This is a genomic window from Rathayibacter sp. AY2B5, assembly GCF_002931645.1.
GTDB lineage: Bacteria > Actinomycetota > Actinomycetes > Actinomycetales > Microbacteriaceae > Rathayibacter.
In genome coordinates this window covers 55488-106927 of the sequence record NZ_PSUE01000009.1, presented here as the reverse complement: position 1 = coordinate 106927, position 51440 = coordinate 55488, and the positions used below count along the sequence as shown (strand labels likewise).

Genomic DNA, 51440 nt, shown 5'->3' with positions numbered 1-51440 from the left:
CCTGACCTGCTGACGGTGATCACAGAGGTCCTCTACGAAAGGGGCAACGACGGTACCGCCACACGGCACCGATCATCGGCACCGCGGGACTCGAGAAGTTCCTGCTCAGCGACCCCCTTACGGGACGCCAGAAGCGATGGAAGCACGGCGGAGCGCGCGACGGCGTGGCGATGCGCTCGCTACGCTCACGGGATGTTCGGCCTCTCGCGTTGGCGCCCGCGAGCTGACGCGCGCCGTTCGCGCCGCGCTCGGTTCCGCTCCCTGCTCGCTGAGGCCTGTTGCGCGTGCTCTCACCCGTGGGTGGAGCACGTCGCGGATGCCGGACCGGCCGGCGGTCACGTCTGCTCGGAATGCGTCTACGAGCTCGAGCACGGGTTCAGCCACGGGCCGACCTGTCACCGACCGGTTCCGATCGACGTGTCGAGTCGCGCTGACGCCGCCGCCGCGACAGCAGCGCGGGGCGGCAGCGAGCGACTGGTCGGAGGAGGTCGGATGCGAGACGATGCAGAAGACCGTGATGACCCTTCGATCCCGACCCTGCGCGAAACGACAGCCGCTCTCTTCTTCGGGCTGGTCCAGCCCCGAGACGTGATCGCTCTGGCAGCGAATCTCGTCGCAGCAGGGAGTGACAGCGAGTCCCTTGTCGCTCTCGCGTCCCTCTACTCCAGCGCCACTCCCGCCGACGTCTTCGACCTCAGCTCGGCGGCACTCATCGAAGCGGGCGCGCGGCCATTGGATCGGGACGGTGAGGAGATCCCGCTTCTCGCGCTGCGCGTCGCATGCCGTCGTTTCCTCACCGGCGACTGGGATCTCCGCTCCTTCTCATCCTGGGTGCACGACCGGATCGGTCACGACGGACCGGCAGCTGCGCAGCCGCTTGTCGAGGTCGATGACGAGCTCGACGCGCGAGGCATCGGAGCCGGCGAGCGATACCGCCAGAAGGTCGCTCGACTCGCCGCCGCCTTCCTCGCTGACACAGAAGGGCCGGCGAGCGAGAACCCCTAACGAATCCGTCCGGTGCACGATCGGCTATCGAGACTGAAACTCCTACCGCCTTGGTACGGGACTGGTTCCCCCGCATCGACCGCGACGCCTGCTGACATGATCGTGGTCATGCCCTCAATTCGTTCGGCAAAGTTTCGGGCAGAGTCGTCGGTGGACGCTGTGCTCCTGCGGGCACTCGCCGGGCACGAGTCGAAACAGGTGCGCATCGCTGTTGCCGAGAACGCCGCTGCGGATGACCTGACGATCGGGCGTCTCCTCGCTGATGACGTCGACGCCGTGCGCCTCGCCGCCGCCAGCAGCCTTCGTGAACGCCCGCAACTCCACGAGATCGCGGCGAAATCAACGGACAAGTGGGTCCGTGCGATCCTTGCCCACCTGTACGCGGACGACGACCAAAGGTCGCTCGCCCTTGCGGTACAGAGAACACTCGCGGCGGATCCCTTCGGGGAGACTCGTGGCCGGACGGCTCAGACCACCGACGACTTGGAGATCTTCGAGTCGCTTCTCACCGACCCGTCACCGGTTGTCCGCGGCATGTGCGCGCGCAACCCCCGCATCTCCCTGACACAGATGGAGCGTCTCATCACCGACCGCGATCGCGCCGTCCGCGCCGGAGCCGCAGAGGGCGGACTCCAGTACCCCAATGACGAGCAGTTGCTCCGGCTGGCGCGCGACCGGTCGGTCGAGGTGCGCTGGGCAGTACTATTCCGCGCCGACCGACCCAGACGAGCAATCGAACTCATCGCAGAGGACAGCGACGAGATTAACCGACACCACGCGCGGATCGCCCTCCACGACGAGCACGACATCATCGCGCCAGCGGTGACGCACCGTGCACGCGCAGAACGTCGACGGGCACAGCTTGTTCGCTCATTCGGTGAGTGAACGGCGGGGAGTGAAGAGCGCCTTGTACGGCACGCGGTCTCGTTAGCCGATCCCCATATGGGACGGAGCTGAGCGGGTAGCGTCACCGGCATGACCTCGGGTTCGCGTCACCGCATTCGAGTTGCTGCCGCACTCACAACCGGAGCGGCGCTGCTCACCGCCGCCGGCTGCGCGCCGGCGGTGCAGACGTCGGGATGCCCGGGCTGGGCGTATTTTGGATCCGCGGAAGCCCGCTACGAGGTCGCCGAAGCGGTCATCACGACCGCCTCCCCTCGCGCCTCGGGAACTCAGAGCGTCTTCAGCGTCGCAGCATCCGCATACATGGTCACCGTGGATGAGACAGAGAAGGGACCGTTCATTGCAGGAGAGACAATCCGCGTCGTGTCGATGCCTGATGCGTGCAGCGGCACCGACCTCTACCCGGACGGAGACCCGATGGACACCGACCAGCCCCTCCGCCTGTACCTCAGTTCCGGGAACGGATTCTGGGCGACGCTGACTCCGCTCGAGGGCGCTGAACCGATCGAGGAATAGCCCGCCAGTCGATCCTCTTACGGGACGTAACGCCTTCCGTGGGATGGCTCAGTCGGCAGATGCCGCGAGTGCCGGCGCTGCCAGGCCGAGTCCTTCGCAGAAGGGGCCAGTGGGCTGGCCCGCTCTGTTCGGGAAGACGCCGAGCCTGGTGTCCGCGAGGACGCAGACCGTCGGGTTAGGTACGTTGATGGGTCCGCTTCCCGGGTAGGGCTCGTCGGGGACGGCGCTCCAGCTCGCTTCGCATCGTTCGAGGGCGGCGGCGACCCGCTCGGACAGTGGAAGCAGCTCGAATGCGTTGCGGTCGTCGTCCACGAGGATGCTCGTGGTGTGGTCCGCGCGGACGTCGGCGACGGAGTAGCAGTCGAAACTCGTGTTGGCTTCGTCGTTGCTAGCCTGCGTTACGGTGATCGCGGCGGCGCTGGTGCCGATCGCGACGACGGCCGCGAGGCCGAGCCCGACGAGGCGGCGGCGCTTGGTGGAGCGGTGGCGGGCAGCGATGTCGGTGAGGATGGTGGCGCGCATCCTGGTGAGCTGTCCCGTGGTCGGGCCGAGGTCGTGGGTCATCAGTTCTCCCTTTCAAAGGGGCGCAGGGTGGTGCGGAGCGCGGTCCGGAGCCGGCTGAGCCGGTTGCGGATAACGCCGTGGGTGGAGCCGAGTGCTTTCGCGGCGTCGGCGTAGCTGCTGCCCTGCTCGATACACAGGTAGTACAGCGCTTGATCGGTGTCGGAGAGCTCGGAGACGGCTTCCTCGATCGCCGCGGCGAGCTGGCGCCTCGCAACTTCTTCGTCAGGGGTGCCACGTCGATCCGGGTGCAGGGACAGGTCCGCGTCCTCGGTGCGGTTCCGTGCACGGGTCTTGGTTCGGACGAGGTTCAGCGCGGTGAACCGGGCGGTGGTGAGCAGCCATGGAAGGGCGGATGCGTCCACGATCGCGACGTCGTTGATCCGCGTCCACGTGGTGAGGAATACGTCTTGCACGACGTCCTCGGCGTCGCTGGGCGTGCGAACGATGCTGAGGGCGTAGCGGTAGGTCGTCGCCGCGTGCCGGTCGTAGAGCCGGCCGAACGCAGCCCGGTCGCCTGGCCTCGCGCCGTCCATCAGGGCGGCGTCATCAGTGCGCGCCGCAGCGTCTCGCGCGAGTGCTGCTGCTTCCGGTGGCGTGCTCATGCCTAGTGGTGTCCGATCCGAGCCGATCGTCTCAGACGAGATCCGCTTCGCAACTCTCCGCTCGAGGATCCCCTTACGAGACGCCAGATCGCGCTCGTCCGCCTTGCTCGCCGGAGCTTCGATGCGAAGGCGACTGCGGCCGTCAGCGCGCCCGCGGCAACACCCCAAGCGCGGCCGCCGGTGATGAGGCGCACCAAGTACAGCGCGACGCCGAACGGTGACCCCTCCGCACCCGTCCGCCGACCGTTCCGCGGAGGATGGGTGACCGCATGCTCCGCACCCGCCGGTCAAGGCCGAGCGGCAGGCGCAGCCTCTCCAAGACTGCTCCACACCACCGGGACATCCCGCATGACCAGTACGTGGTCGAACGAAGCGGAGCCGGTGGGGAGCGCGTCGAAGAAGCTCGATTGGACACGCGTCGTGCGAGCCGCTTCCACGCGCCAGGCGTGGGTGTCCAGCCGAAGCGGCTCGAGCCGCCCCGCTCGCGTCGGCGACCAGCCGACAGCGTCCTTCCGGAAGAAATCGGACGCCGCGGACAGGTCGGCGAACAGTGAACTCGTGAACGTCTCGGGCGGGACAACGTGGGCGTCGACAGCGACACGAAGATCGGCGGCGTCGACGGTCACACTCAGGTCGTCGTCCGATTCGACGGATCTCACCCGAGCGCGTTCATGGACGCCCGGGAACACCCGCCCACCCGCGACTTGGGCGAGACGCGAAGCGCTGTGCCGGCGCGGGATGAACACTCCGGTCCGGATCCCGTCGGGCCCGTCCCACTCGACAGCCACTCGATGGGCCGCACTCTCGCTCCGGTGGCCGATCCTCGGTGCGACCCACATCGGCCGGAAATTTCCCAGCCGGATCAGGCAGACGCCCGCCACCGCGCTCCCGTCGACGATCTGCGGACGGAGCCCCTCGGGCAGCAGAGACTCAATCACGACGGGGTCCACCCGGAAGTTGACGAGAAGACGCCGCTCGATCGTCGCGGCCATGCGGGGAATGGTGATGCCCACCCCCGAATCTTAGGACCGCCCTCGTCCACCTGCTGAAGCACCCCTGTGGAATTGGGCGGTCCTCCTCCGCCTCTCGCTCGCCACGGGGACGAGAACGATGCGGCCGAAGACCGAGTCGTAGGGTTCCGGTCATGGAGCAGCCTTCATCCCCCGACCGCGACCCGGACCCGCTTCGGGCTCAGCTGGACGCGCGATGGAACGCGTATCTCGCCACTCACACGCAGGCCGCCGACCCCGGAGAGTGGATGAACGAGGCGATGGGTGACTACCGAGACGAGATCGTGCACTTCGGTGGGCAGCTTCTCAACGACGCCGCGATCAGGGAGTGGAACCACGAGTCCGCGCAGCGCGCACATGACAAGTACGTCACTGAGGCGGAGCGTTACGACCGTGATCCTGCGGCGTGGGAAGCGGCGTTCTGGCTCCGTGTTCGGGCCGGGTCCGACGACGACTGACGCCGGACGCCCTCTCTCGAGCTGAACCGGCTTGCCCGCAACCGCTGACCCATCCCGATACGGGACGGCTGATGCCCCCGATCTGGATCATCTCTCGTGAGAGGGTGATGCGCATGCAGTCCAAGGCAGTTGCCCGCGTAGCGGAAGTCGCGATGTCGCTTCTGTTGCCGATCACCCTCCTCGCCGGCTGTGCCGGCGCTCCCGAGCAGCCGGTCGTTGAGCGGACTGCGCAGATGGCCGTCCAGTACCCCTTTTACGATCTGCCTCAACTCGTGCAGGAAGCTGATCGCATCATCGAAGGCACAGCCGTCTCGACCAGCGATGTCATCCAATATCCGACCTACGAGGGCGACGACCCACTGGTGAACCCGCTGAGTGACCTGTCGGAGGAGGAACAACGAGCTTCAGCCCGCGAGGGCGCCATCGCTGCCACAGAGGTCCAGCTCGAAGTGACCGTCGTTCACAAGGGAGCAGCGGAAGAGCAGATCACGATCACCCAGACCGGCGGGGTCATGGACGGCGTTCTCTACACGACCACCCAGGAACCCCTGCTCGCGCCCGGAACCTCCTACCTCCTTTTCCTCTCCGACGGCGAACGCCCGTACCTCCTCGGCGGAGGCGCCGGCAGCTACGAGGAGGCGGACGGCACCTACTCAGCGATGGTCGAGCACGCGCCCGTCGAATCGTTGACCCGCGACGAGCTAGCAGCCCTCATTACCGAAGACCACAACTGACGCGGTGAACGATCCCCGTACGGGACATGTCGAGCTACACCGCCCACTGCTTGGGTCCAACTCCGCGCAGCTCATCAGGCGTGCCGGAAGAGCTAGGTTTTCCCACGACCAGAACTGCTGGCGGCGAGCGGGCGGCCGGCAACAGAATCGCCGCTTCGGGTTTCTCCTGTGGCGACGAGTGTGTTGTCCCTACGAGCAGAAGAAAAGTAGAACCAATGGACGAACGATATATTCAACTAGTAGCGGGCATTATTTTCGTTGCCGCCGCAATATTGCTGGCATGGAAAGGAAAGGCTTACGCGCGCTTCAACGCGAGGATGATACGGAGAATTTACGGGAACAGGGCGGAACGTGTCGCCAGGTCATCAACCCCGGGCACCGTATTATTTGTTTCTATAGCAATGCTTGTTCTCGGGATTTCTTTCTTAGTATCATCCATTGCTAAAATCAGCGCCTAGTCGAAGCTCTGCTTAGACAGCAAATTCCGAACGACTCAACGGTGCGGATCCACCCCGACGACGCTGTACTGGACGACACCACCGGGGACGGCTGGACGCAGCCCGGCAATACCCTGTCTTGCACCTACGCAGCCAGCGAGACCTCACCAGGCACGACCATTCACTACTACAGGTGGGACGCCACGGCCCTCTTCACCGCAGCCGCCGCACTCGCTCTCGCAGGGACCGTTGTCGCGTTCAGAGCCGAACGCAAGCAGGAGCTCATCACCGAGTCGCAGGAAGATCGAGCGACGACATAGCGGAGAGCCCCTCTGCCGGTCAGAGATCCCTGTTCGGGACGCGCGCCACCGGACTGCTACTTCGCGCCGGATCACCTGTGGCGTTCCGCGAACAGCGAGGACCCGTGGCGTGAGGATCAGCATCGACGGCGAGCACTACCTCCTTCTGCGGAGCGACTTCTGGGCCGAGACGTCGGACGTCATCGGGGTCTACGGCTACGCGGAGCGGGCCCGGGAAGCAGCACGGGACACGGCACGGGCCATGGCCGGCGCATCGCCCGGACCCGATCGGTGGGTTCTCGAGACGTGGAGCGGCGGCGAGCTGCGCAGCAGCGTCCAGTTCGACTGACGCTCGGGCAGCGTGCCGGGGCTCTACTGTGGCGGTGCGGTCGAGAAGTGGGGACTTCGCTGACGCCGCACGCGACAGACCGGCGGGGGGCCGCCGGTGTCGCCCTGCTCTCGGCCGCGATGCACAGCGCGGCCGAGAGCAGCACCCGCCGGCTCAGCAGCCCGCTGAACGATCCTCCTACGGGGCGAGGCGGTCGCGGAATGGAACACTCTGCGGTAGCTTCACGACCGGGGGTGGTCATGGTGGAAGTGCTCAAGGGCGTGAGCCTGCTCGCGTCGGGTGTCGTGATCGCCTTCCTCTGCTCGGTGTCGGGGTTTCAGGCCGGCGTTCGTGCGGACCTGGATCAGACCGGGGGCCAACTCAGCCCGGTCCTGCTCGTGGGCTTTCTGATCGGACTCGTCGTGTCAGCCGTCGGCGCGATCGTGCTCTACCGGTGCTACGAGCGTGCCCGCGGCGTTCGCTAGCTGCTAGCCGTAATCCGCAGCCGGGGCGTCACGCGCTGTGGACACGCGGCCTGTGGCGATGCGGTCGAGAAACGGAGACTTCGCTGACGCCTCACGCGACAGACCGACGGGGGCCGCCGGTGCCGCCCTGCTCTGGGCCGCGACGCACAGCGCGGGCGAGAGCAGCACCCGCCCGCTCACCGGCCACTGAACGACCCCTGTGCGGAACGACGAACGGGCGGGCGCCCCCTAAAATCAGCGCTCGTGCGGTTTCGCCCGAATATCCAGCTCCGTTTCGGCATACTCCTGCCCGCAGCTCTGATCTGCGTGCCGGCAGCGACAGTATGGAAGCCCGGCCTCGCGCTGGACGAGCAGCTGGTCTTCATCGTCATCTTCGCGGTCGTCATATCGCTCGCTGCGCGGTGGGTTGTTTTCAGCGGCGTCAGCCTGCGAGAGAACGACCTCACCGTCCACGGGGTCTGGTGGTCCCGACGCGTCCCTCGCGACCAGACCATCCAAGTGCGCCAAAAAGCCGGCTTGATGGTCCTGCATTGGCGCGACCGTCACGGCCGCATCCGGCACACACCGATGATCGCCTTCACATCCGCATCCAACGATCCCTCATGGGCCGCAAGTCACAACACTCACGTAGCTCGAGCGGTCAACGACTGGATTGCCGGCGGAGACGGGCGCGGCGCGGGTCGCAGAGTCAAGGACAACTCGAACCCTGCGTGCCGGTGAACCATCCCCATACGGAACGGATGCAGCGCCCGTTCCTTGGTCCGTGTCACGCCGACGGTGCACCGCGCTTCGCGCGCGTGGTTACGGGATGAACTCTTGGGACCAGTAATCGGCCCGCACCTTCAGGAGAGGTCCCTCGATGGCGGAACTGACCGTGATGGTGCGCGGGTCCCAAAGCGTTCCTGCGATGCGCGCTTGCGGCGTCGTTCCGAGCTCGCTCGACAGCTGCTCGGGAGTCGTCGCGTCGGGCGGGCGCACCGAGAATAGCCGCCAGCATCCACCGGAGGCGCACTCGACGGTCTCGCTGACGAGCTCGCTTCCGGCCGGAAAGTCGATGGCCGAGGCCGCCGGCACGTCCCCCTCGGTCCGGAAGACGGCCAGATCGGCGTAGTACACGAAAGCGCAGAGGACGGCTGCAGCCGCGATCGTCGCTCCCGCGACGACGAGCGGATGTCCGCGCTTTCGGGGCTCATCCATAAGTCCGGACCCTAGCAAGGCGCTGTAGCCCCTAGCTGGCCTCAGCGGAGGGAACCGCGACCACTCCATCCAGTCGCCCCAACCGCACGACCAAGGGAAGAGCGAGGACGTCGCTTACCCTGAGCCAGTGGGGACATTCTCGAAGGCGCGAAAAACGGTCGCGATCGCAGCATGCCTGATCGTCGTCACGGGATGCACGCCACAGCCTGAACCGCCGGCTCCGCCTCCGGTGTCCACAGACAGCAGCTCCGACGCCGCACTGACCGGTGACCTTGGCGTGGCAACGTTCACGGGGAGCGATGGGACGGCCGGCAGCATCCGTTTGAGTGCGGCTGATGGCCGGCTGGCTCTGGCATCAGACGAGCTCGACATTCCCGCCGCGACCGCATCTTCCTCAGGTTCCGTTGCGGTCATCGCAGCGCTGGACCCGATCGATGAGGGCGCCACCTGTTTCGACATTGCTTTCCCAATGGGTCTCGCGGATGCGGAGCCAGGGAAGCCCTACAAGGCCTGGCGGAACCTCGCAGAGTTCCACGGCGACCCGACAGCGATCGATCAGCTCGTCATCACCACCAAGCCCCAGAACGACCCCGACTGCTCGATGAGGATCATTGCTGTCGCTGACGTCCAATGGAGCGTGAAGCCTCAACGCAGTGATCTCGTCGCCCAGGACGCCGGGCCGCGTGCAGCAGCGCGTGGCGAAACGACATCGACGGACGGAATGCCGACGTCGTACACGGTCGCTCGCAACGACCTCGCAGAGGACGTCGCGGCACGATTCGACATGACGGCCGATGACCTGTTCTACCTCAACCCGTTCCGCTTCCCTTCGGACGAGATTCTGCGCGTCGGTGAAGAGCTGAACCTCACTGTCGCGGCGCGATGACCTCCCCCCGCGGGTACTCGATACCGGGCCTGGCGTTCCGGCTCTTGATCAATCCTTCGGAGTGCAGTGCATGATGTCCCGATGAACGTTGGAGAGCCCCCGCAACCGAGTGCAGCGACGCCCATCGTTCTCGCCTTGGTCTTCGGCGGTCTTGCAGCCGCCCTGGGAGCCGTAGCCTCCATTTACATGTGGGACCCGAGCGAGACGTGCAGGACCCGCGGCGGAGGCAGCCTGACGGGAGAGGGGTTCCTCTGGAACCCGCTGTGCTCAGATGGTTCAACCGTTCAGCCGATATGGATGACGTTGTCGACTGCTGCGGCGTTGATCGTGGCCGTGACATGCGTCGTCATTGCGGCCAGCCGTCAAGTTGAACGTGACGGACAGGAAATTGCGTCGCCCGACGTTCTGCACGACTACTCGCGCCAGACCCTGCCGGAGGACAACGGGCTCCGCAAGCTGGGCGATGAGTGGTGAGAGATGGCAACTCCGGGGGGGGGGGGGCACCCTCCCGATGAGCGTTAGACAGTCTCCTCGGCCGGATCACGCGATCCCCCTCGTTTTCGCCGTGATCTTCACCGTTTTCGCCGCCGCTCTCGGGTTGATGTCCTCTCTCTACATGTGGGATCCGGCAGAGGCGTGCGAGGTTCGTGGAAGCTACTCCAGCTCCGAGAGCTTCCTGTGGAATCCGCTGTGCGTGGACGGTTCGGCTGTCCAACCGCTGTGGATGACGGTGGCTGGCGCTGCCGCATTGATCGGTGCCGGCGTCTGCGTCGTCCTCGCGATCGCTTTTCGAGTGCTCAACCACGAGCGGGAAGTCCCGCCGCCCGTCGTCTCGCACTGGGAGTAAGCAGTCAAAGGTAGATTCGCCGGATGACGACGACTCGGACCTCCCACTCGACTCTCGCCCTGCTGCTCGCCGTTCCGGTGTTCGCGCTCGTCGGTTGCGCCGGTTCGACGGCGGGGGCTCCGGCATCGACGTCGGCCGCCGCGCCGGCGTCGACCGCGACCGCCGCCCCGACGTCCGCCCCCGCTACTCCGGCGGCGACCGCGACTGCGGGTGCGGCGGCGGCTGGTCCGGTGTGGCCGGCGGACCCGTGCCGGGACACGCAGCTCACGGTCACGGTGGAGGACCGGCCCGAGCTTTCCGGGGCGGGCCAGGAAGAGTTCGCGATCGTGCTCACGAACGCCTCGGATCAGGCGTGCTCGTACTTCGGGTGGCCGGGCGTTCTGATGCTCGGTGCCGATGGGACGCAGCTCACCACCGCCGGCACGTCGGGTGCGGAAGCGTTCCCGGGGGCTCTCGCCCCGGGTGAGTCGGCGCAGGCGGAGGGCCAGCTCTCGGCGGTCGGCGCATACGACTGCACGCCGACGACCGCGACGACTGTCCGGGTGCTCGTCACCTCGGACGGCGCCGGACCGGGAATCGACACGCCCTCCGATTTCCAGGTCTGTGGCGGGGACGGTCGGAGTGACTTCACGACCGGGCCGCTCACGCCGGCGTCCTGACTCTTCTAGAGTCGCGGCTGCGGTCATGGACGGGCTCGAGGGTGGAGACAGCTTCGTGCTGTTCCTGGTTCTAGGTGCCCTTCCCTTCCTCCTTCTGGTCGCCGTGGTTTCGGTCGTCACGATCGGCATCCTTCAATGGATCGGAGGGCGGGGGCGGCCCCGTCCGTAGACTGAGTGCAACCACCCCTTCGGCACGGCGCCGACCGGAACTCAAATGAGTAAATGAAGCAATGACCACATGGATGTGGTGTTGATCGCTTTGTGGCGGCAGTCTTTGATCGCTCCTTGACGTCGCGCTACGCGTGCGTCGGATCACCGAGGATTTCAGCGAGTCAGGAATTTCGCGAGAAACGTGCGGTAAATCACTGTGAGCTGCTGCAGATCGCTTACCACGACGTGTTCGTCGATCTGATGGATTGTGCTGCTGATGAGGCCGAATTCGGCGACCTCGCCATAGTGGGCGATGAATCGCGCATCGGAAGTTCCTCCGCCGGTATCCAACGAGGGAGTTCGCCCGGTCACGGATGTTACCGCCTCGGATAACAGCGCGACGTGGCTCGATCCAGCAGTGATGAAGGGGTCGCCACTTACCTCGACTAAGAGGGTGAAGTCGGTTGCGAACTCTTCTGCCGCCCGGCGGATCAAGCCCTCGAGGCTCTCGGCTGAATGAAGGTCGTTAAAGCGAATGTTCAGATGCGCGGTTGCTTCGGCGGGCACCATGTTGTTCGCCGCATTGCCGACGTCGATCGTGGTGATCTGGAGACTCGACGGCTCGAAGCACTCGGACCCCTCGTCGAGTGGTGTTGTGGCGAGTCGGTTGAGAACGCGGATGAGGCGGTGCACCGGGTTGTCGACGAGGTGGGGGTAGGCAACGTGCCCCTGGAACCCGCGCACCGTCAGGTTGGCGTTAAGGCTTCCGCGCCGTCCGATCTTGATCACGTCGCCGATCCGCTCCGGGTTCGTCGCTTCGCCGACAAGGGTGAAGTCCGGCATGTCGCCGCGATCGGCGAGCCACTCGAGCACACGCACGGTGCCACCTGTGGCCGGCCCCTCTTCGTCTCCGGTGATCAGGAGGCTGACCGACCCAAGGTCGAGCACTTCGGGCTGCGTCTGCGAGACCGCTGCGAGGAAAGCGGCGATGGCGCCCTTCATATCGCTGGCACCTCGACCGATGATCGTCCCGTCGCGGAGTGTCGCATCGAAGGGGTCGGAGCTCCACTCGTTAGAGCCTGGGGGAACGACATCGGTGTGACCGGCGAAGCACAGGTGCGGTCCGTCGATTCCTCGGCGGGCGTAGAGATTCGGGGTGCCATCGAAGTCCAGCCGATGAACGATGAAGCCAAGGCTCTCAAGTACGCCTGCCACGACATCGAGGGCTCCGTCGTCGCTCGGAGTGACCGAAGCACATCGGATCAAAGACTGCGTGAGCGCGACGGGGTCCACGGGAGCGAAACTATTCGGCACGGAGACACCGTACCTGCAACATCAACTGCATCTCGGAAAACAACAGCTTTCTGAGACGCCCGGTCGGCATCGCTGTCGCGGTGTCGGGTCCGCGCGATTCCGAGGTCGCAGATGTCTCGAAAATGCGTCTCAACAGAAACCGTCTCAGGGTCATGACTGCGAGGAGTTTGTGAGTCACACTGGTCGAGTGAGACTTCTTGGATACACCCGCGTGAGCACATCGAGTCAGGATGCGCAGTTGCAGCTCGACGCGCTGGTGGCTGTCGGCGTTCAAAAGCGCGACGTGTTCGCTGATGTCACCTCCGGGAGCAAGACCGCGATCGAGCGCCGAGGGATGAAGAAGCTCCTCGAGCATGCAGAGTCCGGTGACACCGTGGTCGTGTGGCGAGTTGATCGGCTTGGCCGCTCCTTGATGGACGTCCTGAACACGGTGAACCTGCTGCGTGACCGCGGCATCCACGTCCGGTCTATCTCTGATGGCATCGATCCGGCGACGTCGACGGGCCGGCTGATGCTCAACATGCTGGCCACCCTCGCCGAGTACGAGCGCGAACTGATCGTCGAGCGGGTGAATGCGGGGATCGCAGCGGCGCGGCAGAACGGCACACGCTTCGGCCGCCCACTGTCCGATCCTGCAGTAATCGCCGACAAGCTCGCCATCGCCTCCGATGCTCGAGCGAAGGGCCGCACCGCCGAAGACGCAGCACGACTCGTTGGCTGGAGTCGCGCCACCCTCTACCGTCACCAGCAAGCCCTCGCCGGCCGCGAGAGCACCGCCATGTAGCAAATGCCATAGACGGTGACGAGCGGTGGCGAATTCTCCGACTTCACGTCGAAGATCAGATACCCCTCGCCGCCCTCGCACGAGACATCGGCATCGGCCTCCGCACACTACAGCGCTGGCATCAGCTCTACCGAGAAAGCGGCGTCACTGCTCTCGATCCGCACCAGCGATCGGACGCTGGTGTACGTCGAACGCCGCCTGAGCTCGTGGCGTTCATCGAACGACTGGCTTTGAGCAGGCCGCGACCAGCGCTGACCACGCTGCACCGCCTAGCAAGCGCTGAAGCAGATCATCATGGCCTGTCGGCGCCGAGCTACGCCACCGTCAGGGAAATCGTGCAAGCTCTAGACCCGGCGCTCGTAACACTCGCGTTGGAAGGACCGGCCGCCTATCGAGACAAGCACGAGCTGGTGTTTCGCCGACGCGCCGAACGTCCCAACCACATGTCGCAGGCGGATCACACCGAACTCGACATCCTCATCATGGGCACCGGGGGCGCGCCCGATCGGCCGTGGCTGACGATCGTGATGGACGACTATTCGCGCGCGATCTGCGGCTACATCGTCTTCGCCGGGGCACCGTCCGCGATGAACACAGCACTTGCTCTCCGTCAGGCGATCTGGAGAAAGCCCGACCTGACGTGGGCTATGTGCGGGATACCTGACGTTCTCCACGTCGACCACGGCTCCGACTTCACCAGCCACCACCTCGAGCGCACCGCCATCGAGCTGCGCATCCGCATCATCCATTCCATCGTCGGCAGACCCCAGGGCCGCGGCAAGATCGAACGCTTCTTCCGCACCATCAACACCGAACTCCTCGCTACCCTCCCGGGGCACCTCGGGCCCGGCAGCAGAAGCCCCCACCCAGTACTTGATCTGGCGGCCCTCGACCAGGCGATCGGCGCCTTCGTCAGGACCTACAACGAGCGCCCGCATCGCGAGCTCGAAGCCTCTCCGCGAGACGCATGGGTTGCTGACGGCTGGCTCCCGCGTATGCCTGACAGCCTCGAACAGCTCGATGGGCTTCTTCTCACTGTTCCGAAGAATCGCGTCGTGCAGCGCGATGGCATTCACTTCCAGGGCCAGCGCTACCTCGCCCCGACGCTCGCACCCTTCGTCGGGCACACCGTCACGATTCGATATGACCCACGTGACGTCTCAGAGATCCGGGTCTACGACCGCGACACCTTCGTCTGTGTTGCCGTCGACGAAGCTCACCCCAACCTCCGACTCAGCCTCCGCGACATCGAAGCCGCCCGCCGCGCCCGCCGACGACAACTCCGGCACGTCATCAACGACCGCATTCCCACCGCCACCGTCCGGGAGGAGCCGCACAGCGTCGCGCCCGTTCCCCATCGGCGCCGGCTACGCACCTATGAAGAGGACGAGTGATGAACCAGGCCTTCATCGTGACCAAAGAGCACCGACGCTTCACCGAGTTCGCCAACGCCGTCCGCAAGGAACGAACCATCGGCATCTGTCACGGTGATGCTGGTGTCGGCAAGACCAACTCCGCCCGCCGCTATGCGAACTGGGACGCTCTCGAGCCCTACATCAACGAATGGGGCCCGCGAGGAGATCACGACGCCAAGCACTACGCCCTCGCCAACCGATCCCGCACCGTGTTCTACACACCCGAAGTACTCTGCCGACCCAAAGACCTCATGCACGACATCGACCATTGGCAAATCAAAGTCGGCCTCTGCGCCGACGAACATCTGCGCTCCCTCGAACCTGACCCGCCTTTCAAAGCACGACCAGTGGCTCACCTCGTCGAGCTACTCATCATCGACGAAGCCGAACGACTCACACCCACCGCACTCGAGCTGCTCCGCGACCGACACGACCGCGAACACCTCTCCATAATTCTGATCGGCATGCCCGGCATCGACCAACGCTTCCGCCACTACCCGCAGCTCTACAGCCGCCTCGGCTTCTCCCACCATTACCGCGCCCTCGGTCGCGACGAACTCCTCTTCGTCCTCGACCGCCACTGGAAGCGCCTCGGCCGCACCCTCGACCCCGACGACTTCACCGACGCCCAAGCCATCGCCTCCATCGAACGCATCACCCGCGGCAACTTCCGCCAACTCGAACGACTCTTTCCGCAGATAGCCCGCGTGCTCAAGATCAACGACCTCGAAACCATTACCGACGACGTCATCGAAGCCGCTGCCAGCATCCTCGTCATCGGCTACTAGCGCCACGCAACGATCAAGAGACGCCGCCACTTAGCGATCAACTGCACAAACGCGGCGCGCCGAGCAGTGTTGTCCTATAACTTGTCACTCATTCTACGACTCGTGAAAGGGTCGGGTTCGGGGTTCTGTGACGACCGATGCTAGGCGAGGGACGATGATCTCCGTGACTTCGCTGGTGCCATTACCGGGTTTTGATTCCCAGGCCCACGTCTCCTTCATTCGAAGCAGCCCAGTTGGGTCGAGAACAATCTCGGAGACGCAGGATCCCGTCGAGGTCTCGCCGTCCTCGTTGAGCTGGCAGTAGCGGAACGCCACCGTGTCACCGGTTCGAGTGCCGACAAGGAATCCCCGCCGGACTGCGCCGCCGGCGTAGGTGGCCCACACCTCGCCGTCCGCTTCGTGGTAGTCGAAGACAGTCTCAGGTCCTACTTCGCCGCCGACTGTGTCGCGGACAGCCGCGAAGCGGTAACCGTCAAGAGAGGGCAATGAGCTCGATGCGTTCATAGGAAAAGACTAGGGACGAAGTGACGGCAACTCCGGGGCAGGGGATCTACCGCGTCCAGTGCAACATCTCCGGCGAGGAAGATCATGCGCGAGCCGGCGGGAACTGTCGCGGCGTACGCTTACTGCGCTGCGCCGGAGAGGCTGTTGGAGCGGATGAGGCTCACTACTGAAGTCACTGGCGTCACGCTCCGCTGTCGTCGGCCCAACGAGTCTTCCACGGCCGGGCACCAGATCGGCCCGGTGAACCATCCCGATACGGGACGGTGCCGGCCCCGCCTGCCGGTTGCAAGTAGACAAAGGCGCGGTCTTGAGTACGGTGGCGCCGTGAAACGAACAGGCGAGGGAATGGCGGGACCGCATTGCGCCGCTACGGCGCTCATTGCTGCTGGCGCACTGATGCTCGCCGCGTGCTCAGGTTCACCAGCTCCGGAGGGTGATCCGATCCGGGCAGCTCGCGCGTTGCGCGACGCGCCGCTGATCGTGCAGGAAGGCAACGCTGCCGACACCTGCGGAGAGTTCGTGCTTGATCAAACCGAGCTCGTGCCCATCAACGCGGTCGCATGCCTCGACACGGCAGCAGCAGCGGGCGAGGAGGCGGAGCTCGCCTGGAGTTCTCTCACGGATGAAGGGGATCCCGTCGTCTCTTTCGCCTACACGGCACCCTGGAACGCAGGGATCGTCTTCTCTCTGACAAACGAATACAACTCCTACGCGGATGATCACGGTTGGACCACCGGCCTCTGCCCGGACGCAACCACCGCAACCTCCGATTTCAGCCCCGAGACGTGCCCCGGTCCTGTGGAGGGATGAGTCCACGCGGACGACGAAGATGGCCCGCTCAACGATCCCCTTACGGAACACATGATCGTGGAGTGCTGAACGTTCTGATTCATGGCGTGTTCACCGACGTGCCGGACCATGATGCTCATGGAAACACGAGAACTGGCATGGGGCATTCTGGCGTGGCCTGCCGTTGCGGTCCTTGCGCTGCTGCGAACTGTGGGCAGCTGGGATGTATCGGGCGGGTCCGCAGCAGGGCTCATCGCGGGCACGGCAGCTGCGTTCACTGTCGCGGGCGCACTCCTGTGGCTTCCCTCGAGTCTCTGGCTCGACCGGCGGACACGCCGCACCCCGCGCGTCGGGCGGGCGGCCGCGTTCCTGGGTCTGGGACTCGTGATCGGCGCCGCCGCCTCCACCGCGCTGGTACTCGCGTCGGGAAACGCGACCTGGCCCTCCTCCGCGGGCCTCATCACGGAATACGCAGTCACGGCAGGAATCGCTTCCCTCCTCGGCTGGCTCCTCGCCGCCACCCTTCGTGCGAAGAAGCTGCCGATCGTTCAGACGGCGGCGAATCGCGTGAACCGCTGAATGATCCGGGTCGTCGATCGATCAGCGTGCCAGCAGCAGTCCGGCCAAGCCGATGACGACCGGCACCACGGCAAAGGCCAGGAAGAGGTAGGAGAGCACGAGTCCCACCGTCGACTCCCAGCGAGGACCGACGTGTCGTCGCGCCTGATGACCGACGAGGACGCCGGCCAGCGGGAGAAGGTACTGCAGCGTGGTCGCGACTCCGATGACCAGGGGATCGCCCACCCACAGGTGGGCCACCGCCAGGTATCCGACGGCGTAGGACACGACGGCGAGAACGCCCAGCACGAACGCAGCCCGCGTCCACCCTCGTCCGCTCCGCCGCGCGGTACCCGTCTCCTTCATCACACTCATACCTCCACTGTACGAATCGCTCCTCGCGCACGCCCGCCCCTCGGAGCATGTGCCGGTCCTTCGCCCGACGTCTCGTTCGGTGACACGACCACGCCTCGGCGAGCTGCTGTCCAGCGTCAGCCGGCGAGCCGGCGTCCACAACGAGGACGCGACTCGGATTCGGAACATGTCCGATGGCTGCCTCGATAGCCTCAGCGCATGAAGATCCGAGCCGGTTCGCCTGACGATCGCGGGCCCTGCATCGACCTCTGGCTGGAGGCACTCAGAGCACGAGACGGATGCAGTCAGGACGACGCGGTCGCCGAGAGGGCTCGAGCGAAGTTCCACCGGCCTCTCGTTCGGTTCGCCGTCATCGGCTCGGATCCCCTCGGGTTCGCTCTCACTGTCGACACGGGCGATGGTCCGGGCCGGCACAGTGCGCTGCTCGAACTGCTCGCCGTCGCACCGAGCGAGACAGGGCGCGGGCTCGGCCGGACACTGCTCGACGACGCGGTCCAGTCCGCCTCTCAGCTCGGCTACCTCGTCCTGAAGCTGCACGTCCGCGCCGGAAACGATAGGGCGGAAGGGCTTTACAAGGCGTCCGGCTTCGAGCCTCACGGGGATCCCGCGCCGCATCCGCTCGGTGGTCATCCGATGATCGAGTACGCGCGGACTCTGACTCACGTCAGCAACTGAGGACCTCCGGCCACCGATCCCCGTACGTGCCACCTCGCGCGACCGGATCACATGCGCACTCAACGCTGGTCGAGCGGTCGGGTCATGGCAACCTCATCCCATGAGCGTGAGCGACGGACAGGCCTGTGCCCCACGGGACCTCGACGTGCTCACCGACCGGCTCCGACTGTGCCGGCCCGCCGAGACCGACCTGGACGAGCTGTTGCGCCTCTACACCGATCCGCGGATCGCGGAAGAGGATCCGCTCCTCCTCCATCTCTCCGCCGATCAGACCCGGGCCGTGATCGCGTATCGAAGGACCCAGTGGACACGGGACGGACTCAGCAGCTGGGTGATCCGCCGGCGCGACTCCCCCATCGACAGCCAGGATCTGATCGGAATGGGCGGATGCACTCTGCTCTCCGATGCAGCCTGGAATGTGGCGTTCACCCTCCACCCCGACCACTGGAGCAAGGGCTACGCGCAGGAGGTCGCCCTCGCCGGCATCGAACTCGCCCACCGCCTCCGACCGGAGCTGCCCGTCACCGCGGTCGTCGCAGAACGCAACGCACGCTCCCGCCGCACCATCGAGCGACTCGGCCTCGCGCTCAGATGGGAGGGTCCGGACGCGCACGGCCCAGACCCGACCGCACGAGTCGTGCTCTTCGCCGACCGCCAGCTCTCCGCTGAACAGGTCGGCCGGCTCACCGGCTGAACCCGATCGCCGATCGGCTCATCCGCCAGCTCAGCGAGAGCTCCCCTCACGGGCAGCGAGTCGGCACCGCCGGTGAGCATGGCGATCCTCCGCTGCGGGAACTGCAAGCGAAGCCGACCTGTCGGTCCACCAGCCGGCGCCTCCCCCTCCCCGCTCCTCGATCCCCGACCGCAGGGCAACGAGACACGACGACGCTGCGCTCGGGAGTCCACCGGCAATTCCTTGAGGGGGCACGGCCGTCCGTCGCCGGACGGATTCACGTCCACCTCTTGTTCATTCCGGCTTCGTTGTCCAGCGCCGTCGGCTGCCCTAGCGTTCGGCAGGTGGACACCAGGAGATCGACCTCGACCGGCTCTAGCTCCGTTGTGTCCTGGGTCGCTCTCGCGTCAACCGGCGTCGCCGCCGCGACACTCTGGATCGCGGACGCCGTCTGGTACGGGATCCCCGAGTCGGGTGGCCCGGGAGTCAGTCTGCTCTTCATCGGCGGATGGGGTCTTCTCACGTGCGCCGCCCTGCTCACGGTCGGCGTGCTCATCCATCTGGCGCCCTCCGCGCTGAGCCGCCACGGAAAACGCCCCGTCGAGTTCGTGCTGCCGAGCGCCGCACTCGTCCTCATCGCGGGGATCCTGCTCGCGCATCCGCTGGCGGGCAGCGCTTTCGCCTGACCCTCACCGGCATCGACCCTCGAGAATGTCTCGGCGCCTCCGGGCCCTCTCGTCAACGGGCTCTGGTGGCTTCACAATTACAGCGAGGGGTGCAACCGTTCGGGTCGGTGCACCCCTCGCTGCCGGTTGGCCGAACGCGCGCCAACCTCGAACGACCAGCAGCCAGGGATCGCCGATCGAGCGGTCACAGCCTAGATTTTCTAGACGGTCTAACTAAGTCCCCTTTCCGGGTGAGGTGGATCGTGCAGGCGATGCTGGTGCTTCGGCTGACCGCGGGCGCCGAGTTGGGAGCGGAGCGATCCGATTTCGAGGTCGATCACTCCTGGTACGGGTCGAAGCGGTGGGCGGGGCGGGGTGCGGTGGTCGTGGTGTTCATGGTCGGGCCTTCCTGTGCAGCAGTGGCAGAAGAGGAGGGGCGGGGACCGGTGCGAGCCGGTCCCCGCCGGGTGGGCTAGCTGAGTCCTGCGGCGTCGGCGGGGGTGCTGTCGCCGGTGACGACCTGCTCGACCGGGGAGAGCGCGTATGCCCAGGCCGCGAGCTGGCGGAAGTGCTCGGCCGTGCGCTTGTCGCCGCGGCGCCAGGACTCCTTGCTCGTGTGCGCCTCCTGGCCTCCGAGCACGACGGCCAGCGCGACCAGGCAGGCCTTCGCGGGGTTCGCCTCGACCAGCGCTGCGAGGGCGTCGGCGCGGTAGCCGGAGGGGCGCTCGATGCGCAGCAGCGCGTGCGCGAGGTCGCTGCCGCCCGTCATCCCGGAGGACACGGCGAACCGGTGAGCGGTGAGACCGAGGGCGATGACGCGATCCGCGTCCTTGGGGAGGGTCTTGCGGGCGAGGAACGTCGCGATCCACTCGCGGCGCACCTTCTCGGCCGCGTTCCACGCCTTGTTGTTGGCGATGAGAACCTTCCGCTCCGCGGACTTCTCAGCACGCTCCTCCTCGGTCTGCGGTTGCTCGGGGGCTCCGTAGGCGTAGGTGAATCCGGCGGCGGTCGGGCCTGGACGAGGAGCGTGACCTCGACCTCGCCGCGCCAGCTGGTGTCGATGAGCACTCCGCGGCCGGAAGCGACGGCGACCTGCTCGGGGGTGACGCTCTTCCCGTCCTCGCCACGCAGCTGCCGCACCGGCGTCCACGTCGCCTGGTCGCCGTAAGCGTCGGAGCGGGTGAGGATCTGGAAGACGTTGCCGGTGTACTCGGCGGCGGTCGCCGCGAGGAGCCCCTGGTGCGCGGCCTCGTCGCGGAGGGTCTGCGCGGTGTGCTCGAACCGGGCCGGGTCGTGTATGGCGACCTCGATCAGGGTCGCGCGGGCGTCGGCGTCGTCCTCGAACTCCAACAGCACCGCCGCCTGGTCCAGGGTCAGCTCGTGCTCGTGCAGAACGGACGTGACGGTCGCGGACTCCGCGACCGCGAGGCCCTTCTACACCGCGTCGGTCTTGGTGCCGGTGCGCTTGGCGATCGCTGCGGCGGTGACGCCCTCGAACGCGAGCTGCGCCCACGCGGCGGTGCGGTCCGCGACGCTCAGCTCGGCGCGCTGGTCGTTCTCGATGATCTGCTGCACGATCCGGTACTTCCGGGCCGCCAGCAATCAGTCAGGTGGACGAGCCGATCGTCGGCCCGCCCCCTACGCGCACCAGTCGCGCGAGCGTCCGTTGACGCTGCGCGCGGTGTCGCCGGTGCCGAGGTCGACGAGCACGGTCGAGGTCGCGCTGAAGCCCGGCTCGCCCGGGTAGTCGTCCGGCCGACCCTCGACCGAGACGGTCTCGACGGCGAGGTACTGCCCGTTCGGCGAGAGGCAGACGCCGCGGATGCGCCCCGTCGGCGAGGTGCGGAACACCTCCGAGGTGCCGGACGCGTCGACGCGGACGACGGAGTACTGGGTCGCCCCTGTCTCCGGCGCGTACTCGGCCTCGAGCTCGACGTAGCTCCCGGAGTCGAGGAGCAGGATCTGCACGGGCGTCGCGGTCGCGCTCACGTCCGCCGGGGGGAGGGCGAGCGTCTCGACCGAGCCGTCGGCCAGGTCGATCAGCGAGCCCGACTCCGGATCGGCGACCACGAGCCGGTTCGCGCCGGGCACGAATCCGCGCAGCTCCGCGTGCTGCCCGAGCGGGCTGATCGAGCCGGGCGTCAGCAGGTCGAGCAGGAGCACCGTGTCGTCGAGCGAGTGGGTGACGACGGAGGTGGTGCCGGGCACGAACATCCAGTCGCGCGCCCGCAGCGGCCCGCCGTCGATCCCGAGCACGGGGACCGCCTCGGCCTTCTGGTCGGTGAGGTCGTAGGAGTAGAGGGCGCGGTCGAGCGGGCCCGACGGCGCCTGCCCGGTGAAGGTCCAGCCGAGCACGCCCTTCTCGGGCGAGGAGTGCAGCTCGCGCACGGTCCCGGGGCCGGGGAGCGGGATCACGCCCTCGGAGCCGGTGTCGAGCGTGACCGTGCGGAGGAGGTTCGTGTCGTCCGGCTCGATGGTCACGACGACCAGCACCGGGCCGACGACGGCGTAGTCCTGGATCCGGTCGGCCGCGACGAGGACCCGGGCGTCGCCTCCGGAGAGCGGGCGGACGCGGACGGCGTCGGGCTGCGAGGGGTCGTCGGCGGTGCGATCGAGGGTGAAGAGGTCGGGGTCCTTCGTGGTGAAGGAGGCGGAGACGTCGGCGGCCGAGCCTGTCGCGGCGCTGCGGGCGTCGTCGATCCCGATCTCGTAGCGGGTGGCGTAGCGGAGGGTGTCGGTGAAGGTGACGGTGAGCACGCCGCCGTCGAGCTCGGTGGTGTGCGGGGCGTCCGGAGCGACGCGGACGCGGTCGAGCGCGTCGGGCTCGAGCGCCTGGTCGAGGTGCAGGCGGGCTCGGGAGCCGTCGCGCTCGACCACGCCGTCGGTGCTGACCTCGAGGGAGGCGACCCGGGGCCCCTTCGCGACGGTGGCGGCGGTCAGGCCTCCGACCGCGAGGACGAGCACCGCGACGACCGCCCAGAAGAGCCGTGGGAAGCGGGAGGCGCCTGCGGAGTCGAGGCCGGGAGCGCCGCCATCGTCCCGTCGCCCGCTCTGCGCCGACGTGCCGCGCTCGGGAGTCGCGCCGGGCTCAGGATTCGCGCCGCGCTCAGTAGACATACGGCATCGCCGGCTCGTCGATCGGAGTGACCGCCTCCGGCTCCAGCACGACCGCCTCGGCGCTGGTGACGCTCGGGTTCGCGCCGAAGCCGCCGCTCGCCTCCAGCCACTGCCCCTCCGACCAGGTGTCGGCCCAGCCGGCCTGGTAGACCGGCACGCCCACCGGCTGCGCGTCCACCGCGCAGCAGGTGACGACGAAGCGGGCGATGTAGAAGACGTTCTCGGGGTCGGAGGCGTCGGGGGTCACGAATCCGCTCACCGTCGCCGTGCGGCCGGCGAGGAACTGCTCGCTCGCGCCCTGACGCAGCAGGGTCGCCCAGTCGCGCACGCTGAAGGAGGCCGTGTCGCCGGTGGGCGCCGCGGCGGTCACGGAGGCGTCGACGGCGCTGGTGTTGACCTCGCGCTGCGTCGCGGTCGAGGCGGTGAGGGCGGCCGGCGGGAGCACGAGCAGGGCGACGGCGGCGGAGGCGATCACCGCGACTCCGGCCGCGACCGCGACCACCCGGCGCCAGGGGCGGGCGGGTGCGGGGGCGTGGAGGTGCTCGACGTCGTCCTCGTGCTCGTGCTCGTGGGCGTCCTCCTCGGCGCCCGGCACGACCGCGAACGCCGCGATCAGCAGCACTCCGGCGATCACCGCGAGCACCACCGAGAACTCGAAGTAGCGGGGGTGGATGTAGAGGCCGAGCCGACCGGTCGCCGCGAGCCACAGGGTCGAGACGACGCCGATCAGGCTGAGGACGACGCCCTTCCAGCGGGCGAGGAGGCGCTCAGAGCGCATAGTTCACCGCCAGTCCCAGCACGGCCGCGGCGAGGGCGACCAGCACGGTGACGCGCACCAGCGTCGCGGCCGAGAACGTGGTGCGCAGCAGCGCGAGCATCTTGACGTCGATCATCGGGCCGAAGACGAGGAACGCGATGATGCCTCCCGGCAGGAACGTGGAGCCGAACGAGAGCACGAAGAACGCGTCGACGTTCGAGCAGATCGAGATGACGAAGGCGAGCACCATCAGCGCCAGCACCGACCAGAGCGGGTCGCCGCCGAGAGTGGTCAGCACGTCGCGCGAGACGCCGACCTGGATCAGCCCCGCGATGGCGGCGCCGACGAACAGCGCCGGCATCATCGCCCCGGTCTCCTCGGCGAACAGCAGCACGCTGCGCCGGGAGCGGTCGCGGAGGGAGCGGGACGGCCGCTCGCCCGCCTCGCAGGCAGCGCGGAAGCGGTCGGTGAGCAGGCTCATCGGCTCGGAGTGGTGGCTGAAAATCCAGCCGACGAGGTTCGCGATCGCGAAGCCGCCGACGATGCGCCAGACGAGGATCCCGTCGGCCCAGCCGAAGGCCTGGTAGGTCGTGACGATGGTGATCGGATTCACGATCGGCGCGGCGAGGAGGAACGTCATCGACTCCGACACCGAGAGGCCCTTGACGATCAGCCCGCGCGCGAGCGGCACGTTGCCGCACTCGCAGACCGGGAGGAGCACGCCGAGCAGCGAGATCACGAGGCGCCGCGGGAGCGCCCGCTTCGGCAGGATCCTCAGCAGCACGGCCTCGGGCACCCACAGCTGCACCGCGATCGAGAGGACGATGCCGAGGAACACGAACGGCAGCGACTCGATGACGACGCTGATCGAGAGGGTGAGGAAGTCGCGCACCGCGTCCGAGAGGGCGTCGCCCGCCGCGTCCGGGGCGAGCAGGCGCGTCGCCACGAGGACGGCGACCAGGGCGAGCCCGAGGAGCGGCCCGCGCCGCGACCGCCGGGCGCCCGGGGACGCGCGGGTCGGGGCGGCGAGCGCGGATTCGGGGGACATCCCGACCCATCGTAGGCGGGGGTCCTGCGCGGGCCGGCGCGGGGCGCGGGCGCGGGGCCGCCGGGCGTCGCCCGGGGCGCACGAGAACTCGGAAGTGGCCGTACGGGAGCGCGAGTACCGCGACTTCTGCGTGCTCGCGGTGTCGGCTGCGCCCGACCTGGCGAGGTCCGGCCGACCGCGAGTGTCCGATGGTCGTCGCGCTCGCGCTCGAGTGCGACGACTTCTGGACACTCGGTGCGAGGGCGGGCGCCGAGGGTCGCGGGAGGCGGGCGCGGCACTCGCGCAGAAGCCCTCCGGGTGCAGGATGAGCGCATGCCCGCCTCCCCCGCGCACCCCCTCCGCGTGCGGATGCAGCCGCGCGCGATCGACGAGGCGCACCGCGTCTCGAGTCCGCTCGAGCTGCTCGTCGACCTGACCTTCGTCGTCGCGATCGCGCAGATCGCCCAGCAGCTCGCCCACGCCACCGAGGAGGGGCACCTCGCCGAGGGGCTCCTCCCCTTCGGCATGGTGTTCTTCGCGATCTGGTGGGCGTGGATGAACTTCACCTGGTTCGCCTCCGGGTACGACACCGACGACGTGCCCTACCGGCTGCTGACCCTCGCCCAGATGGGCGGCGTCCTGGTGCTCGCGGCGGGAGTGCCGGCCGGCTTCGAGGACGGCGACTACCGGGCGATCACCATCGGCTACGCGATCATGCGGTTCGCGCTGGTGAGCCAGTGGATCCGCGTCGCCGTGTCCACTCCGGAGCACCGCACCTCCGCCGTGCGCAACGCCGTCGGCTTCTCGATCGTGCAGGTCGGCTGGCTGATGCGGCTGCTCCTGCCCGAGGAGGTCGGGGTGGTGAGCTTCCTGCTCCTGGTCGCCTGCGAGCTGGCGGTGCCCCTCTGGGCGCAGCGGGCGGGCGACGCGAACTGGCATCCGCACCACGTCGCCGAGCGGTACGGGCTGTTCACGATCATCCTGCTCGGCGAGGGCGTCCTCGCGGCGGTGATGGGCGTGCAGCGGGCGGTGACGGAGGCGGGCGTCAGCGCCTCGCTCGTGCTGGTCGCGGCCTGCGGGCTGGTGATCGTGTTCGCGCTGTGGTGGCTGTCGTTCTCGCATCCCTCCGGCGAGCTGCTGGAGCGGCGGCGCGGCCTCTCCTACCGCTGGGGCTACGCGCACTTCGCGGCGTTCGCGGCCCTCGCGGCGCTGGGATCCGGGCTGGAGGCGGCCGTCGCCGCGACCGCGGGCCACCTCGAGGCGTCCGACACGGTGATCGGCGCGGCCGTCGCGGTCCCGGTCGCGGTCTTCGTCCTGACCCTGTGGGCGGTGCACGCGCCGCTCGGCGAGCACCAGCCGATGCCCGCGCGGCTGGCGCTCCCCGGTGTCGCGCTGGCGCTCGCGACTCCGCTCGTGGCGGGGGCGCTCGGCGTGGGCGGGGTGCTGGTCGCGCTGGCCGCGGTCTCGGCGGGGCTGGTCGCCGCGGTGGTCGGGCGCGGGCGCACCGCGGAGTGACAGGGTCGGCGGGCGAGGCGTGTCGCCGTCGCGAGAGGCGCGTCCGGCGCCTCGAGACACCGCCCTCATCGGCGAGACGCCGGCCTGGCGGCGGTGTCCCGGCGGGAGCGGAACGCCTCGGCGAGCGCGCCGCGGCAGCGGCTACCCCCGGCGCGCTAGCGACTCCGGGCGGCGGGGCACCCAGCAGCGGACGCGCGAGCGGTAGCGCTCGAAGTCGGCGCCGAAGCGGGCGGCGAGGTCCGCCTCCTCCAGCGGGCGCAGGGCCTGGTTCCAGACGACGGCGCCGAGGAGTGCGTACAGCACGACCAGCCACGACGAGAGCAGCAGCCCGACCGCCGCTCCCTGCACGATGCCGGCGACCGCCATCGGATTGCGGACCCAGCGGTAGGGGCCGGCGATCACCAGCCGGTTGGTCATCGCGATCGGAAGCGGCGTGCCGTCGCCGAGGAGCGACATCGTGAGCCCCGACCAGATCCCGAGCGCGCTCGCCGCGACCAGCAGCAGGACGCCGACGCCGACGACCGCGGGCGGTGCCGCTCCGAGGCTCACGCCCCAGCGCTCCTCCAGCGCGGCGATCACCAGCGGGACGACGACCAGCGCGCCTCCCCAGAACACCGCGATCTGCCCGAGGGTCGCGGCGAGGTGCGATCCGGGTCGGCGGCCCGCGGTCGCGACCCGGAAGGAGAGGGGACCGGAGGCGATCCAGCGCGTCGGCACCCGGCCGAGCAGGAGCAGGCACGCCGCGACGACGGAGCCGCCCGCCGCGGCGAGCATCGCGACGACGCCCCAGCCCGCCTCCCCCGTCAGGGTGGCCCAGACGGCCAGGGCGACCGCGACGAGGAACGTCCAGGCCGTCGCGGTGACGGCCGCCCAGCGGATGCCCGTGGCGGCCAGAGCGGAGGCGCCGACGAACAGCGGGAGGTCGAGAGCCGCGACAGGGACGGGATCGAGGCTGCCGAGCGTCGCGATCCGCACGGCGGGGACGAGCGCCACGGCGACCCACCAGGCCGCTCCGCCGAGCGCCTGCACGGCGAAGTAGAGGCGTCCCCAGGGCATGGCTGCACGGTACTTCATAGCTGAACCCAAGGAACGACCCAGGGCGTTGACGGGCTCAGCGCCCTAGGCTCGGAACCAGTTCCCGCCGCCTCCACGAGAAGCGGCCCACCACGACGCCAAGGACGACGCCGATGAACCGCACGACCGTGATCACCGCACTCGCCTGCGGGCTCCTCCTCACCGCCGCCGCAGCCACTCCCGCTGTCGCCGCGACCTCGGACACCGCCGGGGACTCCACCCGCTCCGTCGACGAGTTCGGCGTTCTCGCCGCGACCGACGGCGACACGCTGCTGATCAACGGGCGCGCCTTCCTCCTCGAGTAGGTCCTCCCCGCCGGGCACGGCCGCGAGGACGCCACTCGCGGCGCCGGCCTCCTGATCCGCCGTTGCGTCGACGTCGACGTCACTTCGGCCGTCGTCCCGTCGGCCGTCATCGAGACCGCCGACGCCGACCGTGTCGACATGCTGTCCGTGCTCCCGCCGGCGGTCGCCGAGACCGCCGCCCCCCGCCCGCCGAAGTCCGCGCCCCGATGGCCGGCGGGCGAAGCCGCGCAGCGGGCGACCCGGATCGTCATCCACCCCCACTAGGGTGACGCTACTCATGCCCGGTCCTCCGGCCGTGGACCGGATCCGACACGGATCCCGCGAGGGGTGCCGCCCGGCAGTCGTCTCGCCCGTTCGCGGACCGCCCTCCCCGGGAAGGCTCCGCCTCCCCGCGGCTGGAGTCAGCATGGAGTCCCCCTTCCCGCTCGCGCACCGGCGATCCGGCACCACCGTCGGACTGCTGTCGACCTTCCCGCCCACGCGGTGCGGGCTCGCGACCTTCACCGAGGCCCTCGGCGGAGCACTGGCCGACGACCACGGCGTCGGCATCCGCACCGTCCGCGTGATGGACGAGCTCGCCGTGCCCGGATCGACGCCCGGCACGAGCGTCGTGGCCGAGCTCGTCGCGGGCGACCCGGCGAGCACCGCCCGCGCGGCCGCCGAGCTCGACTCCTGCGATGTTGCGATCATCCAGCACGAGTACGGCATCTACGGCGGACCCGACGGCGACGAGGTGATCGCCCTGATGGTGCGGCTGGCCGTGCCCGTGATCGTGGTCCTGCACACGGTGCTGGAGACGCCGACCCCCTCGCAGCGCCTCGTGCTGGAGCGGGTCGCCTCCCTCGCCGACGCGGTCGTGGTGATGACGGCCGTCGCGGCCGAGATCCTCGAGCGCCGCTACGACGTGGACGCCTCGCGCGTCGTCGTCATCGCGCACGGCGTCCCCGTCTGGAACGCGGCCGCCCGCCCCGCCGCCGCCGCGGATCCGCAGATCATCACCTGGGGCCTGATCGGCCCGGGCAAGGGCATCGAGTGGGGGATCCGCGCGATGGCCGACCTGCGGGACGCCGGCGTCTCCGCCCACTACACCGTCTACGGGCAGACGCACCCCAAGGTCGTCGCGCACGCCGGCGAGGCCTACCGGGAGTCGCTGGCCGACCTGATCGCCGAGCTGCGGCTCGAGGACCGGGTCGTGCTCGACGGCCGCTACCTCGATCCCTCCCAGCTCGCCGCGGCGGTCGCCGAGGCCGACGCCGTCCTGCTGCCCTACGACTCCCGCAACCAGGTCACCTCCGGAGTGCTCGTCGAGGCGCTGGCCGCCGGACGACGGGTCGTCGCGACGGAGTTCCCCCACGCTCTCGAGCGGCTCGGGAACGGCCGCGGCCGCACGGTCGCGCACGAGGACCCCAGCGCGATGGCCGCGGCGCTGCGCGAGGTGCTCGCCGACTCCGCCCCCGCAGCCGCTCCGGCCGCCCTCTCCTGGCCCGCGGCCGCCGGCCTCTACCTCGATCTCGTCGAGCGCCTCCGCATCGAGCACGCGGCGTGACCGCGGGGCCCGCCCTCGCGACGGCACTCCCCTACGAGCACCTCGACGCCCTCACCGACGAGCGCGGGCTGCACGAGCACACGCTGCTCGACGCGCCCCGTCCCGAGCACGGCTACTGCGTCGACGACGTCTCGCGCGCCTTGATCGTGGTGGCGCAGGAGCCGGAGCAGACGTTCCGGACCCGACGCCTCACGGAGCAGTACCTCCGCTTCCTCGAGGCCGCCGCCGAGCCGGACGGCACCGTGCACAACCGGCTGTCGCCCGACGGGGAGTGGGCCGACGCCTCCTCGCTCGGCGACTGGTGGGGCCGCAGCGTCTGGGCCGCAGGGGTCGTCGCCGCGCACGCCGAGCTGCCGCTGACCCGCCGCCGCGCGATGCGGCTCTTCCTCCACCTCGCGGAGGAGCGCTCGCCGGATCTGCGCGCCATGACGTTCGCGGTGCTCGGCGCGGTCGAGGTCGTCGCCGTCCGCCCGCACTCGCTGGTCGCGGTCCAGCTGCTGCACGACGCCGCGCCGATGCTCCTCTCCTGCACGGACCAGGCCTGGCCCTGGCCGGAGGCGCGCCTGCGCTACGCCAACGGCTGCGTCCCCGAGGCGCTCCTGGCGGCCGGCGAGGCCATGCCGCTGCTCGCGCGCGGTTTCGCCGCCCTCGCCTTCCTGCTGGGCCTCGAATCGCGCGACGGCCGCCTCTCGGTGACGGGCGTGGCCGGCCGCGGGCCGGACGAGCTCGGAGTGCTCTTCGACCAGCAGCCGATCGAGGTCGCCGCCATCGCCGCCGCGTGCGCCCGCGCCCTGACGCTCGACGAGGATCCGCTCTGGCGCGAGGGCCTCGCCTCCTGCTGGGCCTGGTTCCACGGGGTCAACGACTCCGCGACCGTGATGGTCGATCCGCTCTCCGGCGCCGGGTACGACGGGCTGGAGCCGCAGGGGCGCGACGAGAACCGGGGCGCGGAGTCGACGATCGCCGCCCTGCACACCTCGCTCGTCGTGCGGCGGGCCGGCCTGCAGCCGACGCGGCCGAGCGTCCCGGCGGCCCCTGCGGCCGTCGCCGCCCGATGACCGCAGGACCCGGGGACCCGGCGGCCGGGCTGCGGATCGCGATGCTCGCGCCGATCGCGTGGCGCACGCCGCCGCGCCACTACGAGCCGTGGGAGCAGGTCGCGAGCCTCCTGACCGAGGGGCTGGTCCGCCGCGGAGTCGACGTGACGCTCTTCGCGACCGGCGACTCCGTGACGACGGCCGCGCTCGAGTCGGTCGCTCCGACGGGCTACGCCGAGTCGGGCCGCGACGGCCGAGTCTGGGAGGCGCTGCACATCGCGGCGGTCCTCGACCGTGCCGGCGAGTTCGACCTGGTGCACAACCACCTCGACTGGCTGCCGCTCGCCCTCGCGGCGCAGTGGCCCGTCCCGCTCGTGACGACGGTGCACGGCTTCTCGGGGCCCGAGATCCTGCCCGCCTACCGCGAGGCGCTGCGGCATCCGCGCACCGCGCACCTGGTGTCGATCTCGGACAGCGACCGCTCCCCCGAGCTCGACTACGCGGCGACGGTGCACCACGGGATCGACGTGGACGGCTTCCCCGCCGGATCCGGAGGAGAGGACCTCGTGATCCTCGGCTGGATCCACCCCGACAAGGGCACGGCGGAGGCGGTCCGGATCGCCGCCGCGGCCGGGCGGCGACTCGTGATCTGCGGCATCGTCCAGGACGAGCGCTACTGGCGCGAGGAGGTCGAGCCGCTCGTCGACGGGACTCGCGTCGACTACCGCGGCTCGGTCGGGCCGGAGGAGCGCGCCCTCGTGCTCGGCGGGGCGCTCGCGCTCCTGCATCCGATCGGCTTCGACGAGCCGTTCGGCCTCTCCTTCGTCGAGGCGATGGCGTGCGGGACGCCGGTGATCGCGTACCGCCGCGGATCCATGGCCGAGATCATCGACGAGGGCGTCACCGGGTTCGCGGTGTCGTCACGCGAGGAGGCGGTCGCCGCGGTCGAGCGGGTCGGGCTCCTCGACCGCGCGGCCGTGCGAGAGACGGCGCGCCGCCGCTTCGCGGTGGACCGGATGGTCGACGAGTACCTCGCGGTGTACGCGGGGGTGCTGGGGCGCTGACGTCGGCGTCACGTCGGCATCGGATGCTCGCGTGACTCCCGGCCCTCTGCACCGAGTCGCCCGAGAAGGCTCGTTCTCGACGCGGAGAACGAGCCCTCCCGGGCGACTCAGCGATCCTGATAGGAAGAGGCCGTGCCTCGACCTCATCTCTTCGTCACCCGCGGAAGCCTCCTCCACTTCGCCTGCGACGCGTGGCTCCTGCCGACGGACCGCTTCCTCTCGTTCACGGACTTCTGGCGCGAGGTGCCGCAGCTGGAGGATCGCACACGCGCCGCGCTGACTCCGGAGTTCTCGGACGGCCGACAGATGGCACTGCCGCTCGCGCCGCGCGACGGCGAGCCCACTCCCGTCCTCACCGCCGTCCCCGATCGCGCCGTGCGCGACGCCGAGGACAGCGAAGGACTCGCCGACATCGCCCGCCGCCTCCGGGCCTTCGTCGAGGTCGCCGCGCAGACGGCGACGAGGGATCGGCGCACGAGGCGGCCGCTGCCACTCCTGGCCGTGCCGCTCTTCGCGACGGCGGGCGGCGGATCAGGGACCCTCCGCGACGCCGTGCTCGCCCAGCAGCTCCGCGTGCTGCGGGAGGCCGCCGAGGCGTTCGAGGTCGACATCGCGATCGTCACCCTCCGCGCCGACGTCCACGCCTTCGCCCAGTCCAGGCGGCGACTCGATCCCGCGACGTCCTGGCCCGAGCTGGAGGCTCCGGCCCTCGAGGAGGCGCAGAGCCTCGCCGAGCGCGCCCGGCGCCGCCGGCTCGTGCCCTTCCTCGGCGCCGGGACCAGCGTCAGCGCCGGCGGCCCCTCCTGGGACGGACTGCTCGAGGAGCTCGGTCGCGAGATCGGACTCGACTCCGAGACGTCCGCGGTCCTCAGCGGGAAGAACGTGCTCGACCAGGCGTCCTACCTCGCGACGCTGTTCGACGAGGAGCAGCCCGGACGGTTCGCCGAGGCCGTCGCCCGTGAGATCGGATCCCTCGAGCGGTACGGTCTCGCGCCGGCGCTCCTCACCGCGATCGACTCCGAGCAGGCCATCACCCTCAACTACGACCGCCTCTTCGAGACGGCGTCCGAGGATGCGGGCGTCCCCCGCGCCGTTATCCCCGGCGACCACGAGGGCGACCACGAGCGCTGGCTGCTCAAGCTCCACGGCACCGTCGACGACCCGTCCTCGATCGTCCTCACCCGCGACGACTACCTCGGCTTCGACTCCTCCCGCCGCGCCCTCTCCTCGATCGTGAAGGCCACCCTCGCGACCCGGCACCTGCTCTTCGTCGGCTTCGGCCTCACCGACGACCACTTCCACGAGATCGTCCACGACGTCCGCCGCGCGTTCCCCTCCTCCGCCTCGGGAACGCTCGCGACCGCCCTCACCCTCTTCGCGGATCCGCTCGACGAGCGCCTCTGGCAGGGGAGGCTGCGGCTCGTGCCGATGCTGCCGGTGCCCCGCGATCCGTCCCGCGTCGGCGAGGCCGCCCGCGTCCTCGAGATCTTCCTCGACGCCCTGGCCGCCTTCGCGACGGACGCCCACTCGTACCTCCTCGCGCGAGGGCACGAGAGCGCGATGACCGAGGCGGAGCTGCGGCTGCGGGAGCGGTTGACCGGGCTGCTCCGGGAGGCGACGGCGGAGGAACGGGCGACCGGGGCGTGGCAGGAGGTCGCGGGGATGAGTGAGCGGCTGGGTGGAGACATCCGATGACGTCACGGACTCGGGAGGCCCGGGACCGCTCCGAAGTGGACGATCTCGACGTGAGGCAGTTCGTCCGCATCCTCCGCGGGTGCGAGGCGCACCTTCCCATCTCGGACCAGTACGAGAAGGACCGCCCTCAGCGGCGTGGTGCGTGGTGGTCGAGCCAGCAGGAGCACATGGTCCGGTGGTTCGGGAACCAGGACAGCACGGGCTCGGGCGCGTTCACTCGGGCGACTCCGAACACCAGCGCTCGGGTGACCTACAACCGGCTCCTGTGTCCTGCGGCCTTCGCGTGGATGGCGGAAGCACTCGGCGAGGATCCTGCCGTCGTGCAGGCGGCGGCGGATGCAGCGCGAGCCGAGCCCGAGGCGAGAAGGCGCCCGGGGCTTCTCCGCCGGCATCTTCCGTGGGATCGCCTTCTGGAGCTCGCTCTCGCCCGTCAGCGGTCGCAGAGATCTCGCGCGTCGATCACTCGGCGCGCCGTGCCCTAGGTTCGAGACATGGTGTCGAAGAGAATCGCGCGGGAACAGCAGATCGCCGTCTTCGGAGAGAGCGGCAGCGGCAAGACCGTGCTCATCTCCTCCTTCTACGGTCTGGCTATGGAAGGGCTCCTCTCGGGCGCCGACCGCTTCGATCTCCTGGCGAACGATGCAGCCGACGGGCGGAGGCTGCACCAGAACTACCTCGGCATGAAGAACTCCGCTGTCCTGCCGCCGGCGACGAGATTCAGCAAGACCTCCTATTCCTTCGCCATCCGGCCCAAGCGAGGCGCCCACCCTCCGAAGGCGGGGACCGCTGAGGAGTTGCGCCTCGTATGGCACGACTACCCGGGCGAGTGGTTCGAGCAGGAGCCGGACGGACCGACGGAAGCGAAGCGGAGGATCGACACCTTCCGCGCGCTGATCGGGTCGGATGTCGCGATGATCCTCGTCGACGCGCAGAAGCTGCTCGACAATGCCGGGGAGGAGGAGCGCTACCTGAAGGCCCTGCTGACCGGGTTCTCTCAGACCCTCCTCCAGCAGCGCGACGACGTCCTCGAGGACGGCAAGCCGTTCGCGGTGTTCCCCCGCGTCTGGACGATCGCCCTCTCGAAGGCCGACCTGCTTCCGGACATGGACGTCGTCCACTTCCGGGACCTCGTCGTCGAGAAGACGGGGGCAGAGATCAACAAGCTGCAGGGTGTCCTGCGCGAATTCGTCGAGGCGCCGGAAGCGCTCTCGGTCGGCGACGACTTCGTCCTTCTGTCGTCCGCTCGCTTCGAGCCCGAGAAGATCGAGATCTCGAAGCGGATCGGTGTGGATCTGATTCTGCCGATCGCAGCGATGCTTCCGTTCTCGCGGTACATCCGCTGGGCTGCAGCGATGAAGGGGGGAGGGGCGGTCGCCGAGCGGCTTCTGGCGTTCGCCGTTCCCATCGCGGCTCTCGTCGGGAAGCTGAAGCTGCCCGCACCGCTCGCGCGCCTCGGCGGTCCGATCGCTGCCGTCGCAGGATTCGTCGGACCTGGGCTCGGGGCAGCCGCAGCCGAATTCGCCGGCAAGAAGGTGCGCGGACTGCACGACGACGCGCGCGCTCGACACGACTTCCTGGCCGAGACTCTCACCGCGTTCGAGCTCGACCTCGACCGAGGCGTCGACGAGAAGGTCCTCCTGCGGAGCCGGGAGTGACCGGCGGCGACTCTGATTCGTTCATCTGGGCGACCAGGGGCAGGACCTGGGGATTCCGCTTCCTGCGGAAGGGCGGCCACGCCGACCCGCTCGACGCCTATGAAGCCGCGTTCGACGGGCTCGGGGACACTCCGGACGCCTTCCAGAGGAGCACCCGCACGGTCGCTCTGCGCTTCCCGGACCCGGAGGGCCGCTGCGACTCCGCCGGCCGCGTCATCCCTCACGAGTTCGTGCTGTCCGGCCCGCTGGTGACGTCTGCGACTTCTGCGGCAGTCGCGAAAGAGCTCGTCTGGCCGCTCGTCGCGGAGGAGTTCGATCGTGTCTGGGATCAGCCCTCTCGCTGACCGCTGTTCGCGCCTGCCGCACGCGGTCGCAGACGCGCACTGCTCGCCCCGCCGCTCGGCCTCACGCCCGCACGAACCGCCTCGCCGGCTTTCCCACCGCGCCCGATGCCAGCTCGCCCGTCTCGTGGAGGAACGGCAGCATCGCCCGGCGGAAGCTGTCCCGCATCAGCGGCTCGCCGGCGACCTGCTCGTGCAGGTCGTGCAGCTGTCGCATGGTGAACGGCTCGGCGACGAGGCGGTACGGGTCGGGGCGGTTCCGGTACTCCTCCCTGATGGTGAGCAGCGCGCGCGCGACGATCTCGTCGTGGTCGAAGGCGAGGGGCCCCTTCCCGGCGACGGGCACGGCGAGGCCCGACGCCTGCGTCGCCTCCCAGGGCGCGACCGCGAGGTACGCCACCGACATCACCCAGCCGCGGTCGTCCCTCTCCGGAGCATCGAAGACGTGCAGCTGGCGCAGTCCGACGCCCTCGATGCCCGTCTTCGTCCGGAGCCCGCGTCGGACGGCGTCGTCGAGGCGCTCTCGCTCGTGGACGAAGGTGCCGGGGAGGCGACGGCCGTACCCGTCCTCGATGAGGACGATCGACAGCGGGCCGCCGGGAGGCACTGTGAGCACCGCGGCGTCCACAGCGACGGACGGTCGCGGATGGTCGGTCAGCTCTGCGGTTGCCATCTGGTAATTGAAGCAGAAGTGCGCTAACTTCGGTGGCATGGAATTAGCGCAGATCCGCGCTAACCGGAACGGGGGCTCTCATGACCACACACAGGACGAAGCTGACGTCGATGCAGACGGACCGGGCGGTCGGCGCGATCGTCGCCTCCGCGGCCGCCGACGCGCTGGGCGCACCGTACGAGTTCCGCCCGCCGCTCGCCGACGGCGTCCCCGTCCGGCTGCACGCGGGCGGCGGCTGGGATCTCGGCGAGTGGACCGACGACACGAGCATGGCGATCCCGATCCTCGAGGAGCTCGCGCCCGGCGCCTCCCTCGACGATCCCGAGACGCTGCACCGCATCGGCAGGCAGTGGCGGACCTGGGCCGGGACCGCGAAGGACGTCGGGATCCAGATCCGCCGCGTGCTGTCCACGGCCCCCGGGGCGAGCGAGTCCGAGCTGCGCGCCACGGCGGAGCAGGTGCACCGGTCCACTGGACGCTCGGCCGGGAACGGCTCGCTCATGCGCACCGGCCCGGTCGCGCTCGGCCTGCTGCACGCGGACGACGCGACCCTCGCGGCCGCCGCCCGTCGGCTGAGCGACCTGACGCACTTCGAGGACGACGCCGGAGACGCGTGCGTGCTGTGGTCGCTCGCGATCCGCCACGCGATCCTCGAGGGCGCCTTCGACGTCCGCAGTGGCATCACCGCGCTGCCCGAGGAGCGGCGGACGCTGTGGTCGGAGCGCTTCGACGTCGCCGAGCGGACCGCGCACCCGAAGGACATCCCCGGGAGCAACGGCTGGGTCGTCGCGGCGATCCAGGCCGCCTGGTGCGCCCTCACGCACAGCACGACCCTCCAGGAGGCGATCGAGCTGGCCGTCCGCAGCGGCAACGACACGGACACGGTCGCGGCGATCACCGGGTCGCTCGCCGGCGCCCGCTGGGGGCGCTCCGCTGTTCCCGCCGCGTGGCTCCGGCACCTGCACGGCTGGCCCGGGCTGACCGTTGACGACCTGGTGCGCAGCGCCGTGCTCGCCACCCGCCGAGGCGTCGCGGGCGAGAACGGCTGGCCGGCCGCCGCGCGCTGGCCGGTGAGCGGCCTGCCCGCCACGCTCGTCGTCCACCCGCACGACGACGGCGTGCTCCTCGGCGACCTGACCGCCCTGGACACCCTCGCCAAGGACGGCACCGGCCCGCGCGTCGACGCCGTCGTCTCCCTGTGCCGGGTGGGCCGCGAGCAGGTGCCGGCCTTCATCGGCGCGCGGACCGCGGTCTGGCTGGTCGACCAGGACGGCAGCAACGCCGATCCGGCCGGCGTGCTCGCCGATGCGGCCGACTCCATCGCCGCCTACCGGGCCGAGGGCCTGACCGTGCTCGTGCACTGCTTCGAGGGGCGGAGCCGGACGCCCTCCGTCGGCGCCGCGTACAGCGTCCGGCACCTCGGTATCCCCGCCGACCAGGCGCTCCAGGAGGTCAGCGCGGTGCTGCCGCGGGCGCGGCCGGCGCGGTTCCTGGTGGATGCGGTGCACGCGGTGCGGCCTGCGGAGGTGGAGATCGATGGCTGAGTTCAGGCCCGGCGATCTCGGCTTCGTAAGGGCCCATCTACTCGGAGGTCCCCTCGACGGCACCAGCTACGGCGATAATCCTGTCTTCCCCGACGGCCTGCCCGGAACGTCGATTTCCGTCCCGCTGCCCGATACGGACGGGCTCATGGCGACGTACCAGCGGAAGCCCGAGCAGGCGGCGGACGGCGATTGGGTCTACACCTTCGTCGGACTGGAGAACGGCCTCAGCGCTCCGCCGATGGCTGCACCGACAGAAGCCTATGACGAGGATGAGGACATGCCCGTACCGGACCCCGCCGAACGTTTCACCCACGAGCAGGGCTGGTGGATCGCCAGCGAGCTGTGCCGCCGGCACTCCCGGCTCTCGGCTTTCGCAGCCATCTTCCTCGACGGTCACTATCACGGGCCGCAGGTCGTCGATCGGCTCCGCCCTTCCTCTCCCGGCGTCTTCTTCAATCAGAAGGGTCGCATCCACTTCCTCGGACTCCGACCCGAAGTGGAGCCGATCACGTGGCAGGAAGTCCTCGCGGCGGAGAACCCGCACGAGATCGTCCAGCGGATCGAAGTGACGCTCGGCCTCGGTTCATCCTCCGCCGACGCCACGACGGCACGATCGATCGGCTACCGAGTGGTCTCCGGCCTCCTGACTCGCGGCCTCAACGACCGTCGGCCCTGGGACGTCGTCTTCAGCATCGAGGACCACCTGACCCACATCTCCCCCGCCCCCGCGCTGCAGTCGTTCCCGAACCTCCCGATACCGTCCGGCCTCCGTGCTGAGGAGCTGGGCGACCGGCTCCGCCGCATCCTGGTCATGACGCGGGGCGGGGATCCGGTGCTCGCCGTTGATGAGGACGGCCGAGCGCACCTCCGGACCGGCGAGCACGTTGATCTCCTCACGGTCTACAAGCGGAGGAGGCGGCTCGACGATGTGCTCGACGAGGTGATGGAGCGGCTGGAGCCCTGAGAGCGGGTGCCCTGCCGCGTCGTCGAACAGGGCGACCGTTCCTTCAGAGGGAGAAGTAGTAATCCCTCAGCAGCGCCGCCATCTGCTTGCGCCGCTCGATGAGGAAGGACGGGTAGTCGGCGGCCGTCGCGTCGAGGAGGCTCTCGGGCACCGCGGAGGAGCGGAGGTTGGCGAGCAGCTCGGCCTCGGTCGTGATGTCGCCGAGGTCGGGCGTTCCCGCTTCGATCTGCGCCCGCACGCGCGCTCCGTACTCGGCCGGCGCGAGCCTGCCGATGCGGATGTTGACCGGCGTCTCCGCGAGGACGTAGTTCGCGATCTGGTTGCGGTCAGCGGCATCGTTGATCCCGCTCGCCTGGAGGTACGCCTTCGGGAAGAGATGGTGGATGTCGCCCATGCCCGAATCGCCGAGCATGTCCGACGCGCCCACGTGGTTCGAGAGGAACCCGCGGGCTCCGCGCTTCACCATCGCGGCCAGGTAGACGACGAAGTAGGGACTCCGGCTGCTCGACGTGACCAGGTCGAGCGGAAGGCCTTCCGTCCAGTACGCCTCGGACAGCGCACTGCGCTCGATCGACTCGAGGTAGGCCCGCGCTCCCATCTCACGGAGGCGCCGGAGGTCGAGCTCCCACGTGGTCTCGAAGCTGCCGGAGTGACGGCCGAGGAGCATCGACATGACGAACCAGCGCCGCACGATCCTCTGGATCTCGGGCATGGGCAGCTCGCCCTCGTCCGACAGGCGCAGGAACAGGGCGTAGGCGAAGTTGACGGCGTTGCGCGAGGTGATCAGCGACGGCGAGATGAAGCCGGCGGAGGTCAGCGTCATCAGGAACTGCGTGAACCTGTAGCGGTTGGTGATCCGGTAGAGAGCCCGCTCGAGGCGCTCGAAGGACTCCTGCGCGATCGCGTCGTCGAACTTCTTGGTCTCGAAGTCGCGGCCGGACAGGTAGCTCACCATCGCGACCATGCGCCCGCGATCGAACTCGATCAGACCGGCGACCCGCAGGACGTCCTGGTAGGTCGGGTCGTAGAGGTCGCTCGCGTCGTCCTTGAGCCAGCTGATCTTCGCGAAGTAGTCGGTCTCGGCGAAGGTCGGGTCGTTCTCCTGGATGATCGCGTGGAAGTGCGGTGCGACGGCCATGTGCGAGAAGTAGTCGATGAACTTCCGCAGCTGCGCGCCGTACTCGCCGTAGGAGGCGATCTTGCTCATCGCGAAGTCGGCGGGTGTGAGCCGCGCGCCGCTCGAGTTGATGCGCACGAAGATCTCGGTGACGGTCTCGATGTCGAGGTTCTCCGCGAGGTCGATGATGCCCACCTGCCGGGTGCGCACGTTCATCAGCTTCGAGAAGTTCGTCTCGACGACCGAGCGGTCGGCCTCGGGGTTCTTCTCGAGGTACTCGCGGACGAGGCCGAAGAGGTTCTCGGGCTTCATCACGGCGGCGATGTCCGGCAGCCACTCCGGGTTGTTCCGGAGGACCGGGGTGTAGGTCTCGAAGCTCTCCGTCAGCGGGTTGAACGCGATCTGCATCCGCGTCTTCTTGTAATCCTTCGTGACGATGGATCCGCCGGCGAGCGCCGTCGTCAGCGCCGTCACCCGCTGCTGGCCGTCGATCAGGATCTGCTTGGACCCCGACAGCGAACCGTCCTTGAGGCGCACCGCCGTGTTCTGCCAGGTGATGAGGTACCCGACGGGATAGCCCTGGTAGAGCGAGTCGATCAGATCGCGCACCTTCGTGCTCGTCCACACGAACGGCCTCTGGATCTCGGGGATCGCGATCTTGCCGGTCTCCACCCAGTTGAGCACATTGCCCACCGAGTGCTGGGCGACGGTGTATTTGTCCATGGGTGGGAAGCCTTTCAAAGGGGAATGGACGGAGGGTGGCAGCGACCACCGACATGTCGAGGAGGTCAGGGAATACGCAACAGAGGCGAAGGCGTGCCGCTCCACGCCTGAACAGACTGATCGCAGGCGCTCTCCTTAGCGACACGATCAGCTTCAGCTTCAGAAAACATCTTCACCGTTCGTCGTCAGAGGACCGGACCGTCGGCTCGAGACCTTTTTCCCGCAGATGGGCAAGCGCCCGCTCGACGATCTCAATCTTCCGCTTCAGATCTTTGAGAGATCCCGCGGACGCGTCGGAGAACTCGTCGAGACGCTCGTGTTGACGGCGAATCTCGATCTCGGTGCGAGTAAGAATCGCCCACACCTCCGGATCGGGCTCGAGGTGCCGCTTCTGGCGAAGGAGCGAGACCGCGAGGCGTTGCACGATGATTGCCTCGACAACGTCGGCGGTGGTGCCGGGACTGGCCAGCCCGAACGCGATTCCTCCGCCGCCTGCAGTGACCAACGAGCCTGCAGTCAGCAATCCCCCGATCATGCCACCCGGACCGAAGCTAGCCAGAGCACTGGTTATGACGGCCGCTCCTGCCAGACCGGGACCTGCTGCAAGGGCGAGCCCCCCCGCCGCCACGACCATTGCGGCTGCGCCCGCACCGATGGCGCCCCACTTGATCCAGCTGAGTCCCCGAGGTCCGGTCAGGGCGGCTTGCGCTTCCTTCGTCGCCGCGAACACATCCGTACCGAAACGACTGGTGAGCCCCAACTCGGCGGTCAGGTCCGCCATGGCGGCCTGCCACTTCTCACGGGGGATACTGATCTCGAAGGGCTTGATGACATTCTCTGAGGCAAGAACGGTCATGAGAGCGGCCGCCTGTTCCTTGTCGAGGTGACCTATCGGACGCGGTTCCGGCGCTACGGCCTTTGTGTCCGTGAGATCGAACCTCAGCCGTGCGATCTCAAGAGGAAGCGGACGGTTTTCCCGAACGTTTCGCGCACGAATCTCCTCCAGCGAGAACGCTTGCACATAACGGAGTGCGCCGGCGAAGCGCTCCGCCACATCACCTTCAAGGTTCGCCCCCACCAGGTGGGCGTAGCGCAGGGCGAGCAGGCCCGCCATCTCGACTCCGTCGAGGGGGATGTCGAGCCCCCTGTCGATCATGTCGATTTCCCTCGAACGAGAGCCGAAGAGCCCGAATCCGATCACCTCCGCCACAACCGCAGTCGAGAGGTAGTCCACTGCGGAGTGCGCACGCTTGTCTATAGGCGCTTGTCTGGTCTGCACTCGGAAGTCGAGCAGGTAGTCGAAGACCGATGAGAGCCCTCGATGAGCAGCAACTGGGTCCGGAGCATTCCACACGTTGACCCACCAGCCGAGATTCGCCGGAGGCTCTCTCACCGCCTCGCGAAGCTTGTCGACATCAAACCCTCCGTTTCCGAGTGGGCTGCCGATGGTAAGCAGACCGATGACTCTCACGGCGACCGGAAGCCGTCGGATCAAGTCCGCAGCGATGACCGAACCGAGGCTGTGGCCGACGATTAAGAGGTCGCCCGTGTCAGGCAGAGAGCGCAGAATCAGATTCAGCACCTCAGCGCGGATGTGCGGCTCATTAAGGTAGTTGTGCGCCTGTTTGAACGGAGGCAGACGGGTCACCGCGCCAACAGCAACGTCGCCGCCCACCCAACCGATTCCGGGGTCTTGGCGACCCAACCGGATTTCCATCGCTGCTGTCCGCTCCTCGAACTCGCGGCGGTTCTTCCTCGCCGCCTCTCGAGTGGGTGGCTTGACCGTGATCGCAGGGATCGGTTCCCGCGCATTCGCCCCCCGCAATGCATGCGGGTACTTGGGGGCGACAACGTTTACCGCGTCAAGATCGGGGTAGCCAAGTTTGAGGAGAGCCGTGTTCAATGCTACTTCCCAGGCGTCGTCTTGATCTCCGGTGCCGATGCCGTGCAGGAAGAGCAGAGTGGGACCGGTGGACATGAGCAGCTCCATTTCTCGCCATAGGTCCCCGAGCGAGGACGGAACTGGCCTTCGCCGAGACTACAGACGGCACACGTAGCGCATCGACATGGCCTGGACGACCAGCTGTTAGACAAGCGGACTGGAGGCGCCTCGGCGCCGACGGGGAGAGAGTTTTGTCTCGATCCCGCCGCTCACACCCCGCCCCGCACCCCACTCCCCAAGCAGCTCCCGCTCCCGCTCCTCCCCCAGCCCGGCGCCGCGTCCCGGCACGTGCGCGGCCGCCGCGTCCCGCAGCGTCTCGGTGAGGTCGCGGCGCTCGAAGCCCGCGGCCTCCGCCCGTGCCGTCGAGCGGGCGTTCATGCCGCGCCAGTCGGGGTCCGCGATCCACAGCGGGAGCGAGCCGGGGCCCGCCCACTGGCCGACGCCGCGCTCGAGCAGCCACTCCTCCGGCACGGCGACCGGCTCGGCGGACGACCCGCCGCGCGCCAGGGCCAGGTGCTCGCCGAACGGCACGGGGGTCCCGCAGACGTTCATCACGCCCTCCACCCGCGCCTCGGCGGACGCCACCAGCCAGGCGGCGAGGTCCCGCACGTCGACCACGGACGTGGGCAGCTCGGGCGCATCCGGCACCAGTACGGGGCCGGGCCGCGCGCTGAAGCGCCAGGGCCAGTAGGAGCAGCGGCTCGTCGGGTCGCCGGGGCCGCCGATCAGGCCGGCGCGCGCGATCAGGGACGGCGCGGATCCGGCCAGCACGGCCTGCTCGCAGGCGGCCTTCGCGGCGCCGTACGAGGCGGGGTCGTCGGAGGGAGGGAGCAGCTCGGCGTCCTCGTCCGCACCGACGACCGCGTTCTCGGCGTAGACGCTCGTGGTCGAGACGAGGACGTAGGCGCTGCAGCGCAGGTCGCGGACGGATCGGCGGACGTGCTGCGGGGTCGAGGAGACGTCGATCACCGCGTCCCACGATGCCGCAGCCACGGCGTCGAGAGCGTCGTCGCGGTCGCGGTCGGCCCGGACGAGGGACGCCCCCGCGGGCACGGCCGTCCCCCGCGCGAGGCAGGTCACGTCGTGGCCGCGCCGCAGCGCCTCCGCCGCGAGGTGCCCGCCGAGCCAGCCCGTGCCTCCGAGGATCAGCGTTCTCATCCCCGCATGCTCGCACGGGCCGCCTCGCGCGAGGCCCGCTGAGGTGCCCGAGACGGTTCCGAGAACGCTGAAACAGCTGCATCCCCGGGCGACTCGACGCAGTGGGCGCCCAGCGAGCGCCTCAGCGACAAGGGCCCCCTCCACGAGCCCCCGGACACCCGACCACCCGAGCCCGCCCGCGTCCTCTGTCCGGAATCACGCGGGCGGCTCGGGTGCCCGAGCGGCTCACACGACGACGAAGGCGTCCAGGATCAGCGAGTTGCCCGTGGAGGCGGCGTTGCGCTTGCTGCCGCGGCGGATGGTGATGGTGTGCTCGCCGGCACTGAGGGTGCTGCTGGTGAACACGGTGCGGGCCGAGCGGTTCGTGGCGCTGTAGCGGTCGACGGAGGCGACGAGCACGCCGTCGATCAGGACCTCGTTGATGCCCGAGGTCGGGGTGATCCGGCTCACCCAGCTGACCTTCGTGCCCCGGAAGCGGAGGGTCGCCGAGGCCGTGGAGGTGCTGGAGTACGAGATGCTGCCGCCGCTGTCGGCGGTGCTCGAGAGCGTCGCCCAGGTGCCGACCGTCGCGATGACGGCGGCTCCGTTCTGGTACGTCCCCGCCGCCGGCAGCGTCGAGGTCGGGGTGGGCGTGGACGTGGCCGTCGGGGTCTCGGTCGGAGTCGGCGTGTCGGTGGGCGTCGGCGTGCTGGTCGGAGACGCCGTCGCGGTGGGGGTGGGCGTCGACGTGGAGACGGTCCCCGCGGTCACGACGAAGGCGTCGAGGATCAGCGTGGATCCGGTGGACGCCGGGTTGCGCGTCGTCCCGCGGCGGATCGTGACCGTGTGGGTGCCGGCGGCGATCGGCCCGCTCGTCCAGACCGTCTGACCCGAGCGGGTCGTGGGGCTGTAGCGGTCGACGGTGGCGACGAGGACGCCGTCGAGCAGCACCTCGTTGATGCCGGAGGTCGCCGTCATCCGGCTCACCCAGCTGACGCCCGTGCCCGAGAAGCGGAAGCTCGCGGACGCTCCGGCCGAGCTGGAGTAGCTGATGCTCCCACCGCTGTCGGCGGAGGAGGAGATCGTGCTCCAGGTGCCCGCCGTCGTGATGAGCGGCGAGGAGTTCTGGTACGTGCCCTCGCCCGGGATCGACGAGGCGGGCTCGTCGGGCAGCGGAACGACCGGCTGCTCCGCGAGCCAGCGGTCGAACGTGTCGAGCATGTCCTTGTTCGTCAGGCTCGGCACGTTGTGGCCGTTCGGAGCGCCCTCGGTCGGCGTGTAGAGGACCACCGCCTCCTTCGCGACGGGCTTCGCGAGCGCGACCCACGCCCCTCCGTGCACGGCGATCGGGACGAGGACGTCCTCCGTCGAGCCGGTCGTGCGGATCCGCGCCCCCGCCCACGAGGCCTGCGGCAGCAGCGCGGGGTCGGTCGCCGGGATCGTCGAGGGGTCGTTGTCGTAGTCCGGCAGGACGCGCCCCGGGTCGCGGCGGGCCATGTCGGCCATGTCGTAGACGCCGGCCGCGTGGTACGCGCCGCGGATCTCGGGGACCAGCTTGTTGCCGTACGCCCAGCAGAGCAGTGCGCCACCGCCGGAGTTCGAGCGGAGGAAGCTCGCCCCGATCCGCCACGTCTTCTGGAACCAGGCGACCGCGTCCACCTGCATGGCGACGGCCCGCTTGTTCGTGTAGATGCTGCCGCCGTAGTTCGGGCAGATCGAGATGACGCCCTTGTCGACGGCCTGGTCGGCGCTGTACTGGTAGGCGCCGGACAGGGCCGCGTAGGTGCTCCCGTTGGCGTGGTAGTACCAGTAGACGACCCGGCCGATCCGCTGCGAGGGGACCGCGGTGTGCGGAACGAAGAGCCGCGCGCGGTCGGTGCCGATCATCACGTCGATGATCTGGTACGGCTTCTTCCCCACGCGCGAGATCGCCGTGTCGCTGCGCCCGAGCTCGTTGGGCAGCGGCGGGATCACGCTGTAGTCGGGCGCCGCGGACGCGGTCATCGCGTAGGCGAAGGCGGATCCGACGCCGAGGGCGGCTCCGGTGAGGACGAGACGGCGGCTGTGGCGCGCAGGAGAGGACATGGGATCCCGACGTGGAGAGGGCTGCTCGGTCGGCGGAGCCTGACCGGAAGGTGTGAGGGGGGTGCTGCGGTCCGGATCGGACCACCGTGGAGGGGGCGCGGTGCGGTCCTTCGGGGGACCGTGCGGGCGGGCAGGCGCGAATGCATCCTCCCGCGTCCGCCGCGCGACCACCAGACCCACTTCAGGGACACCCGCGGCGGCGCTCCCACCTGGCGTCGAGCAGCGGAGCGATCCGGAGAAGGTCCTGGTGAGAGCGCTATCTCGCGCCACTGCTCCGGAGATGCCCGCCACGGGAGCGGAACCGCATCGTGTCGGTGGCGGAACTCCGGGGTCCCGCGGGGCCGGCACGGATCCAGGCCGCCCTCAGCCCGGCGCGAGGGCCGTGCGCACGTCAACACTCTCGCGGGGGACCCCCGGATCGGTCGCGTTTTCTGGACACCACCTGAGCGCTGGTTCAGCGCTCGCTCTCCCCCTTCTGCGTGCCCACCGGATCGGGGGCCCGTCGTCCGCCGCCCACGTCCCGTCTCAGGGGGACAGGGCGCCTCCGAGCCGCGACCTATCGTGATCCCGCTCCATCCGGAAGGCCCGGCGAGGCGCCCCGGGGGGGAGGTCGATCCGTGTCGAACGCGCATGCCCGGCCGAGCCACGACCGCTCGATCGCCCTCGGCCTCGTCCTGCTCCTGCTCGCCGCCGTCCTCGTGGTTCTGCCGGCGACGAGAGCTGCGGCGGCCACGGTCCTGCTCCAGGAGGGCTTCGGCGGCACCAGCGTCGCGGACTCGGCCTGGCAGGCGCTCGACGGGGGCTGCATCACCCGGGCGACGACCGCACCCCCGGCCGGGTCCTCGAACCTCGGCGTCTGCGCCAACCGGACTCAGGCCCCCGTCGCCGCGACGAGTCCGGGCTTCCTCCAGCTCACCGATGCCCGCAACGACGCCAAGGGCGGCGCGGTCTTCAACCGGCCGATCCCCGCGATGGGCGGCATCGACGTCCAGTTCGACCAGTACCAGTACAGCTCCGCCCTCGGCCTCCTCGGAGCAGACGGCATCGGCTTCTTCCTCACGGACGGCTCGAAGTCCCTGACTGCGGCCGGAGCCCCTGGCGGCTCGCTCGGCTACGGTCAGTCCGCGACCGTCGAGGGTGTGAACGGCGGCTATCTCGGCATCGGCATCGACGCCTACGGGAACTTCTCGGCCAGACCTCCCACGCAGAGCACGACACCCAACGCCCCGCCCACCTACGGACTCGGATTCGGGTGCCCCTCCGGCTCAGGCCAGGGCCAGGTCGCGAATCAGATCGTCGCCCGCGGTGCAGGCCAGGGCCAGACCGGCTACTGCTTCCTGCAGGCCGCGCCGCCGCCGACGCTCACCTCCGTCCGCACCCCGATCACCGTCTCGTCGGGCAATCCGCCCGCGAGCTACGGCAGGACCGTGCGGATCACCGTGTCCGCCACGGCCTCCCCCGTCGTCACGGTCTACTGGGGCACCTCGGCGGGAATGGCCGCCTCCGCGCTGACGCAGCTGATGCAGTTCACGATGCCGACCGCAGCGCCCTCGACCTTCAAGCTCGGCTTCACGGCGTCCACCGGTGGATCGAACGACACCCACCTCGTCCGCAACGTCTCCGTCTCGTCCATCAACACTCTCGACGACATCACTCTGGTCAAGCAGATCGACCGCACCACCACGCAGCCCGTCGCCTACGCCGAGGGATCCGTCATCCCCTACCAGTTCGTCGTCACGAACGGGTCTATCCGGGGCACGCTCACCGGGATCGTCGTCACGGACCCGAAGGCCGCGAGCATCTCCTGTCCGACGACGACCCTGCTCCCGCTCGCCTCCACCATCTGCACGGGATCCCATACGGTCACGGCCGCCGAAGCGGTGGCCGGCTCGTTCGTCAACACAGCGACCGCTGCAGCGACGAAGACGGAGACGATCTCGAACGTCGTGACGACGACCCCCGTCACGAGCAGGACCGCCACCGTCACCGCCCCCATCGCCACCCCGGCTCCCGCTCTGACCCTCACCAAGACCGCCCTGCTCACCGACACGAACGGCAACGCCCAGGCCGACGCCGGAGAGCAGATCCGCTACTCCTTCCTCGCCCTCAACTCCGGCAACGTCACACTGCAGACGGTCGCCGTCGCCGACCCGAAGGTCACCGGCATCACGCCCGCCTCGACGCAGCTCGCCCCCGGAGCGAGCGCCACCTTCACGTCGGCGCCGTACACGGTGCTGCAGACCGACATCGACAAGAACACGTCGCTCGTCAACACGGCGACCGTCTCCGGCCGCACCCTGGCCGCCACGCCCGTGACGGTCACCGCGACCTCCACGGCCACCACGCCGATCCGCTACGCGCCCTCGATCTCGCTGACGAAGAACGGCACGATCCCGACCGGGGCCGCCGTGGGCTCGACCGTCTCCTACAGCTTCTCCGCCACCAACACCGGCAACACCGGGCTGAGCGCCGTCGCGGTCACCGACCCCAAGAGCGGGCTCTCCGCGCTCGCCTACTCCTGGCCGGGGACCGCCGGGCGCCTCGAGATCGGCCAGTCGGTCACCGCGACCGCGTCGTACACGCTCACGCAGGCCGACGTCGACGCGGGCCAGGTCCTCAACACCGCCACCGCGACCGGCACCCCTCCGACGGGCGCCGCCGTCACGGCCACCGCCTCGCGGACGGACACGATCACCCGCACGAACGACCTCGCGCTCACCAAGACCGCGAACCCCGCCTTCATCAGCGCCGCCGGCACCGTGGTGACCTACACCTTCCGCGCGACCAACACCGGCACCACCACCCTCACCGCGGTCGCGATCAGCGACCCCAAGAGCGGGCTCTCCGCTCTCACCTACTCCTGGCCGGGCACTTCCGGACGACTGCTGCCCGGCCAGGTCGTCACCGCGACCGCCGCCTACACGACCACCGCCGCCGACGTCACCGCCGGCACGATCGCCAACACCGCCACGGCGACGGCGACCGGCCCGACCGGCGGGGCCTTCACCCGCACGGCCTCGGTGAGCATCTCGGTGATCCCCGATCCGGCGGCCGACGCCGCGACGGTCGTGCAGGGCGGATCGGTCGTGATCGACGTGCTCGCGAACGACGGGCCCGCCGCGACCGGAGCGACCTTCTCGCGCGCGCAGCTCTCGGCGACCCCGAAGGCGATCGGAGGCGCGGCGACCCCCGCCCCCGCCACTCCCGTGCAGGGGTCCGTCTCCTGCGTCGCGAGCGGAGCGACCCGCGGCCAGTGCACCTACCGCCCGATCGCCGCCTTCGTCGGCACCGACGTCTTCGACTACTCCCTCTCGGGCCAGTACGGCACCTGGAACGTGCGGGTCACGGTCACCGTCACCGCGCTGAACCGCGCGCCGGTCGCCCGACCCGACCGCGTGGTCGCGACCACCGGCGGCCCCGCCGTCACCGTCGCTCCGCTCGCGAACGACACCGACGAGGACCCGGGCACGACCCTCGCCCTGGCCGGCACGAGCGTCCCGGCCGGGCTGCGCGGCACCTTTTCCTGCTCCGGATCCACGTGCACCTACACGCCCGCGACCGACGGCTGGACCGGGAGCGCGACGATCGCGTACACGGTCACGGACGGCGCGCTCACGGCGGGCGGCACGATCACGGTGTGGGTCGATCCCGCTCCCCTCGTCCGGCGCGGCTTCTCCGGCACCGGCAGCACGAGCGGAGCGGTCGGGCTCGGCGCCTGGACCAGCTCCTCCGTGGTCGCCACGCCCGTCGCGAGCTGCACGGCCGGTCGGCCGAGCACCCTCGTGAGCTGGTCGGCCGCCGCCGGAGCGACCGGCTGGACCCTCGAGCGCCGCCTCGCGGGGACGACGCCCGGCCCCTGGACCGTGATCGCGGCACCCGCCGCCTCCGCGACGAGCTTCACCGACGACCGGGTCGGTGAGGGCCGCAGCTACCAGTGGCGGGTCCGCCCGGACCTGCAGCGCTGGCTCGGAGTCGCGTCCGCCGCCTCGACCGCCGTCGCCCAGCCGGCCGTCACCACCGCCGGAGGCTGCTGATGCCTCCCCGCCGACACCCCTCTCGTCCTGCACGTGTCCTCGTGAGGGAGACCACGCCCGCACCGGGCACCACCCACCAGAAAGGAACGGTCGCCATGACCACCACAGCACCCACCCGTCGTCGCAGCCCCTGGAAGAAGATCGCCCTCACCGGCGGCGTCCTCCTCGCCGCGGGAGCCCTCGCCGGCGCCGGCGCCTTCGCAGTGTTCACCGACTCCGGGACCGCCAGCGTCACCGCGGACGCCGGACAGCTCGACATCAACCTCGACGGCACCTTCATCGTGACGGACATCGCGCCCGGAGACACCATCCAGCGCCCGGTGACGATCGTCCTGCCGAACGCCACCAACGACGGCGACCTCGTCTCGTCGGTGCGCTTCTCGCAGGCGGTCACCAACGACGTCGTGGGATCCGACACCACCGACCAGAACCGTGTCGGCCAGTCTCTCGTCTCCGGCCCGAACGGCCTCGACTACCGCCTGCTGACCTGCTCCACCGCCTGGACGACCGCCCCCACCACGACTCCGGCGGGCCCGTACTCCTGCAGCGGGACCACCACGGTCACCGGATCCGGCAAGCTGTCGTCCATCGGCGGCCAGGCCGGCGCGGTCGACTTCACCCCGGCGAACTTCGGCATCACCCCCACCACGACCGGGACCTTTCCCTCGGACGCCGGTGACGTGACACTGAACACGCTGATCGAGCTCGTCCTGCCGACGGCGGCCGACAACGCGTACGAGAACGCCTCCGCCACGGTCACCTTCACCGCCGCCGCGATCCAGCGCGCCGGCATCCAGAAGTAGACCGTCCGCCACCGCCTCCGCCCTGCCCGGCCGCCACCGGCGCGGGGCGGAGGCATCCCCCTTTCCCCGGAGTCGTCCCCATGCCCCACGCCCGTGCGCTCGTCGCCGTCCTCGCGGCGGTGCTCCTCGCGCCCGCGGCGAGCGCCGAGCCCGTCGGCGTGCTCGACGTGCGCGAGCTCTCGGCACCCGGATCCCTCACCGACCTCGCTCCGGGCGACCGCGCCGAGTGGGCGGTCGAGGTGACCAGCACCGGCCTGTCGCCGCAGGGGGTCTCCGTGGCCTTCGCGGTCGACGGAGGCACGCTGGCGCAGGACCCGCGCGACGGCCTCCAGCTGTCCGTCGAGCTCTGCGACTCGGCGTTCACCGTCGCCGAGGTCGTCGACGGGGAGCGCACGGTCGAGCGCTACCTCTGCCCCGGCGACGCTGTGCCGCTCGGATCCGGGCCCGCGGCGATGCTCGGACGGCTCGACGGTGTCCGTCCGCTCGAGCGCGGGGCCACCGTGGGGGTGCGCGTCCGCGTCCTGTTCCCGGAGTCGGCCGGCAACGGGACCGAGCTCGCGGCGGCGTCGCTGCGGGTGCTCGTGGGCACGACGGAGGAGGATCCCTCCGCGACGCCCGGCCCCGGCTCCTTCCCCGGAGCGGCGGGCGGCGGGCTGGCCGTCACCGGCCGCGACCTGGGCGCTGCGCTCCTGGGCGGGATGCTCGCCCTCGGCTCGGGCGCCCTGCTCGCCGCGGCTGCGCGCCGTCGTCACCGGAGGGAGCAGGCGTGAAGGCCCTCCGCGCTCTCCTCGGCGGCCTGGTCACGATCGTGGCCGTCGCCGGCATCGCCGTCTTCGTCCTCTCCGCGCTCGGTCTCGTGCGGCTCGTGCCGGTGCTGTCGAACTCGATGGCGCCCGGGATGCCCGTCGGCTCCCTCGCCGTCACCCTGCCCGTCGACCAGGCCGCGATCCGCGCCGGCGACGTGATCGTCTTCACCGACCCGGACGATCCGGGCCGCCGCGTCATCCACCGCGTCACCCTCGTCTACTCCGAGGAGGAGGCGGCGGCACTCCGCGGCCGCGAGCCCGGCCAGCTGGCGCTCACCACCAAGGGCGACAACAACGAGTCGGCCGACCCGTGGATCGTGACGATCGCGGACGAGCGGATCTGGCGCGAGAGCTCGGTGGTGCCGCTGCTGGGCTGGCCGAGCATCGGCCTCGCCCACCCGGAGGCGCGGTTCGCGCTCTTCGCCGCGGGCGGCGCGGTCATCGTGGGCGCGCTCCTGATCGCCATCTGGCGCCGCCCCGCGGAGGTCGCCCCGTGAGCGGCGCGCACCGCTCGTCGGACGGCACGCCGCCCCCGGAGCCCCTGCGTCCGCCCGCTGAGCACGGACGGCACAGCGCCCGGCCGTCCTCCCGCGACCGCGGAGCCCCGCGCCACTCCCCCGAGGTCCGCCGCCGCGTGGTCTCCCGCGCCGGCCTGGCGGGACTCGTCGCCGGCGCGCTCGTCCTCGGCGCCGCCGCCACCGCCACCGCCGTGCTCCTGGACCGGGGCTCCGTGAGCGCGCGGGTCGCCTCCGGCACCGTCATCGCGACGTTCACCGGCACCGGAGCGACGACCGTGCCGGTCCCCGTCGCGGGACTCGTCCCCGGCGGCACGGCCCGGCGCCTCCTCGACCTGACGAAC

At 69.6% G+C, this 51440-nt stretch carries 53 protein-coding genes (1 of these 53 only partly in view); 35 read left to right on the top strand and 18 right to left on the bottom strand.

Translation table 11 applies throughout. The features are described from left to right. The first annotated feature begins 492 nt into the window (after window positions 1-492). The 3 genes from C5C30_RS08355 (at window position 493) to C5C30_RS17325 (ending at window position 2424) form a co-directional block, all read left to right on the top strand. The gene (locus tag C5C30_RS08355) at window positions 493-1005 is read left to right on the top strand and encodes a hypothetical protein (RefSeq protein ID WP_104223346.1); all 513 of its coding nucleotides are present in this window, start codon (window positions 493-495) and stop codon (window positions 1003-1005) included. Between the two features lie 96 nt (window positions 1006-1101). Further along, window positions 1102-1890, top strand: a complete 789-nt coding sequence (locus C5C30_RS08350) for a hypothetical protein (RefSeq protein ID WP_104308778.1) — start codon at window positions 1102-1104, stop codon at window positions 1888-1890. 90 nt (window positions 1891-1980) lie between these two features. Next, window positions 1981-2424, top strand: coding sequence for a hypothetical protein (locus C5C30_RS17325; protein ID WP_146076925.1), 444 nt, complete (start codon window positions 1981-1983; stop codon window positions 2422-2424). Window positions 2425-2472: 48 nt separating this feature from the next. Here C5C30_RS17325 and C5C30_RS08345 read toward each other — a convergent pair whose 3' ends face one another. From C5C30_RS08345 to C5C30_RS08335, 3 genes are all read right to left on the bottom strand, one after another. Next, window positions 2473-2988, bottom strand: coding sequence for a hypothetical protein (locus C5C30_RS08345; protein WP_104223349.1), 516 nt, complete (start codon window positions 2986-2988; stop codon window positions 2473-2475). Then, window positions 2988-3590 carry an RNA polymerase sigma factor gene (locus C5C30_RS08340; RefSeq protein ID WP_104333521.1) on the bottom strand — a complete coding sequence of 201 codons (603 nt, stop codon included), beginning with the start codon at window positions 3588-3590 and terminating at the stop codon, window positions 2988-2990. The genes C5C30_RS08345 and C5C30_RS08340 overlap by 1 nt, the downstream gene beginning before the upstream one ends. Window positions 3591-3877: 287 nt before the next feature. After that, the gene (locus C5C30_RS08335; RefSeq protein ID WP_219813990.1) at window positions 3878-4603 is read right to left on the bottom strand and encodes a DUF2071 domain-containing protein; all 726 of its coding nucleotides are present in this window, start codon (window positions 4601-4603) and stop codon (window positions 3878-3880) included. Between the two features lie 131 nt (window positions 4604-4734). Here C5C30_RS08335 and C5C30_RS08330 point away from each other — a divergent pair, with 131 nt between their 5' ends. The 5 genes from C5C30_RS08330 (at window position 4735) to C5C30_RS17320 (ending at window position 8061) form a co-directional block, all read left to right on the top strand. Beyond that, the gene (locus C5C30_RS08330; RefSeq protein WP_104261697.1) at window positions 4735-5058 is read left to right on the top strand and encodes a hypothetical protein; all 324 of its coding nucleotides are present in this window, start codon (window positions 4735-4737) and stop codon (window positions 5056-5058) included. 113 nt (window positions 5059-5171) lie between these two features. Next, window positions 5172-5792 (top strand): hypothetical protein, encoded by a 621-nt coding sequence (locus tag C5C30_RS08325; protein WP_146081499.1) that lies wholly within the window; start codon window positions 5172-5174, stop codon window positions 5790-5792. An 866-nt stretch (window positions 5793-6658) separates the two neighbouring features. Next, window positions 6659-6877, top strand: coding sequence for a hypothetical protein (locus tag C5C30_RS08315; protein ID WP_104261700.1), 219 nt, complete (start codon window positions 6659-6661; stop codon window positions 6875-6877). 239 nt (window positions 6878-7116) lie between these two features. Continuing rightward, the gene (locus tag C5C30_RS08310; protein WP_146079300.1) at window positions 7117-7341 is read left to right on the top strand and encodes a hypothetical protein; all 225 of its coding nucleotides are present in this window, start codon (window positions 7117-7119) and stop codon (window positions 7339-7341) included. Between the two features lie 243 nt (window positions 7342-7584). Further along, window positions 7585-8061 (top strand): hypothetical protein, encoded by a 477-nt coding sequence (locus C5C30_RS17320; protein WP_146081498.1) that lies wholly within the window; start codon window positions 7585-7587, stop codon window positions 8059-8061. 81 nt (window positions 8062-8142) lie between these two features. Here C5C30_RS17320 and C5C30_RS08300 read toward each other — a convergent pair whose 3' ends face one another. Next, on the bottom strand, window positions 8143-8538 hold the full coding sequence (locus C5C30_RS08300) for a hypothetical protein (protein WP_104333518.1): 396 nt from the start codon (window positions 8536-8538) through the stop codon (window positions 8143-8145). A 127-nt stretch (window positions 8539-8665) separates the two neighbouring features. Between C5C30_RS08300 and C5C30_RS08295 the strand changes: the two genes are divergently transcribed. The 4 genes from C5C30_RS08295 (at window position 8666) to C5C30_RS08285 (ending at window position 10930) form a co-directional block, all read left to right on the top strand. Next, the gene (locus C5C30_RS08295) at window positions 8666-9424 is read left to right on the top strand and encodes a LysM domain-containing protein (protein ID WP_146081497.1); all 759 of its coding nucleotides are present in this window, start codon (window positions 8666-8668) and stop codon (window positions 9422-9424) included. Window positions 9425-9505: 81 nt separating this feature from the next. Further along, a complete protein-coding gene (locus C5C30_RS17315) occupies window positions 9506-9898 on the top strand; it encodes a hypothetical protein (protein WP_104223366.1) in 393 nt (130 codons plus the stop codon). A gap of 91 nt (window positions 9899-9989) precedes the next feature. Further along, window positions 9990-10271 (top strand): hypothetical protein, encoded by a 282-nt coding sequence (locus tag C5C30_RS08290; protein ID WP_104223367.1) that lies wholly within the window; start codon window positions 9990-9992, stop codon window positions 10269-10271. A gap of 77 nt (window positions 10272-10348) precedes the next feature. Next, entirely contained in the window at window positions 10349-10930 is a 582-nt protein-coding gene (locus C5C30_RS08285; protein ID WP_146085357.1) for a DUF4232 domain-containing protein, read from the top strand. Window positions 10931-11254: 324 nt separating this feature from the next. On the opposite strand, the gene dapE is transcribed toward C5C30_RS08285, so the two are convergent. Next, window positions 11255-12373: a succinyl-diaminopimelate desuccinylase gene (dapE, locus tag C5C30_RS08280; RefSeq protein ID WP_219813989.1), complete on the bottom strand. Its 1119-nt coding sequence runs from the start codon at window positions 12371-12373 to the stop codon at window positions 11255-11257. Window positions 12374-12581: 208 nt separating this feature from the next. On the opposite strand from dapE, the gene C5C30_RS08275 reads away from it, so the two are divergent. The 3 genes from C5C30_RS08275 to C5C30_RS08265 are packed head-to-tail and all read left to right on the top strand — an operon-like array spanning window position 12582 to window position 15381. Next, complete coding sequence (locus C5C30_RS08275) at window positions 12582-13178, top strand: recombinase family protein (protein WP_104223370.1); 597 nt, start codon at window positions 12582-12584, stop codon at window positions 13176-13178. 8 nt (window positions 13179-13186) lie between these two features. Next, a complete protein-coding gene (locus tag C5C30_RS08270) occupies window positions 13187-14572 on the top strand; it encodes a Mu transposase C-terminal domain-containing protein (RefSeq protein ID WP_104333516.1) in 1386 nt (461 codons plus the stop codon). Then, a complete protein-coding gene (locus tag C5C30_RS08265; RefSeq protein WP_104267943.1) occupies window positions 14572-15381 on the top strand; it encodes an AAA family ATPase in 810 nt (269 codons plus the stop codon). Before C5C30_RS08270 ends, C5C30_RS08265 begins: the two co-directional genes overlap by 1 nt. A 93-nt stretch (window positions 15382-15474) precedes the next feature. On the opposite strand, the gene C5C30_RS08260 is transcribed toward C5C30_RS08265, so the two are convergent. Next, a complete protein-coding gene (locus C5C30_RS08260; RefSeq protein ID WP_104223373.1) occupies window positions 15475-15885 on the bottom strand; it encodes a hypothetical protein in 411 nt (136 codons plus the stop codon). Between the two features lie 324 nt (window positions 15886-16209). Here C5C30_RS08260 and C5C30_RS08255 point away from each other — a divergent pair, with 324 nt between their 5' ends. Together C5C30_RS08255 and C5C30_RS17310 are read left to right on the top strand one after the other, a co-directional pair. Next, window positions 16210-16695, top strand: coding sequence for a hypothetical protein (locus tag C5C30_RS08255; protein WP_146078953.1), 486 nt, complete (start codon window positions 16210-16212; stop codon window positions 16693-16695). Between the two features lie 108 nt (window positions 16696-16803). Further along, window positions 16804-17253, top strand: a complete 450-nt coding sequence (locus tag C5C30_RS17310) for a hypothetical protein (protein WP_146081496.1) — start codon at window positions 16804-16806, stop codon at window positions 17251-17253. A gap of 21 nt (window positions 17254-17274) precedes the next feature. On the opposite strand, the gene C5C30_RS08245 is transcribed toward C5C30_RS17310, so the two are convergent. Then, window positions 17275-17607 (bottom strand): hypothetical protein, encoded by a 333-nt coding sequence (locus tag C5C30_RS08245; RefSeq protein ID WP_104226378.1) that lies wholly within the window; start codon window positions 17605-17607, stop codon window positions 17275-17277. Between the two features lie 198 nt (window positions 17608-17805). Between C5C30_RS08245 and C5C30_RS08240 the strand changes: the two genes are divergently transcribed. The 3 genes from C5C30_RS08240 (at window position 17806) to C5C30_RS08230 (ending at window position 19641) form a co-directional block, all read left to right on the top strand. Continuing rightward, complete coding sequence (locus C5C30_RS08240) at window positions 17806-18282, top strand: GNAT family N-acetyltransferase (protein ID WP_104223376.1); 477 nt, start codon at window positions 17806-17808, stop codon at window positions 18280-18282. A 100-nt stretch (window positions 18283-18382) separates the two neighbouring features. Next, window positions 18383-18976 (top strand): GNAT family N-acetyltransferase, encoded by a 594-nt coding sequence (locus C5C30_RS08235; protein ID WP_104333514.1) that lies wholly within the window; start codon window positions 18383-18385, stop codon window positions 18974-18976. 323 nt (window positions 18977-19299) lie between these two features. Then, on the top strand, window positions 19300-19641 hold the full coding sequence (locus C5C30_RS08230; protein ID WP_146081495.1) for a hypothetical protein: 342 nt from the start codon (window positions 19300-19302) through the stop codon (window positions 19639-19641). A 451-nt stretch (window positions 19642-20092) separates the two neighbouring features. Here the strand turns inward: C5C30_RS08230 and C5C30_RS08225 are convergent, their stop codons facing one another. The 5 genes from C5C30_RS08225 to C5C30_RS08210 all read right to left on the bottom strand — a co-directional run bounded on the left by C5C30_RS08225 (window position 20093) and on the right by C5C30_RS08210 (window position 24542). Continuing rightward, window positions 20093-20500, bottom strand: coding sequence for a hypothetical protein (locus C5C30_RS08225; RefSeq protein WP_104310113.1), 408 nt, complete (start codon window positions 20498-20500; stop codon window positions 20093-20095). A 554-nt stretch (window positions 20501-21054) separates the two neighbouring features. Beyond that, complete coding sequence (locus C5C30_RS17645; protein WP_181131510.1) at window positions 21055-21195, bottom strand: hypothetical protein; 141 nt, start codon at window positions 21193-21195, stop codon at window positions 21055-21057. A 63-nt stretch (window positions 21196-21258) separates the two neighbouring features. Then, complete coding sequence (locus C5C30_RS08220; protein ID WP_104333513.1) at window positions 21259-22737, bottom strand: hypothetical protein; 1479 nt, start codon at window positions 22735-22737, stop codon at window positions 21259-21261. Beyond that, a complete protein-coding gene (locus C5C30_RS08215; RefSeq protein WP_104333512.1) occupies window positions 22727-23515 on the bottom strand; it encodes a TIGR03943 family putative permease subunit in 789 nt (262 codons plus the stop codon). Before C5C30_RS08215 ends, C5C30_RS08220 begins: the two co-directional genes overlap by 11 nt. Continuing rightward, a complete protein-coding gene (locus C5C30_RS08210; RefSeq protein WP_104333511.1) occupies window positions 23505-24542 on the bottom strand; it encodes a permease in 1038 nt (345 codons plus the stop codon). Before C5C30_RS08210 ends, C5C30_RS08215 begins: the two co-directional genes overlap by 11 nt. 312 nt (window positions 24543-24854) lie before the next feature. Between C5C30_RS08210 and C5C30_RS08205 the strand changes: the two genes are divergently transcribed. Further along, the gene (locus C5C30_RS08205) at window positions 24855-26036 is read left to right on the top strand and encodes a low temperature requirement protein A (protein WP_219827785.1); all 1182 of its coding nucleotides are present in this window, start codon (window positions 24855-24857) and stop codon (window positions 26034-26036) included. Window positions 26037-26177: 141 nt separating this feature from the next. Here C5C30_RS08205 and C5C30_RS08200 read toward each other — a convergent pair whose 3' ends face one another. Next, a complete protein-coding gene (locus C5C30_RS08200) occupies window positions 26178-27092 on the bottom strand; it encodes an isoprenylcysteine carboxylmethyltransferase family protein (protein WP_104333510.1) in 915 nt (304 codons plus the stop codon). A gap of 131 nt (window positions 27093-27223) precedes the next feature. Between C5C30_RS08200 and C5C30_RS08195 the strand changes: the two genes are divergently transcribed. The 7 genes from C5C30_RS08195 to C5C30_RS08160 all read left to right on the top strand — a co-directional run bounded on the left by C5C30_RS08195 (window position 27224) and on the right by C5C30_RS08160 (window position 34756). After that, window positions 27224-27415, top strand: coding sequence for a hypothetical protein (locus tag C5C30_RS08195; RefSeq protein WP_104223384.1), 192 nt, complete (start codon window positions 27224-27226; stop codon window positions 27413-27415). 406 nt (window positions 27416-27821) lie between these two features. Then, a complete protein-coding gene (locus C5C30_RS08190; RefSeq protein ID WP_104333509.1) occupies window positions 27822-28961 on the top strand; it encodes a glycosyltransferase in 1140 nt (379 codons plus the stop codon). Further along, on the top strand, window positions 28958-30019 hold the full coding sequence (locus C5C30_RS08185) for a glycosyltransferase (protein ID WP_181131508.1): 1062 nt from the start codon (window positions 28958-28960) through the stop codon (window positions 30017-30019). Before C5C30_RS08190 ends, C5C30_RS08185 begins: the two co-directional genes overlap by 4 nt. Further along, entirely contained in the window at window positions 30016-31062 is a 1047-nt protein-coding gene (locus C5C30_RS08180; protein ID WP_258065846.1) for a glycosyltransferase family 4 protein, read from the top strand. The genes C5C30_RS08185 and C5C30_RS08180 overlap by 4 nt, the downstream gene beginning before the upstream one ends. 132 nt (window positions 31063-31194) lie before the next feature. After that, window positions 31195-32757 (top strand): SIR2 family protein, encoded by a 1563-nt coding sequence (locus C5C30_RS08175; protein ID WP_104333508.1) that lies wholly within the window; start codon window positions 31195-31197, stop codon window positions 32755-32757. Window positions 32758-33248: 491 nt separating this feature from the next. Continuing rightward, complete coding sequence (locus C5C30_RS08165; RefSeq protein ID WP_104333506.1) at window positions 33249-34412, top strand: ATP/GTP-binding protein; 1164 nt, start codon at window positions 33249-33251, stop codon at window positions 34410-34412. Beyond that, window positions 34409-34756 (top strand): hypothetical protein, encoded by a 348-nt coding sequence (locus C5C30_RS08160; protein WP_104333505.1) that lies wholly within the window; start codon window positions 34409-34411, stop codon window positions 34754-34756. Before C5C30_RS08165 ends, C5C30_RS08160 begins: the two co-directional genes overlap by 4 nt. A 61-nt stretch (window positions 34757-34817) precedes the next feature. On the opposite strand, the gene C5C30_RS08155 is transcribed toward C5C30_RS08160, so the two are convergent. Continuing rightward, window positions 34818-35426, bottom strand: coding sequence for an NUDIX hydrolase (locus C5C30_RS08155; protein WP_104333504.1), 609 nt, complete (start codon window positions 35424-35426; stop codon window positions 34818-34820). An 80-nt stretch (window positions 35427-35506) separates the two neighbouring features. On the opposite strand from C5C30_RS08155, the gene C5C30_RS08150 reads away from it, so the two are divergent. Together C5C30_RS08150 and C5C30_RS08145 are read left to right on the top strand one after the other, a co-directional pair. Then, entirely contained in the window at window positions 35507-36970 is a 1464-nt protein-coding gene (locus C5C30_RS08150) for an ADP-ribosylglycohydrolase family protein (protein ID WP_104333503.1), read from the top strand. Beyond that, the gene (locus C5C30_RS08145) at window positions 36963-37934 is read left to right on the top strand and encodes a hypothetical protein (protein ID WP_104333502.1); all 972 of its coding nucleotides are present in this window, start codon (window positions 36963-36965) and stop codon (window positions 37932-37934) included. Before C5C30_RS08150 ends, C5C30_RS08145 begins: the two co-directional genes overlap by 8 nt. Before the next feature lie 43 nt (window positions 37935-37977). On the opposite strand, the gene C5C30_RS08140 is transcribed toward C5C30_RS08145, so the two are convergent. From C5C30_RS08140 to C5C30_RS17640, 4 genes are all read right to left on the bottom strand, one after another. Further along, on the bottom strand, window positions 37978-39774 hold the full coding sequence (locus tag C5C30_RS08140) for a DUF262 domain-containing protein (RefSeq protein ID WP_104333501.1): 1797 nt from the start codon (window positions 39772-39774) through the stop codon (window positions 37978-37980). 172 nt (window positions 39775-39946) lie between these two features. Continuing rightward, window positions 39947-41752: a hypothetical protein gene (locus tag C5C30_RS08135; protein ID WP_104223419.1), complete on the bottom strand. Its 1806-nt coding sequence runs from the start codon at window positions 41750-41752 to the stop codon at window positions 39947-39949. A gap of 108 nt (window positions 41753-41860) precedes the next feature. Continuing rightward, window positions 41861-42874: an NAD-dependent epimerase/dehydratase family protein gene (locus C5C30_RS08130; protein WP_104333500.1), complete on the bottom strand. Its 1014-nt coding sequence runs from the start codon at window positions 42872-42874 to the stop codon at window positions 41861-41863. A gap of 225 nt (window positions 42875-43099) precedes the next feature. Next, window positions 43100-44938 carry a hypothetical protein gene (locus C5C30_RS17640; protein ID WP_181027253.1) on the bottom strand — a complete coding sequence of 613 codons (1839 nt, stop codon included), beginning with the start codon at window positions 44936-44938 and terminating at the stop codon, window positions 43100-43102. Window positions 44939-45555: 617 nt separating this feature from the next. Here C5C30_RS17640 and C5C30_RS08120 point away from each other — a divergent pair. From C5C30_RS08120 to C5C30_RS08100, 5 genes are all read left to right on the top strand, one after another. Further along, complete coding sequence (locus C5C30_RS08120; RefSeq protein WP_104333499.1) at window positions 45556-48972, top strand: Ig-like domain-containing protein; 3417 nt, start codon at window positions 45556-45558, stop codon at window positions 48970-48972. A 95-nt stretch (window positions 48973-49067) separates the two neighbouring features. After that, window positions 49068-49775 carry a TasA family protein gene (locus tag C5C30_RS08115; RefSeq protein WP_104333498.1) on the top strand — a complete coding sequence of 236 codons (708 nt, stop codon included), beginning with the start codon at window positions 49068-49070 and terminating at the stop codon, window positions 49773-49775. 80 nt (window positions 49776-49855) lie between these two features. Beyond that, the gene (locus tag C5C30_RS08110; RefSeq protein ID WP_104333497.1) at window positions 49856-50545 is read left to right on the top strand and encodes a hypothetical protein; all 690 of its coding nucleotides are present in this window, start codon (window positions 49856-49858) and stop codon (window positions 50543-50545) included. Further along, window positions 50542-51078 carry a signal peptidase I gene (locus C5C30_RS08105; RefSeq protein ID WP_104223395.1) on the top strand — a complete coding sequence of 179 codons (537 nt, stop codon included), beginning with the start codon at window positions 50542-50544 and terminating at the stop codon, window positions 51076-51078. The genes C5C30_RS08110 and C5C30_RS08105 overlap by 4 nt, the downstream gene beginning before the upstream one ends. Continuing rightward, window positions 51075-51440: the 5' portion of a peptidase gene (locus C5C30_RS08100; RefSeq protein ID WP_104260823.1), read on the top strand. 330 nt of this gene lie beyond the right edge of the window; 366 of the gene's 696 nt are visible here — the first part of the coding sequence; it begins with the start codon at window positions 51075-51077; the stop codon falls past the right edge of the window. The genes C5C30_RS08105 and C5C30_RS08100 overlap by 4 nt, the downstream gene beginning before the upstream one ends.

Bases quoted from the DNA above. Each gene is read 5' to 3' on its own strand.
- C5C30_RS08355 (WP_104223346.1), top strand. From the start codon at position 493: ATGCGAGACGATGCAGAAGACCGTGATGACCCTTCGATCCCGACCCTG.
- C5C30_RS08350 (WP_104308778.1), top strand. From the start codon at position 1,102: ATGATCGTGGTCATGCCCTCAATTCGTTCGGCAAAGTTTCGGGCAGAG.
- C5C30_RS17325 (WP_146076925.1), top strand. From the start codon at position 1,981: ATGACCTCGGGTTCGCGTCACCGCATTCGAGTTGCTGCCGCACTCACA.
- C5C30_RS08345 (WP_104223349.1), bottom strand. From the start codon at position 2,988: ATGACCCACGACCTCGGCCCGACCACGGGACAGCTCACCAGGATGCGC.
- C5C30_RS08340 (WP_104333521.1), bottom strand. From the start codon at position 3,590: ATGAGCACGCCACCGGAAGCAGCAGCACTCGCGCGAGACGCTGCGGCG.
- C5C30_RS08330 (WP_104261697.1), top strand. From the start codon at position 4,735: ATGGAGCAGCCTTCATCCCCCGACCGCGACCCGGACCCGCTTCGGGCT.
- C5C30_RS08325 (WP_146081499.1), top strand. From the start codon at position 5,172: ATGCAGTCCAAGGCAGTTGCCCGCGTAGCGGAAGTCGCGATGTCGCTT.
- C5C30_RS08310 (WP_146079300.1), top strand. From the start codon at position 7,117: ATGGTGGAAGTGCTCAAGGGCGTGAGCCTGCTCGCGTCGGGTGTCGTG.
- C5C30_RS08300 (WP_104333518.1), bottom strand. From the start codon at position 8,538: ATGGATGAGCCCCGAAAGCGCGGACATCCGCTCGTCGTCGCGGGAGCG.
- C5C30_RS17315 (WP_104223366.1), top strand. From the start codon at position 9,506: ATGAACGTTGGAGAGCCCCCGCAACCGAGTGCAGCGACGCCCATCGTT.
- C5C30_RS08265 (WP_104267943.1), top strand. From the start codon at position 14,572: ATGAACCAGGCCTTCATCGTGACCAAAGAGCACCGACGCTTCACCGAG.
- C5C30_RS08260 (WP_104223373.1), bottom strand. From the start codon at position 15,885: ATGAACGCATCGAGCTCATTGCCCTCTCTTGACGGTTACCGCTTCGCG.
- C5C30_RS17310 (WP_146081496.1), top strand. From the start codon at position 16,804: ATGATGCTCATGGAAACACGAGAACTGGCATGGGGCATTCTGGCGTGG.
- C5C30_RS08245 (WP_104226378.1), bottom strand. From the start codon at position 17,607: ATGAGTGTGATGAAGGAGACGGGTACCGCGCGGCGGAGCGGACGAGGG.
- C5C30_RS08240 (WP_104223376.1), top strand. From the start codon at position 17,806: ATGAAGATCCGAGCCGGTTCGCCTGACGATCGCGGGCCCTGCATCGAC.
- C5C30_RS08235 (WP_104333514.1), top strand. From the start codon at position 18,383: ATGAGCGTGAGCGACGGACAGGCCTGTGCCCCACGGGACCTCGACGTG.
- C5C30_RS08220 (WP_104333513.1), bottom strand. From the start codon at position 22,737: ATGTCTACTGAGCGCGGCGCGAATCCTGAGCCCGGCGCGACTCCCGAG.
- C5C30_RS08215 (WP_104333512.1), bottom strand. From the start codon at position 23,515: ATGCGCTCTGAGCGCCTCCTCGCCCGCTGGAAGGGCGTCGTCCTCAGC.
- C5C30_RS08210 (WP_104333511.1), bottom strand. From the start codon at position 24,542: ATGTCCCCCGAATCCGCGCTCGCCGCCCCGACCCGCGCGTCCCCGGGC.
- C5C30_RS08205 (WP_219827785.1), top strand. From the start codon at position 24,855: ATGCCCGCCTCCCCCGCGCACCCCCTCCGCGTGCGGATGCAGCCGCGC.
- C5C30_RS08200 (WP_104333510.1), bottom strand. From the start codon at position 27,092: ATGCCCTGGGGACGCCTCTACTTCGCCGTGCAGGCGCTCGGCGGAGCG.
- C5C30_RS08195 (WP_104223384.1), top strand. From the start codon at position 27,224: ATGAACCGCACGACCGTGATCACCGCACTCGCCTGCGGGCTCCTCCTC.
- C5C30_RS08190 (WP_104333509.1), top strand. From the start codon at position 27,822: ATGGAGTCCCCCTTCCCGCTCGCGCACCGGCGATCCGGCACCACCGTC.
- C5C30_RS08180 (WP_258065846.1), top strand. From the start codon at position 30,016: ATGACCGCAGGACCCGGGGACCCGGCGGCCGGGCTGCGGATCGCGATG.
- C5C30_RS08165 (WP_104333506.1), top strand. From the start codon at position 33,249: ATGGTGTCGAAGAGAATCGCGCGGGAACAGCAGATCGCCGTCTTCGGA.
- C5C30_RS08155 (WP_104333504.1), bottom strand. From the start codon at position 35,426: ATGGCAACCGCAGAGCTGACCGACCATCCGCGACCGTCCGTCGCTGTG.
- C5C30_RS08150 (WP_104333503.1), top strand. From the start codon at position 35,507: ATGACCACACACAGGACGAAGCTGACGTCGATGCAGACGGACCGGGCG.
- C5C30_RS08145 (WP_104333502.1), top strand. From the start codon at position 36,963: ATGGCTGAGTTCAGGCCCGGCGATCTCGGCTTCGTAAGGGCCCATCTA.
- C5C30_RS08140 (WP_104333501.1), bottom strand. From the start codon at position 39,774: ATGGACAAATACACCGTCGCCCAGCACTCGGTGGGCAATGTGCTCAAC.
- C5C30_RS08135 (WP_104223419.1), bottom strand. From the start codon at position 41,752: ATGTCCACCGGTCCCACTCTGCTCTTCCTGCACGGCATCGGCACCGGA.
- C5C30_RS08130 (WP_104333500.1), bottom strand. From the start codon at position 42,874: ATGAGAACGCTGATCCTCGGAGGCACGGGCTGGCTCGGCGGGCACCTC.
- C5C30_RS17640 (WP_181027253.1), bottom strand. From the start codon at position 44,938: ATGTCCTCTCCTGCGCGCCACAGCCGCCGTCTCGTCCTCACCGGAGCC.
- C5C30_RS08115 (WP_104333498.1), top strand. From the start codon at position 49,068: ATGACCACCACAGCACCCACCCGTCGTCGCAGCCCCTGGAAGAAGATC.
- C5C30_RS08110 (WP_104333497.1), top strand. From the start codon at position 49,856: ATGCCCCACGCCCGTGCGCTCGTCGCCGTCCTCGCGGCGGTGCTCCTC.